At 31.9% G+C, this 57,671-nt stretch carries 49 protein-coding genes (1 of these 49 running past the window's edge); 40 read left to right on the top strand and 9 right to left on the bottom strand.

The genetic code is table 11. The features are described from left to right. The 6 genes from tkt to sbcC all read left to right on the top strand — a co-directional run. Positions 1 to 726, top strand: the end of a protein-coding gene (gene tkt / locus ACF91D_RS24290; protein ID WP_042738779.1) for a transketolase. The gene continues 1,263 nt to the left of window position 1, outside the view; only the last 726 of its 1,989 coding nucleotides appear in the window; its start codon lies beyond the left edge, outside the window; the stop codon is at positions 724 to 726. A gap of 211 nt (positions 727 to 937) precedes the next feature. Continuing rightward, positions 938 to 1,177, top strand: a complete 240-nt coding sequence (locus ACF91D_RS24285) for a YneF family protein (protein ID WP_042738778.1) — start codon at positions 938 to 940, stop codon at positions 1,175 to 1,177. A gap of 560 nt (positions 1,178 to 1,737) precedes the next feature. Continuing rightward, a complete protein-coding gene (locus ACF91D_RS24280; RefSeq protein ID WP_042738777.1) occupies positions 1,738 to 1,923 on the top strand; it encodes a hypothetical protein in 186 nt (61 codons plus the stop codon). Between the two features lie 248 nt (positions 1,924 to 2,171). Next, positions 2,172 to 2,639: a CcdC family protein gene (locus ACF91D_RS24275; protein ID WP_042738776.1), complete on the top strand. Its 468-nt coding sequence runs from the start codon at positions 2,172 to 2,174 to the stop codon at positions 2,637 to 2,639. A 110-nt stretch (positions 2,640 to 2,749) separates the two neighbouring features. Further along, complete coding sequence (gene sbcD / locus ACF91D_RS24270) at positions 2,750 to 3,886, top strand: exonuclease subunit SbcD (protein WP_107527990.1); 1,137 nt, start codon at positions 2,750 to 2,752, stop codon at positions 3,884 to 3,886. After that, the gene (gene sbcC, locus ACF91D_RS24265; protein ID WP_232161376.1) at positions 3,883 to 6,912 is read left to right on the top strand and encodes an exonuclease subunit SbcC; all 3,030 of its coding nucleotides are present in this window, start codon (positions 3,883 to 3,885) and stop codon (positions 6,910 to 6,912) included. Before sbcD ends, sbcC begins: the two co-directional genes overlap by 4 nt. 200 nt (positions 6,913 to 7,112) lie before the next feature. On the opposite strand, the gene mscL is transcribed toward sbcC, so the two are convergent. Then, positions 7,113 to 7,466, bottom strand: coding sequence for a large conductance mechanosensitive channel protein MscL (gene mscL / locus ACF91D_RS24260; protein ID WP_107528013.1), 354 nt, complete (start codon positions 7,464 to 7,466; stop codon positions 7,113 to 7,115). A gap of 207 nt (positions 7,467 to 7,673) precedes the next feature. Here mscL and ACF91D_RS24255 point away from each other — a divergent pair, with 207 nt between their 5' ends. The 3 genes from ACF91D_RS24255 (at position 7,674) to menI (ending at position 12,923) form a co-directional block, all read left to right on the top strand. After that, a complete protein-coding gene (locus ACF91D_RS24255; RefSeq protein ID WP_042738772.1) occupies positions 7,674 to 9,317 on the top strand; it encodes a glycine betaine uptake BCCT transporter in 1,644 nt (547 codons plus the stop codon). 342 nt (positions 9,318 to 9,659) lie between these two features. Further along, positions 9,660 to 12,362, top strand: coding sequence for an aconitate hydratase AcnA (gene acnA / locus ACF91D_RS24250; protein WP_107527440.1), 2,703 nt, complete (start codon positions 9,660 to 9,662; stop codon positions 12,360 to 12,362). A gap of 114 nt (positions 12,363 to 12,476) precedes the next feature. Then, positions 12,477 to 12,923 carry a 1,4-dihydroxy-2-naphthoyl-CoA hydrolase MenI gene (gene menI / locus ACF91D_RS24245; RefSeq protein ID WP_107527441.1) on the top strand — a complete coding sequence of 149 codons (447 nt, stop codon included), beginning with the start codon at positions 12,477 to 12,479 and terminating at the stop codon, positions 12,921 to 12,923. Between the two features lie 231 nt (positions 12,924 to 13,154). On the opposite strand, the gene ACF91D_RS24240 is transcribed toward menI, so the two are convergent. Both ACF91D_RS24240 and plsY read right to left on the bottom strand, forming a co-directional pair. After that, positions 13,155 to 13,451 (bottom strand): HesB/YadR/YfhF family protein, encoded by a 297-nt coding sequence (locus ACF91D_RS24240; protein WP_042738769.1) that lies wholly within the window; start codon positions 13,449 to 13,451, stop codon positions 13,155 to 13,157. A gap of 326 nt (positions 13,452 to 13,777) precedes the next feature. Next, positions 13,778 to 14,386 carry a glycerol-3-phosphate 1-O-acyltransferase PlsY gene (gene plsY / locus ACF91D_RS24235; protein WP_107527442.1) on the bottom strand — a complete coding sequence of 203 codons (609 nt, stop codon included), beginning with the start codon at positions 14,384 to 14,386 and terminating at the stop codon, positions 13,778 to 13,780. A 199-nt stretch (positions 14,387 to 14,585) separates the two neighbouring features. Here plsY and parE point away from each other — a divergent pair, with 199 nt between their 5' ends. From parE to glcT, 4 genes are all read left to right on the top strand, one after another. After that, complete coding sequence (parE, locus tag ACF91D_RS24230) at positions 14,586 to 16,580, top strand: DNA topoisomerase IV subunit B (RefSeq protein ID WP_392437851.1); 1,995 nt, start codon at positions 14,586 to 14,588, stop codon at positions 16,578 to 16,580. After that, a complete protein-coding gene (gene parC / locus ACF91D_RS24225; RefSeq protein WP_107527443.1) occupies positions 16,577 to 18,979 on the top strand; it encodes a DNA topoisomerase IV subunit A in 2,403 nt (800 codons plus the stop codon). The genes parE and parC overlap by 4 nt, the downstream gene beginning before the upstream one ends. 242 nt (positions 18,980 to 19,221) lie before the next feature. After that, entirely contained in the window at positions 19,222 to 20,664 is a 1,443-nt protein-coding gene (gene alsT, locus ACF91D_RS24220) for a glutamine transporter AlsT (RefSeq protein WP_042738765.1), read from the top strand. A gap of 399 nt (positions 20,665 to 21,063) precedes the next feature. Then, positions 21,064 to 21,906, top strand: a complete 843-nt coding sequence (gene glcT, locus ACF91D_RS24215) for a glucose PTS transporter transcription antiterminator GlcT (RefSeq protein WP_107589420.1) — start codon at positions 21,064 to 21,066, stop codon at positions 21,904 to 21,906. Between the two features lie 459 nt (positions 21,907 to 22,365). Here the strand turns inward: glcT and ACF91D_RS24210 are convergent, their stop codons facing one another. Continuing rightward, the gene (locus ACF91D_RS24210; RefSeq protein WP_107589419.1) at positions 22,366 to 23,751 is read right to left on the bottom strand and encodes an alpha/beta hydrolase; all 1,386 of its coding nucleotides are present in this window, start codon (positions 23,749 to 23,751) and stop codon (positions 22,366 to 22,368) included. Next, complete coding sequence (locus tag ACF91D_RS24205) at positions 23,741 to 24,211, bottom strand: MarR family winged helix-turn-helix transcriptional regulator (RefSeq protein WP_107591404.1); 471 nt, start codon at positions 24,209 to 24,211, stop codon at positions 23,741 to 23,743. The genes ACF91D_RS24210 and ACF91D_RS24205 overlap by 11 nt, the downstream gene beginning before the upstream one ends. Positions 24,212 to 25,084: 873 nt before the next feature. Between ACF91D_RS24205 and ACF91D_RS24200 the strand changes: the two genes are divergently transcribed. The 8 genes from ACF91D_RS24200 (at position 25,085) to ACF91D_RS24165 (ending at position 36,011) form a co-directional block, all read left to right on the top strand. Further along, positions 25,085 to 26,314 (top strand): AI-2E family transporter, encoded by a 1,230-nt coding sequence (locus ACF91D_RS24200; RefSeq protein WP_107527993.1) that lies wholly within the window; start codon positions 25,085 to 25,087, stop codon positions 26,312 to 26,314. Positions 26,315 to 26,717: 403 nt separating this feature from the next. Then, positions 26,718 to 29,243 carry a bifunctional lysylphosphatidylglycerol flippase/synthetase MprF gene (gene mprF / locus ACF91D_RS24195; protein WP_119624381.1) on the top strand — a complete coding sequence of 842 codons (2,526 nt, stop codon included), beginning with the start codon at positions 26,718 to 26,720 and terminating at the stop codon, positions 29,241 to 29,243. Positions 29,244 to 29,923: 680 nt separating this feature from the next. Continuing rightward, a complete protein-coding gene (gene chrA, locus ACF91D_RS24190; protein WP_232161378.1) occupies positions 29,924 to 31,084 on the top strand; it encodes a chromate efflux transporter in 1,161 nt (386 codons plus the stop codon). Positions 31,085 to 31,265: 181 nt separating this feature from the next. Then, positions 31,266 to 32,219, top strand: a complete 954-nt coding sequence (locus ACF91D_RS24185) for a LacI family DNA-binding transcriptional regulator (RefSeq protein ID WP_107527213.1) — start codon at positions 31,266 to 31,268, stop codon at positions 32,217 to 32,219. A 45-nt stretch (positions 32,220 to 32,264) separates the two neighbouring features. Then, positions 32,265 to 32,654: a D-ribose pyranase gene (gene rbsD / locus ACF91D_RS24180; protein ID WP_107527212.1), complete on the top strand. Its 390-nt coding sequence runs from the start codon at positions 32,265 to 32,267 to the stop codon at positions 32,652 to 32,654. A gap of 8 nt (positions 32,655 to 32,662) precedes the next feature. Next, on the top strand, positions 32,663 to 34,156 hold the full coding sequence (locus tag ACF91D_RS24175; RefSeq protein ID WP_182475600.1) for a sugar ABC transporter ATP-binding protein: 1,494 nt from the start codon (positions 32,663 to 32,665) through the stop codon (positions 34,154 to 34,156). After that, positions 34,143 to 35,084, top strand: a complete 942-nt coding sequence (locus ACF91D_RS24170) for an ABC transporter permease subunit (RefSeq protein ID WP_107527210.1) — start codon at positions 34,143 to 34,145, stop codon at positions 35,082 to 35,084. The genes ACF91D_RS24175 and ACF91D_RS24170 overlap by 14 nt, the downstream gene beginning before the upstream one ends. A gap of 12 nt (positions 35,085 to 35,096) precedes the next feature. Continuing rightward, a complete protein-coding gene (locus tag ACF91D_RS24165; protein WP_107527209.1) occupies positions 35,097 to 36,011 on the top strand; it encodes a D-ribose ABC transporter substrate-binding protein in 915 nt (304 codons plus the stop codon). 233 nt (positions 36,012 to 36,244) lie between these two features. On the opposite strand, the gene msrA is transcribed toward ACF91D_RS24165, so the two are convergent. Beyond that, positions 36,245 to 36,760 (bottom strand): peptide-methionine (S)-S-oxide reductase MsrA, encoded by a 516-nt coding sequence (gene msrA / locus ACF91D_RS24160; RefSeq protein ID WP_107527208.1) that lies wholly within the window; start codon positions 36,758 to 36,760, stop codon positions 36,245 to 36,247. Positions 36,761 to 36,898: 138 nt separating this feature from the next. On the opposite strand from msrA, the gene ACF91D_RS24155 reads away from it, so the two are divergent. After that, positions 36,899 to 37,879 carry an LCP family protein gene (locus ACF91D_RS24155; protein ID WP_107527207.1) on the top strand — a complete coding sequence of 327 codons (981 nt, stop codon included), beginning with the start codon at positions 36,899 to 36,901 and terminating at the stop codon, positions 37,877 to 37,879. Between the two features lie 79 nt (positions 37,880 to 37,958). Here ACF91D_RS24155 and ACF91D_RS24150 read toward each other — a convergent pair whose 3' ends face one another. Further along, a complete protein-coding gene (locus tag ACF91D_RS24150) occupies positions 37,959 to 38,144 on the bottom strand; it encodes a 2-hydroxymuconate tautomerase (protein ID WP_042738753.1) in 186 nt (61 codons plus the stop codon). Positions 38,145 to 38,304: 160 nt separating this feature from the next. Between ACF91D_RS24150 and ACF91D_RS24145 the strand changes: the two genes are divergently transcribed. The 3 genes from ACF91D_RS24145 (at position 38,305) to ACF91D_RS24135 (ending at position 41,130) form a co-directional block, all read left to right on the top strand. Further along, complete coding sequence (locus ACF91D_RS24145) at positions 38,305 to 39,567, top strand: Y-family DNA polymerase (protein ID WP_107527215.1); 1,263 nt, start codon at positions 38,305 to 38,307, stop codon at positions 39,565 to 39,567. An 88-nt stretch (positions 39,568 to 39,655) separates the two neighbouring features. Beyond that, positions 39,656 to 40,108 carry a MarR family winged helix-turn-helix transcriptional regulator gene (locus ACF91D_RS24140; RefSeq protein ID WP_107527206.1) on the top strand — a complete coding sequence of 151 codons (453 nt, stop codon included), beginning with the start codon at positions 39,656 to 39,658 and terminating at the stop codon, positions 40,106 to 40,108. Then, complete coding sequence (locus ACF91D_RS24135; protein WP_119624383.1) at positions 40,105 to 41,130, top strand: threonine aldolase family protein; 1,026 nt, start codon at positions 40,105 to 40,107, stop codon at positions 41,128 to 41,130. Before ACF91D_RS24140 ends, ACF91D_RS24135 begins: the two co-directional genes overlap by 4 nt. Positions 41,131 to 41,222: 92 nt before the next feature. On the opposite strand, the gene ACF91D_RS24130 is transcribed toward ACF91D_RS24135, so the two are convergent. After that, positions 41,223 to 42,314 carry a prephenate dehydrogenase gene (locus ACF91D_RS24130; protein ID WP_107527205.1) on the bottom strand — a complete coding sequence of 364 codons (1,092 nt, stop codon included), beginning with the start codon at positions 42,312 to 42,314 and terminating at the stop codon, positions 41,223 to 41,225. A gap of 182 nt (positions 42,315 to 42,496) precedes the next feature. Here ACF91D_RS24130 and ACF91D_RS24125 point away from each other — a divergent pair, with 182 nt between their 5' ends. From ACF91D_RS24125 to ACF91D_RS24105, 5 genes are all read left to right on the top strand, one after another. Continuing rightward, positions 42,497 to 43,429 (top strand): D-2-hydroxyacid dehydrogenase, encoded by a 933-nt coding sequence (locus ACF91D_RS24125; RefSeq protein ID WP_107527204.1) that lies wholly within the window; start codon positions 42,497 to 42,499, stop codon positions 43,427 to 43,429. Positions 43,430 to 43,612: 183 nt separating this feature from the next. Beyond that, positions 43,613 to 44,431: a squalene/phytoene synthase family protein gene (locus tag ACF91D_RS24120; RefSeq protein ID WP_107527203.1), complete on the top strand. Its 819-nt coding sequence runs from the start codon at positions 43,613 to 43,615 to the stop codon at positions 44,429 to 44,431. A gap of 272 nt (positions 44,432 to 44,703) precedes the next feature. Next, on the top strand, positions 44,704 to 45,027 hold the full coding sequence (locus ACF91D_RS24115; protein ID WP_182475601.1) for an SdpI family protein: 324 nt from the start codon (positions 44,704 to 44,706) through the stop codon (positions 45,025 to 45,027). A gap of 10 nt (positions 45,028 to 45,037) precedes the next feature. Next, complete coding sequence (locus ACF91D_RS24110) at positions 45,038 to 46,066, top strand: M42 family metallopeptidase (protein ID WP_107527201.1); 1,029 nt, start codon at positions 45,038 to 45,040, stop codon at positions 46,064 to 46,066. 1,294 nt (positions 46,067 to 47,360) lie between these two features. Beyond that, complete coding sequence (locus ACF91D_RS24105; RefSeq protein WP_107589403.1) at positions 47,361 to 47,543, top strand: hypothetical protein; 183 nt, start codon at positions 47,361 to 47,363, stop codon at positions 47,541 to 47,543. Positions 47,544 to 47,726: 183 nt separating this feature from the next. On the opposite strand, the gene ACF91D_RS24100 is transcribed toward ACF91D_RS24105, so the two are convergent. Then, positions 47,727 to 47,933, bottom strand: coding sequence for a hypothetical protein (locus ACF91D_RS24100; protein WP_107589402.1), 207 nt, complete (start codon positions 47,931 to 47,933; stop codon positions 47,727 to 47,729). Between the two features lie 943 nt (positions 47,934 to 48,876). Between ACF91D_RS24100 and ACF91D_RS24095 the strand changes: the two genes are divergently transcribed. The 10 genes from ACF91D_RS24095 to ACF91D_RS24050 form a co-directional block, all read left to right on the top strand. Beyond that, positions 48,877 to 50,283 (top strand): anthranilate synthase component I, encoded by a 1,407-nt coding sequence (locus ACF91D_RS24095; protein WP_107527667.1) that lies wholly within the window; start codon positions 48,877 to 48,879, stop codon positions 50,281 to 50,283. Continuing rightward, entirely contained in the window at positions 50,280 to 50,876 is a 597-nt protein-coding gene (locus ACF91D_RS24090; RefSeq protein ID WP_107527668.1) for an anthranilate synthase component II, read from the top strand. Before ACF91D_RS24095 ends, ACF91D_RS24090 begins: the two co-directional genes overlap by 4 nt. After that, a complete protein-coding gene (gene trpD, locus ACF91D_RS24085) occupies positions 50,845 to 51,861 on the top strand; it encodes an anthranilate phosphoribosyltransferase (protein WP_107527669.1) in 1,017 nt (338 codons plus the stop codon). The genes ACF91D_RS24090 and trpD overlap by 32 nt, the downstream gene beginning before the upstream one ends. Then, on the top strand, positions 51,845 to 52,627 hold the full coding sequence (trpC, locus tag ACF91D_RS24080) for an indole-3-glycerol phosphate synthase TrpC (protein ID WP_107527670.1): 783 nt from the start codon (positions 51,845 to 51,847) through the stop codon (positions 52,625 to 52,627). The genes trpD and trpC overlap by 17 nt, the downstream gene beginning before the upstream one ends. Next, a complete protein-coding gene (locus ACF91D_RS24075; protein ID WP_119624384.1) occupies positions 52,627 to 53,265 on the top strand; it encodes a phosphoribosylanthranilate isomerase in 639 nt (212 codons plus the stop codon). Before trpC ends, ACF91D_RS24075 begins: the two co-directional genes overlap by 1 nt. Next, positions 53,258 to 54,472, top strand: coding sequence for a tryptophan synthase subunit beta (gene trpB, locus ACF91D_RS24070; RefSeq protein WP_107527672.1), 1,215 nt, complete (start codon positions 53,258 to 53,260; stop codon positions 54,470 to 54,472). Before ACF91D_RS24075 ends, trpB begins: the two co-directional genes overlap by 8 nt. Then, positions 54,465 to 55,193 carry a tryptophan synthase subunit alpha gene (trpA, locus tag ACF91D_RS24065; RefSeq protein WP_107527673.1) on the top strand — a complete coding sequence of 243 codons (729 nt, stop codon included), beginning with the start codon at positions 54,465 to 54,467 and terminating at the stop codon, positions 55,191 to 55,193. Before trpB ends, trpA begins: the two co-directional genes overlap by 8 nt. Positions 55,194 to 55,313: 120 nt before the next feature. Continuing rightward, positions 55,314 to 55,973: a type 1 glutamine amidotransferase domain-containing protein gene (locus ACF91D_RS24060; protein ID WP_107527674.1), complete on the top strand. Its 660-nt coding sequence runs from the start codon at positions 55,314 to 55,316 to the stop codon at positions 55,971 to 55,973. A 297-nt stretch (positions 55,974 to 56,270) separates the two neighbouring features. Beyond that, positions 56,271 to 57,533 (top strand): aminoacyltransferase, encoded by a 1,263-nt coding sequence (locus ACF91D_RS24055; RefSeq protein WP_107528020.1) that lies wholly within the window; start codon positions 56,271 to 56,273, stop codon positions 57,531 to 57,533. A gap of 30 nt (positions 57,534 to 57,563) precedes the next feature. Beyond that, the coding region (locus ACF91D_RS24050; RefSeq protein WP_392437541.1) for a hypothetical protein at positions 57,564 to 57,671 on the top strand (108 nt) is incomplete at its 3' end.

Here is a 57,671-nt window from a genome sequence, read left to right as displayed (position 1 = left end):
GCGCATGGTGGATTACATCCATACGGTGCAACGTTCTTCGTATTTAGTGACTACTTGAAACCAGCATTAAGATTATCATCAATCATGGGCTTAAATTCAACATTCATCTTTACACATGATTCAATTGCTGTAGGTGAAGATGGTCCAACACATGAACCAATTGAACAATTAGCAGGTTTACGTGCGATTCCTAACATGAACGTGATTCGTCCAGCAGATGGTAATGAAACACGTGTTGCTTGGGAAGTAGCATTAGAATCAGAAGGTACACCAACTTCATTAGTATTGACTCGTCAAAATCTTACTGCTATGGACCTTCCTAAAGAAACAGTTGAAGAAGGTGTACGTAAAGGTGGTTATGTAGTATTTGAGTCTGACAAAGACGCAGAATATTTATTATTAGCAACTGGTTCAGAAGTAAACTTAGCTATCGAAGCTGCTAAAGATCTAGAAGCACAAGGTAAAGGTGTACGTGTTGTTTCTATGCCAAACTGGAATGCATTTGATCAACAATCAGCTGAATATAAAGAGTCAGTATTACCAGCAGCAATCACTAAACGTGTTGCAATTGAAATGGGCTCTTCTCTAGGTTGGCATAAATATGTAGGTACTGAAGGTAAAGTCATTGGTATTGATGGCTTTGGTGCAAGTGCCCCTGGAGATTTAGTAGTTGAAAAATATGGCTTTACTAAAGAAAATGTTCTTAACCAAGTTCAATCACTTTAATAATTACTAAATTTGACAGTTAACACTAAGTGGTATGGGAGCTATTGTCCCATACCACTTTTTAGTTATTAGAGATGCTTATCCCATGTTTACAAATTGATTCTGTAATTGATATAATACTTTAGGTTAGGGCAATTATAAAATTCAGGTTCTCTTGAAATAGAGTACTAATTTTAGTAAAATGCATTAGGATAGGAAAGTGGGTGAAACAATGGTAACTTGGTTAGCAATTTTATTAATCGTGTTAGCACTTATACTTGGTTTAGTGGGTGGATTTTTCCTTGCAAGAAAATATATGATGGATTATCTTAAAAAGAACCCACCAATTAATGAAGAAATGCTACGTATGATGATGATGCAAATGGGTCAAAAACCATCTCAAAAGAAAATAAATCAAATGATGACAATGATGAATAAAAATCAAGAAGACGCTATGAAGAAAAAGAAATAGCGCGTCATTAAAGGGCTGATAGCTACTTACTCAAAGTAGTTATCAGCCCTTATTTTTGTCTGTGGTAGGGTTGTGGCAGGTTTTAATTTTTATTCTGAATAATTTTCTCTATATTCGTTATCTAGTAACGCAGAAATATTACTTTCGCTGTTCGGGTATAAATGTCCGTAGATGTTCGCTGTCGTCTACATATCTACGTGACCTAAATGTATAGATAGGGTTATACATACATACTTACATTTATCATTAATAGTCTTATGAATGAATACTTAATAAAAGCTATATATTATGTACTTATGACAGAAAGTATAAATGTAACAACAATAAGCACAATCATTTTAATATGTTATAAACAAATTGTTTTATGGAAAATCTGAAATGTTATCACGTTTATCATTTGAAACGTTTTTAATGAATTTATCATCTTCAAACAATAATCTATAGGAATAGTTTGAAATTATTGTATGCCAATTTGGAAATGTTTTTTAAATATTCAGAAAATATTTTGATTCAGAAAATCTTTTTGCTATAATGTTTAAACATAAGGGAGGTAGTAATAAGTGAAAGATGCCTATGAAATGGAAGATAAGGAAGTATTAGACCGTCTTGCCAATGTGCACATTAACTTTCCTGATGAGCAAGCATTCAAGAAATACCACAATGCTATGCAAATTCATGATATGAATTATTTAAGATTTACATTGAATAACGCATACTCTGCTTGTGACAATAAACAAGCATTGTAGATAAAAGCGATTTAAGTCTGAATGGACTTACATTTATTGCAAACCAAGTGCTTATAAAGCATTTGGTTTGTTTTTTTCGTGCTGAAAATGAGTCTTAAGTTATTTATATAGAAAATTAATGGGTATTTTAAACTATTTGGAATATGACAGAATTTTGAATTGAGATAAAACAACTGATAAAATCAAAATTTAATGATATACTGACCAAGTAATAAATCATCTTGTATAAACTTAAAGAAGGTGTCAACGTGTTATATTTAATCTTTTCTATTTTATTTGCATTTTTGATGGGAATTGCTGTCATTATAATCAGAATGAAAGCACAACAATTTCCAGTAAATGAAAAGAAAATTATATTACCGCCATTTTTTATGGCTACAGGAGCATTAATGTATGTAGTGCCCTATTTTAGACTGACAGGATTAGAAATTATTGAATGTATTGTGTTGGGCGTAGTATTTTCTACGATATTGATGTGGACTTCTAGATTTGAAACACATGGTAGTGAAATATATATGAAACGTTCCAAGGCTTTCCCAATTATACTTATATCATTGTTATTGGTTCGTACATTAATTAAGATATTTATTAGTAATAAGATTGATCCAGGTGAAATTGCAGGTATGTTTTTCTTATTAGCTTTTTGTATGATAGTTCCATGGCGCTTAGCGATGTTATATAAATATAGGAAAGTTAAACAAACACTAATTCAATAGTTCGTATGCCGTTTATCTCGTGGATAAACGGTTTTTTTATAGACTTGCGATAGCTTTCAAAATATATTATGATATATATACGAACAAACGTTCTTATAAGGGGTGTAAATATGAAGATTATACATACTGCTGACTGGCATCTTGGCAGAATAATCAATGGCAAATCATTATTAGAAGATCAAGCATATATATTAGAGCAATTTATCGATGAAATGGAGCAGCAGCAACCTGATGTCATCGTTATAGCGGGCGATTTATATGATACAAGCTATCCGAATAAAGAAGCGATATTGCTATTGGAACATACGATTAGACGACTTAATTTGGATATGGGAATCGCAGTTATTATGATAAGTGGTAATCACGATAGTAAAGAACGTTTGCATTATGGGTCAACTTGGTTTGAAAAATCAAATTTATTTATACGAACAAGTTTAGATAATATCAATAAACCAATTACTATAGCTAATGTTGATTTTTATACTTTGCCATTTGCAACAGTTAACGAAGTGCAGCAATTCTTTGATGACGATAGTCTGGAAACTCATCAACAATGCTTAGCAAAATCATTATCCTACATAAATCAATCACTAAATAAAGAGAAACTAAATATTTTAATTGGTCATTTAACAGTTCAAGGTGGTTTACGTTCTGAGTCAGAGCGTCCTTTAACTATTGGAACAGTTGAATCTGTTGAGGCTGATAGCTTTAAACAATTTGATAGAGTGTTGTTAGGACATTTACATCATCCTTTTAGTATTGAATCGGATTACATAAGTTATAGCGGTTCATTATTACAATATTCATTTTCAGAGGTGAATCAACCTAAAGGTTACAAGTGTCTTGAAATTATTGACGGTGCAATTGTAAAAGAACAATTTATAAAAATGCAGCCATTAAGAAAGTTAGAAGTAGTAAGTGGTGATTATGAAGATGCTATACAAGAAAGGTTAAATGTTAATAATAAAGATAATTATTTACATTTTAAATTAAAGCACATGTCTCATGTAAATGATCCGATGATGCATTTAAAGCAGGTTTACCCTAATACTTTAGCATTAACGAATGAAACATTTGACTTCAATACGCCGCTTTATGAAAGAAATGAAGAGATACAAAAGTTAAATGATGAGGAAATCATCTCTCGATTTTACGAATATATAACTGATGAGGGGTTAACTGAAACACAAAATACTAAACTTGAAGCAGTATTAAATGACATGCTTGAAGGGGGTTCAACAAAATGAGACCATTGACATTAAAATTAAATAATTTCGGTCCTTTTTTGCAAGAAACCATTGATTTTGATAATGTTCGTAACAATCAATTGTTTTTAATTAGTGGAAAGACTGGTTCTGGTAAGACAATGATCTTTGATGCTATGGTATATGCTTTATTTGGTGAGGCATCAACAAATGATAGACAAGAAGGCGATTTAAGAAGTCACTTTGCAGATGGTAAGTCACCCATGTCTGTAGAATTTGAATTTAAATTGAAGAAAGCAAAGTTTAAAATAGTGAGACAAGGCGCATTTGTCAAAGAAGGTAATAAAAATAAAACCCTTGGTCAATTAGCTGTCTATCAGTTAGAAGATGATGTATATTCATTGAGAGAAAGTAAGATTATCCAAGGGAATAATTTTATTAAAGAATTGTTAGGTGTGAATGCTGAACAGTTTAGACAGTTATTTATTTTACCTCAAGGTGAATTTAAGCGATTCTTACTTTCAAGAAGTAAAGAAAAGCAATCAATTTTAAGGACACTATTTAACAGTGAACGCTTTGAACAAATTCAAAAAAGATTGATAGATGAGGTCTCAGAAGTTCGAACTTTAATTGAGAAACGATACAATAGTTTGGAAAATAATTGGCAAGATATTAATGCATTTGAAGACGATCTATTGAATCAATATAAATTAATTAACTCTAGACAAACAAATAGAATACTTGAAGTGCTTCCTGAATTTACTGATAAAGGCCAGTCAATACAACAAGGACTTATAGAGGTTAAAGCAAAGCAGGAATCAGCAGTTCAAACAATTAAGGACAATTTAGAGTTAAATTTAAAATTAGAAAAAGATCTAGCTATGTTAGATCAAAAACAACAAGAATTAGAAAATCTTAAACAAAGGCAACAAGATATTTCGGAAAAAACACAATTATTAAATGATTTAAATGAAGTAAAGCCACTAGTTAATTTAATTGAATCACAAGAAAAACAACATAGTAAAAAAGAACAATTACTTAAAAATATCGATGATAAATCAATATTGATTGCTAAAATACAAGACCGTTTAGATAAACAACAAGACGATTTATCTAATTATAAAAATGGTCAACCTGAAATAGATAGTAAAAGAAAATTTTTAGAAAAATGTAGTCTGTTTTATGAAAAGAAAGACAAATACCAACAAGCATATACTCAGTTAACAGAAGCGACAGTGGCACTGGAACGCATTATTGAACAACATCAACATAAACAAGAAGAAGTTGCAACTTTAATTGAACAATTGAATCATCGTAAACCGAATTATGCAAAGGTAGATACTATATCTACATCAATATTTGAACTTAATATGAAAATAAAGGAATTAAAGAATAATGAAATGCATAAATTAGAATACGATAGATTAGTTGCTAAAAAAGAAAGTTATGCACAACAATTGAAGGAAAAACAAAGTGAAATTAAAGAATTGGAACAAGCATTTCAACAAATCGACAAAACGAATTTAGATTTAAATAATAAACAAGAGCTTATTGCAACTATTCAAGCTGCCGTTCAATCTGGTGATACGTGTCCGGTTTGTGGTAAAGAGGTAGACAGTCTAGAACAACATATTGATTTTGATGAATTAACAAACAGACATCAGAAGTTAGCTGATATTGAGCAAGAAAAATCACAACAAATTGAATTACGAATAAAGTTAGAAAGTGATTTAAATGCCATTGAGGAGCAATTGAGCAAATATGATAAAGCTGCATTAGAGGATACGGATTATAAATCTTTAGAGAAAAAATTGTATGCAAAACAACAAGATAAAGTTACATTAGTAGAAGAAAATAAACAAATTGAACAAATTCAAGATCAACTATCAAAAGCACAAGAACGTTTGCATCATTTAGAATTAGAGCAAAAATCCATTAAACATCAAGTTGAAACACATGAAATTGCAATTAATGATTTCGAAGTAACGACACAATATAATAATGTGGAAGATTTTGTAACAATCTATAAAGAAAATTTAGATAGTGTAAATGCACATGATGTGCGTGTTAAAGATTTAGAATCAAGAATCCAACAAGACAAGACGAATTTAACATTAGAAACTAATAATAAATCCTACATGCAACAAAGTATGAATGAATTAAATGATGAAATTAATACATTAGATAACAAAATCAATGAAGAAATGGCAAAGTTTGGTTTTTCAACGTTCAATGAAGTGCAAGAAAAGATATCCAAAATACCTGAAAAAGAACAATTAGAGGTTGAAATTGAACAATATAATAAAGCTAAACAAAGTTTAGAATTAGCAATTGCAGAGTTTAGTTCAATGACTCGTGATAAAGAATTGCAAGATATAGATCGTCTTCGTGAACAATATGAAAATGAGCAGCAAAAGTTTGACTTGGTTGCAAGTGAATTGAGTAAACATGAATATAAAATGGAATTTAATGTACAGAAAATCAATGAAATTGAAAAGATTATAAATCAATTAGAAGAAGAATTAAAAGAGCAACAAGAAATATTCCAACTATCTGAAATATTATCTGGACAAAATAATTTGAAATTAACTTTAGAGAATTATGTACTCATTCATTATTTGGAAAGAATATTAGCGCAAGCAAATCAGCGTCTATCACTAATGACAGGCCAACGTTATCGTCTATCAAGAAGGCAACAGGTATCGAAAGGTTATAGTGGTTTAGAAATTGAAGTGTTTGATACGTATTCAAATCAAACTAGACACATTACTTCATTATCTGGTGGAGAAACATTCCAGGCATCCTTAGCACTAGCGCTTGGATTAAGTGAAGTTGTTCAAGAAGAATCAGGTGGTATTACGTTAGAATCAATGTTTGTAGATGAAGGTTTTGGTACTTTGGATCAAGAAACATTAGAAACAGCACTTGATACTTTAATGAGTTTAAAATCAACGGGACGTATGGTTGGAATTATTTCGCATGTTAGTGAATTGAAGCAACGTATTCCACTTATATTAGAAGTGCAATCAGACAATTATCAAAGTATTACGAAATTTAAACAACAATAATAATTATCATAAAATTAAATTAATATTGAAACGTGGCGAACCTTTTGTAATGCTTCACCAATGGTTTGCTTATTTCATAAATAAAACACCCCAGTAAATGCGCTGTATAGCATTTACTGGGGTGTTTGCTAGAAACATTGCTCTAGACTTGTACATAAACTTCACATTTATAAGAAGTCTATGTAGTAGCAAAATATAAATTAATTTTTTTCACGTAATAGATCACGGATTTCAGTAAGCAATACTGTGTTTTCTTCGATTTCTTCCTCTTCTTCTTTTCTCATCAATGTATTTGCAATTTTCACGAAAATGAATAAAGCAAAAGCAATAATAATGAAGTCGATGATAGATTGAACGAACATACCGTATTTAATACCCATGAATGACCAACTTTTAGCAAAATCAATTGTACCAAAGATTAAACCAATTAACGGCATAATAATGTATGTAACTAAAGCGGTAACGATTTTATTGAATGCTGCTCCCATAACTACGGCAACTGCTAAATCTAGTACATTTCCTTTTAAAGCAAACTCTTTAAATTCTTTTAACATTTTATTAACCTCACTTATTTTTTAAAACATAAAAATTATTATACAAGATAAATTTAAAATAGAACATACTTTTTTTAGTTGAATTTGATAATAATACATGTGTTTGTTATTCTAATAAATGATGAAACTAATGTGGATTTATTATGTTGTTTAAAATTCTACATTAGTTTTTGCAATTAAATATGACTAGAAAGGGAGTAATTATTTATGAATTCTTCTGAAAAACATGCAAATGGTAGGAAGATTTCTCCGGTTTTTATCTATAGTGCTATAATTGTCGCAATTGTTGTACTTATTGGTGCGATTTTACCAGAACAGTTTGATACAATTACGAACAATATTAAACTATGGATAACTGAAAAACTTGGTTGGTACTACTTAATTCTTACAACGTTTATCGTCTTCTTTTGTATCTTCTTAATTTTCAGCCCAATCGGGAAATTGAAATTAGGAAAGCCAAATGATAAACCAGAATTCAACACTGTATCTTGGTTTGCGATGTTATTCAGTGCTGGGATGGGAATTGGTCTTGTATTCTATGGTGCTGCTGAACCTATGGCAGACTTTGCATCACCACCAAATGCAGATCCAAAAACAACAGCAGCTTACACTGAAGCATTGCGTTCTACATTCTTCCACTGGGGATTCCATGCATGGGCTATTTATGGTGTAGTTGCCTTAGCCTTAGCATATGCTCAGTTTAGAAAAGGTGAGGCAGGACTTATTTCAAGAACATTGCGTCCTTTATTAGGGAACAAAGTAGAAGGTCCGATTGGGACAATCATTGATGTATTAGCCGTGTTTGCAACGGTTGTCGGTGTTGCCGTATCTTTAGGAATGGGTGCACTACAAATCAATGGCGGACTTAACTACTTATTTGGAATTCCAAATAATGTTTGGGTTCAAGCAATTATTATTGTTGTTGTAACAATTTTATTTATAATGAGTGCTTGGTCAGGATTAAGTAAAGGTATTCAATATTTAAGTAATTTAAATATTTCGCTAGGTGCAATCTTGATGATTGCTGTGTTAATCATTGGACCAACTGTACTTATTTTGAATATGATGACAAGTTCAACAGGTAGTTTGTTGAATTCATTCTTATTAAATACATTTGATACAGCTGCACAAAATCCACAAAAACGTGAATGGATGTCTAGCTGGACACTTTACTATTGGGGTTGGTGGTTAAGCTGGAGCCCATTCGTAGGTATATTCATAGCACGTGTATCAAAAGGACGTTCAATTAGAGAATTTATTGCTGGTGTATTATTAGTGCCAGCATTAGTAAGTTTTGTTTGGTTCAGTGTGTTTGGTGTATTAGGTATTGAAACTGGTAAGAAACACCCTGAATTATTCAAGATGACTGCGGAAACACAATTGTTTGGTGTGTTTAACCATATTCCATTGGGAATGGTATTATCTATAATTGCTTTAGTATTAATAGCATCATTCTTTATCACATCAGCCGATTCAGCAACATTTGTACTAGGTATGCAAACAACTTATGGTTCGTTAGAGCCTTCTAATGTTGTAAAAGTGACTTGGGGAATTGCGCAATCACTGATTGCATTTGTATTATTATTCGCTGGTGGTGGCGACGGTGCTAAAGCACTAAACGCAATTCAAAGTGCTGCTATTATAAGTGCCTTGCCATTCTCCTTTGTAGTAATTATGATGATGATTTCATTCTATAAGGATGCAAATAAAGAACGTAAATTCTTAGGATTGACGTTGACACCTAATAAACACCGTCTTCAAGAATATGTTCAACATCAACAAGATGATTTTGAAGACGATATTATACATCGTCGTAGCTCTATTAGAGAACAAGAAAAATCTGAACAATAATTTATATTAATTTAATTTTCCCTCATTTTAAATTGTTATAAATAGCGGGCATTAATTGTTACGCATTTATAACCTTTTAAATGGGGGATTTTAATTTTTGAATATACATACTTATTAAAAAATCAAGGACGAAGCTTCTGAAGAAAAATGATAATGATTCTCAATTGATAAAAATAACTTATTACACTAACGTTTTAACATAAGCACAACTTATACATACTGATTGAAAATTCAAAACTAAATTATGAAGTTTTCTAACTTTATCCAGTTGTTTTAAATTACATATAATTATACAATTTAAGTAACGGCATATATTAATAAAAACTTTCAGGGGGGATTTATATGGCTTCAAATATTAAGCAACAAGCTAAAAAAACGTTTGACCTTAATGGTAAAACGTACACGTATTATGATTTGAACACTTTAGAAGAACAAGGTTTTACTAAAGTATCGAAATTGCCATATTCAATTAGAGTATTATTAGAATCAGTATTGAGACAAGAAGACGGATTTGTTATTACAGATGAACACATTAAAGCATTATCTGAATTTACAGAAGGTGCTGATGGTGAAGTTCCATTTAAACCATCTCGTGTTATCTTACAAGACTTCACAGGTGTTCCTGCTGTTGTTGACTTGGCTTCATTACGTAAAGCGATGAATGACGTAGGTGGAGATTTAAACAAAATTAATCCAGAAGTACCAGTTGATTTAGTTATCGACCACTCAGTACAAGTAGATAGTTATGCCAACCCAGATGCATTAGAACGAAATATGAAATTAGAATTTGAACGTAACTATGAACGTTACCAATTCTTAAATTGGGCTACGAAAGCGTTTAATAACTATAGCGCCGTACCACCAGCAACAGGTATCGTACACCAAGTTAACTTAGAGTACTTGGCAAATGTTGTACATGCTCGTGAAGTTGATGGCGAAACAGTTACATTCCCAGACACATTAGTGGGTACTGACTCACATACGACAATGATTAACGGTCTAGGCGTATTAGGATGGGGTGTAGGTGGTATTGAAGCAGAAGCAGGTATGCTTGGTCAACCATCATATTTCCCAATTCCAGAAGTAGTTGGGGTTAGACTTTCAAATGCATTACCACAAGGTTCAACTGCAACGGACTTAGCATTACGTGTTACTCAAGAATTACGTAAAAAAGGTGTTGTTGGTAAATTTGTTGAATTCTTCGGACCAGGGGTACAACATTTACCTTTAGCTGACCGTGCAACAATTGCCAATATGGCACCTGAGTATGGTGCGACTTGTGGTTTCTTCCCAGTTGATGAAGAAGCATTAAAATATTTAAGACTAACAGGTCGTGCAGACGATCAAATCGATTTAGTTAAAAAATATTTAGAAGAAAATAGTATGTTCTTTACTGTAGATAAAGATGAACCTGAATATACAGATGTAGTTGAATTAGATTTATCAACTGTTGAAGCTTCATTATCAGGTCCTAAACGTCCACAAGATTTAATTTTCTTAAGCGACATGAAGAAAGAATTCGAAAAATCAGTTACTGCTCCAGCTGGTAACCAAGGTCATGGATTCGATGAAAGTGAATTTGATAAGAAAGCAACTATTAACTTTAAAGATGGTTCGACTTCAGAAATGAAAACAGGTGACATTGCGATTGCTGCAATCACATCATGTACGAATACATCAAACCCTTACGTTATGTTAGGTGCGGGTCTTGTTGCCAAGAAAGCAATCGAAAAAGGCTTAAAAGTACCTGAATATGTAAAAACTTCATTGGCGCCAGGTTCTAAGGTTGTAACAGGTTATTTAAGAGATGCTGGTTTACAAACATACTTAGATGAATTAGGTTTCAACTTAGTAGGTTATGGTTGTACAACATGTATCGGTAACTCTGGTCCATTGCTTGAAGAAATTGAAAAAGCAATTGCTGACGAAGATTTACTTGTTACTTCAGTACTTTCTGGTAACCGTAACTTTGAAGGACGTATCCATCCATTAGTAAAAGCTAACTATTTAGCATCTCCACAATTAGTTGTTGCCTATGCGTTAGCTGGTACAGTAGATATTGATTTACAAAATGAACCACTTGGTAAAGGTAAAAATGGAGAAGATGTATATCTTAATGATATCTGGCCAACAATTAAAGAGGTTGCTGACACTGTAGATAGTGTTGTTACTCCAGCTTTATTTAAAGAAGAATATGAAACGGTTTATAACAATAACGAAATGTGGAATGAAATTGATGTTACTGATAAACCATTATATGACTTTGATCCTGAATCAACATATATTCAAAATCCATCATTCTTCCAAAACTTATCAAAAGAGCCAGGTAAAATTGAACCATTAAATCAATTACGTGTAATGGGTAAATTTGGTGATTCAGTAACAACTGACCATATTTCTCCAGCAGGTGCTATCGGTAAAGATACGCCGGCCGGTAAATATTTATTAGAGCATAATGTACCAATTCGTGAATTTAACTCTTATGGTTCTCGTCGTGGTAACCATGAAGTAATGGTACGTGGTACTTTTGCAAACATTCGAATTAAAAACCAATTAGCACCAGGTACAGAAGGTGGATATACAACATATTGGCCAACTGGTGAACAAATGTCTATCTTTGATGCAGCAATGAAATACCGTGAAGATGGTACTGGATTAGTTGTATTAGCAGGTAATGACTACGGTATGGGTTCTTCACGTGACTGGGCAGCAAAAGGTACAAATTTATTAGGTGTTAAAACAGTAATTGCACAAAGTTATGAAAGAATTCACCGTTCTAACTTAGTAATGATGGGTGTATTACCTTTACAATTCCAAGAAGGCGAATCTGCAGATAGTTTAGGTATCGATGGTACTGAAATTATTTCAGTTGACGTTAACGAAGATGTAAAACCACATGACTTAGTTAAAGTTCAAGCTAAGAAAGAAAATGGCAAAGTAATTGAATTTGAAGCAATTGCTCGATTCGATTCAAATGTAGAATTAGATTATTACCGTAACGGTGGTATCTTACAATTAGTATTGAGAAATAAATTAGCTCAATAATGAATAATTAGTGAGTGAAAATGATTTGTATCAAGCTGTATTAGCAATATGCTAGTACAGCTTGTTTATGTTACCATTGTCATATATGAACAATTGAAAAGAGGATATCGAGAAATGATTTATAGTATAACTGAAATAGAATCACGCTACCAAGAAACGGATCAAATGGGTGTGATTTATCATGGGAATTATCCGACATGGTTTGAAGTTGCGCGTACGGATTATATTAGTAAGTTAGGGTTTAGTTATAAAGAAATGGAAGATTCAGGTGTAATCTCTCCTGTTACAGATATTGAAATCAAGTATATTAAGTCAATTACTTATCCTGAAAAGGTGAAAATCAAAACCTGGGTTGAAAAATATACAAGATTGCGTTCAAAGTATCGGTATGAAATATATAATGAAGCAGGGGAATTAGCAACGACGGGATCAACGGTATTGACGTGTATTACAAAGTCAGACTTTAAACCAGTCCGTTTAGATAAAGCATTCCCAGATTGGCATAATACATATCAAAGTATAGAATGCCGAAATAAAGCGGGAGAATCACTTGAGATTTGATTTGAATTAAACAGCGAACATGACCAACATAATATAATAATTTAAAAGATGGCCGTTCATCATAATATGAGCGACCATCTTTTATATAAATTGCAAAATAATTTGCATTAAAATGTATACTTGAATGAGTGTTGCAATGACGTTTGAACTCAATGAAAGTAGATTATAAATATTGTTGAACTGAACTTAACATCAACATGATTTAGAATTCAACTCAAATATCATCATTACTTATTGTTTAGAATACGAGATTTCATCAATGCCATCATTCACATCGATGAATAAATTGTCATCTTGGAAATACCATAAGTCTTTTTCTGCAATTACGACATTTAAACCTTGGTAATTATTCTCATATCCAATCTCTAAGTCATTTTTACGATCAACACTAAATGCAGGACTAAATCCTTGTTTCAACTGGAATTCTCCACCATAACGAACGAAGAATTGTAAGACTTTATCATCTTCTGGTAAATCTAGTTCTTCTTTAAACCAAGATACAGCATTGTCTGAAAGTTCTATACCCATAATTAAAGTCTCCTTTCGGTTCACAAGTGGTTCACTTATGACAATTAGTTACTAATTTTTAAATTAGTATTATATTCATTACCCAATTTGGATAATGTTAAAAGCAGTATAACATAATTTTTCGATTAATTTTCTAATAAACGCTTTGTTTTAGCTAATTTTACTAAAAATCATGCTAATGACCTATATAAATAGTATAATAGAATAATGTAGAAAAAGATGTTAAGACATATGGGGCAATATAATAAAAAAACTGAAGATAATTATACCTTCAGTTCTGATAAAAATTTATTCCCTTTTTAATTGTAACGTGGTTTTTGTAATAGTTACATCCATTTAATCTTAGGTTCTTCGCCTTTAAATATCCTTACAATATTTGAACGGTGTCTGATAATAAGTAATACACCAACGCCGATACTAACCACAAACAAAATGTAGTCTCTAATGACTAGCGCGCCAATGATACAACAAATTGATGCAATGATACTTGATAGCGATACATACTTTGTTAAATACAAAATTCCAAAGAAAATTGCTGCTAATATTAATAATAAGACAGGATTGATACCAAGTATGACACCAGCACTTGTAGCTACTGCTTTGCCACCTTTAAATCCTAAGTATACCGGATAAACATGGCCTAGAATTGCAAATGCTCCAACAATTAGACCGTTTGTGAAGAATGTGCTAATCGCACCATCTGCATGTACAGGTAACCATAAAGGAAAGAAAACGACAATAAATCCTTTGAAAATATCTAAGAAAGTAACTAAGAATCCAGCTGGCTTTCCTAATACTCTAAAGCTATTTGTCGCGCCAGTGTTACCACTACCAAATTGTCTAATATCTTTTTTGAAAAATAATTTTCCTATTACATAGCCACTTGGAAAAGCACCAATAAGGTAACTTAGTATTAACATGATTATTATCATCATATTCAATTACACATCCTTTAATGACATTAAAAACATTTTATCACATAAGAGGACCTTTAGACGAATAAAAATTAAAAAGAAATGAATAAACATTTAAATATTCATTTGGTGCTTGCATTTTATCTAGATTTATATAAAAATAACTATTGTATAGTTTTAATAACGAACGTACGTTTGTAGGAGGGCGAAACGATTGGCAATGAATAAACAAAATAATTACTCGGATGATTCCATACAGGTTCTTGAGGGATTAGAGGCCGTTAGAAAAAGACCTGGGATGTATATTGGTTCTACCGATAAACGTGGTTTACATCATTTGGTGTATGAAGTTGTCGATAATTCCGTCGATGAAGTATTAAACGGTTTTGGAAATGAAATCGCAGTTACAATAAACAAAGATGAGAGTATTACAATTGAGGATAATGGACGAGGTATGCCAACAGGAATTCATGCATCAGGTAAACCAACTGTTGAAGTTATCTTCACTGTACTTCATGCAGGTGGTAAATTTGGACAAGGTGGATACAAAACTTCTGGTGGTTTACATGGTGTAGGTGCGTCAGTAGTAAATGCATTGAGTGAATGGTTAGAGGTTGAAATTCATAGAGATGGTATGATCTATCAACAAAGTTTTAAAAATGGTGGTATACCCGCATCAGGATTAGTGAAAAAGGGCAAGACTAAAAAAACAGGTACGAAAGTAACCTTTAAACCCGACGGAGAAATATTTAAAACATCAACGTCATTTAATTACGAAACATTAAGTGAACGTTTACAGGAATCAGCATTTTTACTTAAGAATTTAAAAATACAACTTAAAGATTTACGCGCTGGTAAAGAACGTGAAGATGTTTATCACTATGAAGAAGGAATTAAAGAATTTGTTGCATACGTTAATGAGGGAAAAGAAATATTACATGACGTGGCATTATTTAGTGGTACAGCAAATAATATTGAAGTTGAAGTTGCGTTTCAATATAACGATCAATATTCAGAGAGTATATTGAGCTTTGTTAATAATGTGCGTACTAAAGACGGAGGTACACATGAAGTTGGTTTCAAGACTGCAATGACACGTGTGTTTAATGAATATGCACGTCGAATTAATGAATTGAAAGCAAAGGATAAGAATTTAGATGGTAATGACATTCGAGAAGGTTTAACAGCAATTATTTCAATTCGAATACCTGAAGAACTGCTCCAATTCGAAGGACAAACAAAGTCTAAATTAGGTACAAATGAAGCTAGAAGTGCCGTTGATTCAGTTGTAGCAGAAAAACTACCATACTATCTTGAGGAAAAGGGGCAACTTTCTAAAGCGTTAGTTAAGAAAGCTGTTAAGGCACAACAAGCTCGTGAAGCTGCACGTAAAGCAAGAGAAGATGCACGTTCAGGAAAGAAAAATAAACGTAAAGACACGTTGTTATCTGGGAAGCTAACGCCGGCCCAAAGTAAAAATACTGAGAAAAAAGAACTGTATTTAGTTGAGGGTGATTCTGCTGGTGGATCTGCAAAATTAGGTAGAGATCGAAAATACCAAGCTATCTTACCATTAAGAGGTAAAGTGATAAATACAGAAAAAGCTAGACTGGAAGATATTTTCAAAAATGAAGAGATTAATACGATCATTCATACCATAGGCGCAGGTGTAGGAAATGAATTTAAGATTGAGGATAGCAATTACAATCGCGTTATTATTATGACTGATGCCGATACAGATGGTGCGCATATTCAGATATTATTACTTACTTTCTTCTTTAAATATATGAAACCGTTAGTTGAAGCGGGGAGAGTATTTATTGCATTACCTCCATTATATAAATTGGAAAAAGGTAAAGGCGCTTCGAAGAAAGTTGAATATGCATGGACGGATGAAGAATTAGAAAAGCTACAAAAGAAACTTGGTAAAGGATTTATGTTGCAACGATACAAAGGTCTTGGTGAAATGAATGCCGATCAACTTTGGGAAACAACAATGAATCCTGAAACAAGAACTTTGATCAGAGTGCAAGTGGACGATGAATTACGTTCATCTAAACGTGTGACAACGTTGATGGGTGATAAAGTTGCGCCACGTCGTGAATGGATTGAAAAGCATGTTGAATTTGGACTTCAAGAAGATCAAAGTATATTAGATAATAATGAAATTCAAATTTTAGAACAGGAAAATCCTAATGAGGAGGAAGTAAATTGAGTGAAATAATCCAAGATTTATCACTTGAAGATGTTATTGGAGATCGTTTTGGTAGATATAGTAAATACATCATTCAAGAGCGTGCTTTGCCAGACGTAAGAGATGGACTCAAACCTGTTCAAAGACGTATTTTATATGCAATGTTTTCAAGCGGAAATACATTTGATAAAAATTTCCGTAAAAGTGCCAAGACGGTCGGTGACGTAATTGGACAATTTCACCCGCATGGTGACACATCCGTTTACGATGCAATGGTGCGATTGAGCCAAGATTGGAAATTACGCCATGTATTAATAGAAATGCAAGGTAATAATGGTAGTATCGACAATGATCCAGCAGCAGCAATGCGTTATACTGAGGCTAAGTTGAGTCGTATTTCTGAGGAATTACTTAGAGACATTAATAAAGAAACCGTACCATTTATGCCGAACTATGATGATACAACGATGGAACCAATGGTGTTACCTGCAAGATTACCGAATTTGTTGATTAACGGCAGTACTGGTATTTCATCTGGTTACGCGACGGATATACCACCTCATAATTTGGGTGAAGTCATTCAAGCGACATTAAAGTATATTGATAATCCAGATATTACAGTAAGCCAGTTAATGAAATATGTTAAAGGTCCAGACTTCCCAACAGGTGGCATTATTCAAGGGATTGATGGAATTAAAAAGGCATATGAATCTGGTAAAGGTAAAATCATTGTCCGTTCTAAAGTTGATGTTGAAGAACTTAGAAATGGACGTAAAGAATTAATTGTTACTGAAGTACCTTATGAAGTGAATAAGAGTGCATTAGTTAAGAAAATGGATGAATTACGTGCCGACAAAAAAGTAGATGGTATTGTTGAGGTACGTGATGAAACAGATAGAACGGGTTTACGTATTGCAATTGAATTGAAGAAAGATGTAAATAGTGAAGCTGTAGCTAACTATTTATACAAAAATACTGATTTACAAGTTGCTTATAACTTTAATATGGTTGCAATCAGTGAAGGCAGACCTAAGTTAATGGGCATTCGTGAAATAATTGATAGTTATTTAAATCATCAAATTGATGTGGTGACAAAACGTACACGCTTTGAATTAGATCATGCTGAAAGCCGTATGCATATTGTAGAAGGTTTAATGAAAGCTTTATCAATATTAGATGAAGTGATTCAATTAATTCGTAATTCTAAAAATAAAAAGGATGCGAAGGAAAACTTAGTTGACAAATATGCTTTTACTGAAGCACAAGCTGAAGCAATCGTTACATTACAATTGTATAGATTGACCAATACTGATATTGTACAACTTCAGGATGAACATGATGAGTTAAAGGCATTAATTGATAGACTGAAAAATATCTTAGATAATCATGATGCATTATTAACAGTTATTAAAGAAGAGCTAACAGATATTCGCAAACGTTTTAAACAAGAACGTCTTTCTAAAATTGAAGCGGAAATTACAGAAATTAAGATTGATAAAGAAGTGATGATTCCTAGCGAGACTGTAGTAATGAGTATTACGAAGCATGGCTACATTAAACGTACATCTCTACGTAGTTTCAACGCAAGTGGTATAGATGAGATTGGTGTTAAAGATGGAGACGCATTGTTAAAACAACAAGAAATGAATACACTTGATACGGTCTTAGTGTTTACAAACAAAGGACGATATTTATTTATTCCGGTTTATAAACTAGCTGACATTAAATGGAAAGACTTAGGCCAACATGTTTCGCAAATTGTCCCAATCGACGAAGGTGAATATGTTATTGATATTTATGGTGAAAGTGATTTTAAACCTGAAGCGTATTATATTTTAGCTACTAAAAATGGCATGATTAAGAAAAGTAATGTGTCTATGTTTAAAACGTCGCGCTATAATAAGCCTTTAGTTGCCATGAAATTAAAGGATAACGATGAAATTATTGATGTAATGCGTATTTCTAAAACTCAGTTACTGACAGTGATTACCAATAAAGGTATGTCATTAACATACAGTAGTGAAGAATTGTCAGATACTGGACTAAGAGCAGCTGGCGTGAAATCAATCAACTTGAAAAATGAAGATTTCGTTGTGTTAACACAAATTATTTCTGAACCAAATACTATTCTAATGGCAACACAACGTGGATCATTAAAACGAATAAGCTTCAAGATATTACAAGAAGCTAAACGTGCACAACGCGGTATTACGTTATTGAAAGAACTTAAAAAGGCGCCACATCGTATCGTTGCAGCTAAAGTAGTGAACCCTGAAGATAAGAACTACACGATTTATTCTTCTAAAGATCAAGAAACAGGGTTGATTTCAGATATTCATTTATCTGAACAATATACGAATGGTAGTTTTATCGTAGATGTTACCGACTTCGGTGAGGTCGAAGGATTAGATTTAAAATAAAATTAAAAAAATTGTTAGTAAATTCTTCTATAGAATGATAAAATAATGACATATGCAATATAATTGAACCCAAGAGATTTATGGTTAGTTATAGATATCAAATGGAATGATTCGATTCTATTTATTGTCTATTAACTTTGCAAGTATATTATCGCTTTTAAAAGAGATAATACGGCTTGTGATAATACTATAAATCTCTTGATTTTATTATGAATTTTAAATAGTAGATTTGAGGGATAAAAGTGAGAGATTTTGATGGTTTAATTCCGGATTGGTTTAAAGATTTCGTCCAAGTCGGTAATGATTTGATTTGGTCTCAGTACCTAATTGGGTTACTGATAACTGCCGGTATTTTCTTTACAATTGGGTCTAAGTTTGTTCAATTGAGATGGATTCCTGAAATGTTTCGTGCCATTGGTGAGAAACCTGAAACTTTAGATAATGGCAAGAAAGGTATCGCACCATTCCAAGCATTTGCAATTAGTGCAGCTTCTCGTGTTGGTACCGGTAATATAGCAGGTGTGGCTACAGCGATTGTTTTAGGTGGACCTGGCGCAGTTTTTTGGATGTGGATTATCGCCTTCATTGGTGCAGCAAGTGCCTTTATTGAAGCAACATTAGCACAGGTATATAAAGTGCCTGACGAAGATGGTGGTTTCCGTGGTGGACCAGCTTATTACATAACAAAAGGACTAAATCAAAAATGGTTGGGTATTGTATTTGCGGTATTGATTACAGTTACATTTGCTTTCGTATTTAATACAGTTCAATCTAATACAATAGCAGAATCATTAAAAACACAGTACAATGTGAGTCCAGTCATTACAGGTATTATATTAGCAATTTTAACGGCTGTTATTATCTTTGGTGGTGTAAGAAGTATTGCTACGATGTCATCTGTTATCGTTCCAATTATGGCAATACTTTACATCTTTACAGTTATTGTAATCTTAATATTAAATTTCGATCAAATCATTCCAATGATTACAACGATTATTAAAAGTGCATTTGGTCTAGAACAAGTAACAGGTGGTACAATTGGTGCTACAATTTTACAAGGTGTAAAACGTGGTTTGTTCTCAAACGAAGCAGGTATGGGTTCTGCCCCTAACGCAGCAGCAACAGCGGCGGCACCTCACCCAGTGAAACAAGGTTTAATTCAATCATTAGGTGTATTCTTTGATACAATGCTTGTTTGTACGTCAACAGCAATTATGATCTTATTATATTCTGGATTGAAGTTCGGTGAAGATGCACCACAGGGTGTAGCCGTAACACAGTCAGCACTCAATGAACACATTGGTAGCATTGGTGGTATATTCTTAACAGTGGCAATTGCTTTATTTGCATTCTCATCTGTTGTAGGAAATTATTACTATGGTCAATCAAATATTGAGTTTTTATCAAAAAATAAAGTTATCTTATTTATTTTTAGATGTCTTGTCGTTGTTTTAGTATTTATTGGAGCAGTAGCAAAAACGGATGTTGTATGGAGTACAGCTGATTTATTCATGGGCTTAATGGCCATTGTTAACTTAGTTGCAATTATAGGATTATCCAATATTGCATTTGCTGTAATGAATGATTATCAGAAACAACGTAAAGCTGGTAGAAAGCCAGTGTTTAGACCAGAAGAGTTGGAAATCAATTTATTTGGTATTGAAAGTTGGGGCATGAAAAAATAGAATAACAGTTAAATATTTATGTTAGTACTGTTTCAGCCTAACATAGAAAGACAATTGCTAGTGATCAATATAGCAATTGTCTTTTTTTTATAAAATTTAGTTGAGTTGTTGTTAATTTATTGAGTTAGCTTTGTGTAATATCTAATGGAGGTATGAGTTGCATAAAATAGCTTGGTCTATTATTCAAAATATACTATGTATGCTTTATGATTATAATTGTTACTGTATTCTATTTAAGATGAAGGAACCAACAATTTAATCATCGTTGTTGTTATTGCACATTAGGCAGTGATAAATATATTTTATACGTGCTTTTTTATGAATGAAGGCGATCTATTACTTCCAATTTTTTTAGTTTCAATATATAATTTTACTGACATATAAATAAGGATGAACAATATGAATGATTACTTAGTTACTAAAGTTTTAAATAATAATGTTATCATTTGCACAAAAGATATGCATGAGTACGTGTTGATTGCTAAAGGGATAGGGTTTAATAAAAAAGCTGGCATGACTATTCATAATCATCAATCTATTGAAAAGGTTTATGTACTAGATCAGAAATCGCAACAAGAATACTACAAATCTATTATTGAATATGCAGATGATCAACTTATACAAGCAGTTATTGATGCCGTTAATATTATAACGAGTTCGGAATTGACAATTGATAATCAACAACTCGTGGTCTCTGTTACGGATCATATTATTTTTGCTTATAAACGCTTAAAACAAGGTCAAGTTATAAATAATCCTTTTGTAGCTGAAACAAAGCAATTATACCAAACAGCTTATTCGATTGCGGAAAAGGTGATTTATAAATTAAATCATGTGTTGGATGTGAATTTTCCAGAAGATGAAATAGGATTTATCGCATTACACATAGCTTCAAATACTGAAACGGTTTCTCTTGAAGAAATTAAATCAATTAATCGACTTATTAATAAAAGTATTTTTATATTAGAGCATGATTTGAAAAGTGATATTGATAAAAATTCGGTTCAATATCAACGGTTTATTCGGCATATTCAATTTTTAATAAAGAGGTTGAGTAGTGGTGAGAATTTACAACATAATGGTGCGTTTGAAGCGTTATTAAAGGAGCAATATCCATTGTGTTATAATATTGCGCTCAAAATTATGAAGATGTTACAGCAAGAGTTAAAGGTTGAAATATATGAAGCGGAAATTACTTATCTTACGTTACATGTATATCATTTTATGGCAAATAAAAAATAAATGACGGTTGCTATTTTTTAATAACAATTGTTGCATTATTTTATATGCTTCCTTTAAAGTAGGCACTTAAAAAGTGAAATCTTTTAAGGGAGTCATTTTACTTGATATATGAAAATGAATTTAATCAATAAATGAGAAAAAGCAACGTACTGTGATAAAGGTGTACGTTGCTTTTCATTTCTTTATAATTCTAATATTCAGTTGAAAACTATTTCTTAATCACTAATTATATAAATTTCACTACATTTTCAAAAGTAGGCAATAAAAATAGAGATAATACTAAAAAAAGTACTATTGTGACATATAAAGAATTATGAGTATAAATTGGTTTTATAAATAATCATTAATTAGGATTTTAAATATTATTAATTTTGTTGGTTTTACATATAAAATGACGGCTTCTTTTCTTAAATCTAAAATAATGAGTAAAATATAGTAATTCGTATAACTTTAGAAATATTAATTTAAACTTTTTAAGAACTCAAATTTCTTTTCCAAATAAATATGAGAAGCTTTTGAACCCATATTATGGAACATGAATCCATGACCTTGTTCACTTTTCTTTATATCCGGTATATACAATTCTGATTTAACATTGTGTTCTTTTAATATATGATAATAATCTCTAGCTTGATCTGCGAATGTACCTGTGTTCCCGTCACTAATATAAGTAGGTGGAGATTCACTAGTAACTTTTTTTATCAAATTTATTTTATTGATTTTATCTTCATTTCCACTTACAACAGGCATATCGAAATAAGCAGCCATACTTTGACCAAAGATATAATCTGTTATTAAATTTTCTTTTTTTGTCTTGTGACCACGTGATGCATCAAGTGCTGGGGACTCTAAAACTAAAGCTTTTATGTTTTTAGATTTAATGACAGGCTTAATACCTGATTCTTTGGAATACTGTGGATTTGTTTGAATTGTTGTAAAATCGGCAGCTATAAATCCACCTGAGCTCCCACCTGCAAAAACTACTGAATCCATGTTTATTTTATACTTCTCATCATTTTTTTTCATGAAATTTACAGCTTCTGATAATTGATTAACTGGGGTCGGATGTACATATTGAGGTGCCAATGCATAGTTTATTGTTACTACATTAAACCCATGGTCTATCATTTTTTCATATTGTTTTAAAGTTGTATTTTGAGATGTGCTTGCGTTAGGATCACCACCCATAGAGTCGCCTTGGATAAAGCCTCCCCCATGAACATAAAAATACGTTGGTCGATTTTTATCAAAATGTCCAGTTGGTGTAATGATATTTAAATAACTTCTTGGATATTTATCACCATATTTAATATTTGTAGTTAATTGGTATTTTTTATCGATTATCATAGTTTTAGATGGAGGAGCATTATAGCTGTTTTTAGCACCTGTAGAATTTTGTAAAAATAAAGTAACTGGTTTAGGTGAAATTATACAGATGATTAATAGTATTGTAATGAATGTTAAAACTAATAGTGTAATCAGTTTTAGCCCTGTAACTAATATAGTCAATATAGCATGCTTGAATTTCCTTCTAATTCCTAAACCAATACTTAATAAGATAAATCCTGTAATAGATAGTGTGACTTGAGCGGCTAAAAATAGGGCTATTTTATTAAATAACATCCAAGTAATTTCAATTAAAATGAAAAATGTTGACAATAACATAATTACAGCAAATATTTTTCTATTAGTAAGCTGTTTTATGATTACCATATTAATTATTAGTGCAATAATTGATATGACACCTAGTGGTATAAGATAATTGATAAAAAATGCCTGTGACCAATTTAACAAAATAAAAAGCAAACCCATGATACTACTGTATATTTTGAATTTATTTCTCATTTTCTAATATTTCCTTTTCGATAATTTTAAGTTGTTTTGCTATTGTTGTTAAACTTTCGATAACTTTATCCCAATCTTTACCATCGAAGCCGTGTCCAATGGGCATTAATGTATTTATTAATTCATTTCTCTTAGTATTTAACAGTTCATGACCATATTTTGTTAATTTAATAAAAACAACTCTACGATCTTTTTTATTATATATTCGCTCAATATATCCTTTATCTACTAATCTACTGACAATAGCTGTGATAGAACTTTTTTTAACATTAAACTCTTTTGCCAATAAACTAGAAGTACAATCTTCTCTTGAATTTATTGCGTTCATTAAATTGAATTGATCTGATGTAATAGGACTATTGGCAAAGGCATCTTTTTGAATAACGTACATGCTATTCATCATTGATTGTGAAATTTGACTATACTTATCAATGTATTGTTCTAAAGTTTTTATATCCATTTGAGAACTCCTTTTATAATATAGTTTCATTCTCTAACTATTAGACTGTGAAATTAGTTTAATCTATATATTTAAAAGTGTCAATAATAGACAAACCAAATAGTGCTTATAACTTTACCAGTCGAAATTGTCCATCAGTAGTTCAAAAAGTGAAAATCTTGGTATTAATAAACAATAAAATTTGAGAATCAAAAGAGACCATTGTTGTTTGGAAATCGAGTAGTTTGGTACGAGACAAGGAGGAGTTAATCACATGAGTTAATCAACTTAACGAACGATTTGTGATATTTCATAGGATTATAAGAAAATATAATTATAGATAAATTATGTGCTACAGGACAATTAGTATTTCATTTATTCACAACGTTTTCAGAATTTGAACTTAATATAATTTTAGAGATTCTTCAGCTGATTGAATGGTAGTTCATGATACAGTGTGATAGGGGATTTGAAGAATTGAATAAGTAAGATTTGAGTTTACTCAAAACGCTTTATGATAATGGCACACCAATTAAGATAAATGAAAAAATGGCAATTTTAAATACAACAATTTATCGTTACATCTGAATATATGGTTAGTGTATAAATTTTAAAATTAATACTTAATAAACATAATGTAGTGAAATATATGTTTAGAGCAATGCTTATATGTTATTATGAATTTAATAACCAAGTATTTATGAGATTGACTGATAAATGTATGTTATTACTTCGTATGAAAAGGTCTTAATTAAATTATTTTACAGTTTATAAAGTATAATATGAGCTAAAGCAAAAATGTAATGTTTTATATTATTATCTGAAGTTGCTCATTCTACATAAACATTGCTATTAAGACTGCTTTAAGAATTAAATTAAGGTATGGTGAAGTAAATGAATCAAGAAACAAACACTAAGCAAGAAACAACTAAGCAAAAGAAAGACAGGCTCAGATTAAGTTTTCCAGAGACACGATTTATGAAATTTTTTGGTGGTAAAGATTTAATTTTTGGCCTCATTGTACTCATATTGGTCGGATTTGCGATTTTTATTTTTGACCAAGTATCTTATATTTTTAAACCATTTATTATTGTATTTAATACAATAGCTGCACCAATTATCGTTTCTATTATTTTGTACTATTTACTTAATCCTTTAGTTAATTTAATGGAACGTTATAATATTGGACGTGCATGGGGAGTTATTATTCTATTTTTACTAATTGTCGGTGTTATATCATTGGCGATTAATTTACTTATTCCTGTAATTGGCACTCAAATTAAAAGTTTTGGTCATAATTTTCCTCATTATGTTGATAAAGTAAATGGTTTAATTGATCGGATTACTAAATATTCGTTGATATCTAATTCTTATAGTCAAATTCAAGACCAACTTGATGCATTGTCTAAGAAGATTCCATCAATGATTTCAGATTACTTTAATGGTTTTGGTACTAAAGTGAAAAATGTAGCAGAAGCATTAGTAAATGTCGGTGTCGTTATTGCTACAACGCCATTTGTATTATTCTTTATGTTGAAGGATGGCCACAAATTCAAAGAATTTTCAACGAATTTAATGGCACCAAAATTTAGAAAAGATTTTCATGATCTATTGGATAAAATGAGTGAACAAGTTGGTTCTTATATTCAAGGACAAATTATCGTGTCATTCTGCATTGGTATTTTATTATTTATTGGTTATAGCATTATTGGATTGGATTATAGTTTAATTCTTGCTTGTATCGCCGCGGTCACAAGTGTCGTACCATATATTGGTCCAACGATTGCAATTTCACCAGCAATTATAATTGCTTTAATCACTTCGCCAATTATGTTATTAAAGTTAATTGTGGTATGGACTGCAGTACAATTTATAGAAGGGCACTTTATTTCACCAAATATCATGGGTAAAACATTGAAAATTCACCCACTTACAATTATCTTTATCTTATTAAGTGCGGGTAATTTACTCGGTGTCGTTGGTGTCATTCTTGGAATTCCAGCTTATGCAATCTTAAAGGTATTAGTTACTCATTTATTCTATCTTTATAAGCGTAGATATAATAAATATTATGGTGATGATGCTGGAGATTATGAAATTAAAGACGAAGAAGTCAATCGTTAATAAGATAGTTGTATAACTAGATAAATAGTTCGCTTGAATAGGCGATGTTGAGATATTCGTCAAAAAATGAAATCAGCTCGCAAATGAATGTTAAAAGTTCATTTGCGGGTTTTTTTAATGGAAAATATTTCAATTAAAATGTTGAAATCAACGTAATTGATTGGTAGTACTAAAGTTGAATATGATAATACAAATGATATAAACATAATAAGTATGACGATAACGATGAATCAAAATAACAACAATAAAACAAACAAAAATATTTTTAAGCATTAAAGCAATTTTATCAATATTAAATATGACATTATTGTTAGCTCATGATTGCTTAATTATATTTCTTTGACAATTATATTGTGGTATATTTTTTATGAATATATGAAACTCGTAGAAATGAAGTGAAAAAATGTCAAAGGAAGTAAGAAGTAAACTGCTCTCTGTATTAAAGGTTGTATTTGCAGTTGCTTTATTAAGTTTTGTGATTTTTACATTGTATCGTGAACTTGCCCATATTAATTTTAAGGAAACTGTAAAAGCATTTGGCAAAATTAATAGTTTATGGTTAGTTGGATTGTTTTTAAGTGGTGGTGCTTCAATTGTTGTAATGTCTTTATATGATGTGATTTTAGCAAAAACATTAAATTTGCGTATTTCCATTTTACGAACAATTCGTATTGGTTATATTGTAAATGCGCTTAATTCAGTAATTGGTTTTGGCGGCTTTATTGGTGCTAGCGTAAGATTTTTATTTTATAAAGATACGACTAAGGATAAAAAGGCTTTAGTCCATACTATTTCAATTGTTTTAGTATCCATGTTAACGGGTCTAAGTTTATTGTCTATTTTGGTTGTATTACATATTTTTGATGTCTCGCACATTTTTAGTCCATTTCCATGGATAAGATGGTTGTTATATATCGTTGCATTATTCTTACCGATATTTATTGTTGTTACAATTCTTAAACCTGTTCAGCAAAGTGAAAAGTATCTAGGGGTATATTGTACTATCGTATCGGCAGTTGAATGGTTTGTTGCCGCATTAGTACTATACTTTGCTGCATATATTGTTGGTATCCATATTGCATTTCCTACCTTTATGGGCATCTTTATCATTGCTGCGTTATCAGGTCTCATTAGTTTTATTCCTGGTGGATTTGGTTCATTTGATTTAGTTGTGTTATTAGGCATGAAGGGGTTAGGCATTCCTGAAGAAAAAATCGTATTAGCAGTTCTGCTATATCGTTTTGCATATTATTTATTCCCATTATTGATTGCGTTGATTCTTTCAACCTTTGAATTTAAAGATACTGCAAAGCGTTATTGGGAAGATTCAAGGCTCAGTATTCCTGTAAAGGATATGTCTTCATTGCTAGCTTCATATCAAAAGGACGTATTGGCAAGAATACCATCATTTTCAATTGCAGTGCTATTAATGTTTACGAGTTTAATGTTCTTCTTAAATAACCTGACAATTATATACGATGGATTATATGCGCCAAACCATAATGTATATTATACAATTGTGGCAGTTCATACTTGTGCATGCCTATTGTTGTTACTAAATACGTTTGGTGTTTACTGTGGATCAAAACGTGCAATACTGTTTTCTATTATCTCTGCAATATTAATTTTCGGTGTGACAGCATATACTTATGCTTCGTTTATATTATTAGGTTGGTTGACTATTATCATCATACTGCTTGTACTATTTTATAGACGAGCTACAGTAATCAAACGACCGTTTAGATTTTCTAAGTTGATGCTAAGTGTGTTGATAGGTGCGATCATTCTATTTCTAAATCACATTATCATAACAAGTGCATTTGCAAGTTTAGATATTTATCATGTGGAAATTGATACATCTATATTACGCTATTACTTCTGGATAACTATTATTTTAGTTGCAATTATTGTTGGATTAATTGTCTGGTGGTTTGAACATCGTTATCGCGTTTTAAGGACGGATGAGTCACTTGAAATTTGTGAAGATATCATCGCTAAGTATGGCGGTCATTTCCTCAGTCATTTAATGTATAGTGGTGATAAGAAGTTCTTTATAAATGAACAACAAGATGCATTTGTAATGTATCGTTACAAAAATAATGCCTATATTGTACTGGGTGATCCAATTGGTAACTCGACTTCATTTAATACATTATTGGAATCATTTTATAAGGAAGCAAAATTTTTCGGCTATGATGTCATCTTCTACCAAGTAACGGATAAATATATGTCGCTATACCATAATTTTGGAAATCAGTTTTTCAAATTAGGTGAAGAAGCAGTTATTGATTTGAATCATTTCTCTACTTCAGGAAAAAAGAAGCGAGGTTTGCGTGCAACACTTAATAAGTTAGATGATAGTGGGTTAATCTTTGAAGTACTATATCCGCCATTTTCTAATAGTTTATTAGCTGAACTTAAAGCAGTGAGTGATGAGTGGTTAGGTGATAGAAATGAAATGCATTTTTCTGTAGGACAATTCGATAATTTTTATTTAAACCAGGCACCAATAGCCATTATTAAAAATAATGATAATAAAGTTATAGCATTTTCATCAATTATGCCGGTATGTGAGCATGAAACGATATCTGTAGATTTGATTCGTTGGAAGCTAGATATTGATGTACCATTGATGGATGGTTTATATTTAAAAATGCTTTTATGGGCAAAAGAACAAGGCTATAGCAAATTCAATATGGGAATGGCTACTTTATCAAATGTCGGACAAGTACAATTTTCATTCTATGGAGAACGTATTGCTGGAAGAGTATTTGAACATTTCAATGGACTATATAGATTCCAAGGATTAAGAAGATATAAAGAGAAATTTAAACCAGATTGGGAACCTAGATTTTTAGTATATCGTAAACACCATTCGCTTTGGCTTAGTATGTTAAAGGTAATGCGTGTAATTAGAAAGAAAAAGTAATACGAATGCTAGAAAAGTAACTAAAAGTAAATAAAGGAAAACATCAAAAAGGCCAAATCTTAATTAAAAGATTTGGCCTTTTTTTTTAGCTTAAATTCCATGACTTTAAGCTTTTAGGAGTTTAAGTGTAGTGCTTAATGGTTTGTGTAGCCAATAATTGGAGAAGTATTAACTACTAATAAACTAACTTGAATACTAGAAAAGTCATTTAATTCTAACTCTATATGACGATCATTACCCCTTTGCCGAAGGTATGTATATAATATAACATCGTAGGTAAGCGCTTTCAATAGTAGTTTAACTATTCTTCGAAATAAAAATTTACATTCTACTCTCTTTAATGCAATTTGATTTTAAATTGTTAATTTACATTTTTGTAAAAAGAGTGTAAAGTTTTAAAAATTGGTTTGACTAGTGTGTATAAAGTTTATAAACTCAATTTAAACTATCTTCTGACACGTAAATAGAGATTGTGTAGTGCTTATCGTTCGTTACTACCTGCAATAATTAAAAATTAATAATTCAAATGGTTGTATTGGATTTATAGATTGAAAATTAAGTAAGTAGGCTTAGGTGTTAAAAGTTGCGATTTTACTACTACATTATAAAGAAATTCAATTGCTTGATTTAATATGATAAATTCATCCTTTGAAATAATAAAGAGAATAGAGGAGAATAAATTGAAAAAATATTTTCATATTTTTTGGATTGCTTTGAAACTAGGTTTTGTTTCATTTGGGGGGCCAACTGCTCATTTGGGTTATTTTTATGACACATATGTTAAAAAGAAACGATGGCTTAATGAGCAAGAATATTCAAACCTTGTGGCTTTATGTCAATTTTTGCCAGGACCAGCAAGCAGCCAAGTGGGAATTGGTATAGGAACTATAAAAGGTGGAATTATAGGTGGGATTATTTCGTTTTTAGGATTTACTACACCTTCAGTAATTATTTTAATGGCTTTTTCGTTATTTTTTGCTAATGAAAATACACATTTTACATGGATTCAGGGGTTAAAATTGGTAGCTATTGCAATTGTAGCACAAGCAATTATTGGTATGGGCAAAAAACTTACTACTACTAAAACGACTATTACATTAGCATTATTTACTTTAACTTTGACACTGCTGATTGAGAATATTTTTATACAAGTTTTTTCTTTGATGTGTGTAGGTATGTATGGGTTGATATTTTTGAGAAATAAATCAAATAATCAACAAACACATAACAAATTATTTTATTTACCTAAACGTACGGGTTACCTTTCACTATTTCTGTTCTTTCTTTTACTATTCCTATTACCGTATATTAGAACGTTAACCAATAACGTCTGGCTTTCTATGTTTGATAGTTTTTATAGAGCGGGGGCATTTGTATTTGGCGGTGGTCATATCGTTTTACCATTATTGAAAAGTGAATTTGTCCCTCAAAACCTTATAACTTTAGAGCAATTTTTAACTGGGTATGGTGCTACTCAGGCAGTACCGGGACCACTGTTTACGTTTGCGTCATTTATCGGTACTGAAGTTGCTGGTATAGGTGGAGGTGTTTTAGCCACAATTGCTATATTTTTACCTGCTTTCTTATTATTATTTGGTGTCTTACCGTTTTGGGACAATCTTATTAATAATATCTATGCAAATGGGTTCTTAAAAGGAATTAGTGCAGGGGTAGTCGGAATTTTAATTTCTGCTTTTTACAATCCCATTTGGAAAACAACGATTCAATCAGAAATCGATTTTGCTTTGGTGAGCATTATGTTTGTTTTGTTAATGTATTTTAAATGGCCATCTTGGTCAATCGTCTTACTTGGTTTATTGTTTGGTATTGTATTTTATTAAATATTTAAGATGAACCATTACGTCATTTGCGTAATGGTCTTTTTTGCTATAAAAAGTAGAAAATTTTGACTGGATATAGATTTTATAAATTTTATGCAGAAAATAATACATCATCTATTCAATTTTGAAAAAATATGCTATTATGAAAACGGTTACATATATTGGTGGGAGTGACTACACTATGGCGACAATTAAAGAAGTTGCACAATTAGCCGGTGTGTCTGTAGCAACTGTTTCTAGAGTGATTAATAATAATGGTTATGTTAAAGCAGATACTAAGCTTCAAATTGAGCAAGCGATTAAGGAATTAAATTATAAACCTAATGAAGCTGCAAGAACGTTATTTAAAAAGAAATCAAAAATAATTGGTTTACTGTTACCTGATATTAGTAATCCATTTTTTATGTTAATTGCTCGTGGTGTTGAAGATATTGCTTTAAAGCATGGATTTCAAGTCTTAATTGGTAATAGTGACAATTCATTAGAAAAAGCAAAAGGATATATTAACACCTTTAATTCTCATAATTGTATTGGAATCATTTCTACTGCATTCGATCACCATTCAATTACTGAATTGATAGCAACGCAAAGTCTACCTGTTGTTTTTGTAGACAGATTAAACAAGGAACAAAATGGCATATCAACGAACCACTATAGAGGCGGTGAACTGCAGGCACAAATTGTAATCAATGGTGATGCGCAGCATGTATTGTTATTGCATGAGGACCTTACTATTGAAACATTCAAATTACGATATAAAGGTGCAAAGCATGTATTGGAACAAGTGAATATTAAGGTTACAGATTGTCCGGTTTCAACGTTGCAAGATGCTAAGTTATTCGAAACCATACTCACGACACAATATATTGATACTATTATTTGCAGTAACGATATGATAGCAATTCAAGTGCTAGGAATGATTCAACAATTAAATTATAAAGTTCCAGAAGCGATTCAAATTGTAGGATATGATAATATTCCTTTTTCTAAAATGACGTATCCACAAATTACTACGGTTGATCAGTCAGCATATCGTTTAGGTACCACAGCAGTTTCAAAATTATTAAATATTGATGAAGCGGATTGTGAACAAATTAAATTAATAATTAAAAAAAGACAAAGCACTAGAAATTAATGAATTTTATGTAACGGGTTACATATAGGAGAAAGGGGTTTATAAATGTATAAAACAGGTGTGTTAAATAGTGAAATTTCAAAGGTATTGAGTGATTTGGGACACACGGACAAAATTATTATTGCGGATTGTGGCTTACCGGTACCACAACATGTACACAAAATTGATCTCGCACTCACATTAGGACACCCCTCCTTTTTAGATGTATTTAATATAGTGAGTGAGCATATGAAGATTGAACGGATGACGGTAGCAACTGAAATTGAAAATGATAATAATCAATTATTTGAAGATTTAAAGGCTACTAATTTAACCATTGAAAGTGTAAGCCATGAAGAATTAAAAATGTTGAGTCATGATGTAAAAGCAATTATTAGAACTGGTGAAGCGACACCATATGCCAATGTAATCTTAACAAGTGGCGTTATATTCTAGGAGGTGAAATGATGATTGGTATGAATCAGATTTATAAATCTTTTGGTCAAAACGATGTGTTAATGGGCGTTGACTTAGAAATTCGTGAAGCGGAAGTCCATGCGCTTATGGGTGAAAATGGTGCTGGAAAAAGTACTTTAATGAAAATTTTAACTGGGGTTTATAAAGCAGATAAAGGTACAATTTATGACAATGATCACGAAGTACAGTACAAAAATACTAAAGATGCTGAAGAAAATGGGATTGCATTTATACAACAAGAATTAAATATTTGGCCTAATTTAACAGTTTTGGAGAATTTGTTTTTAGGAAAGGAAAAGGTGAAACGTTTCGGTCTAATTGATAATAAAACGATGCGTAAAGAAGCCTTAGCTTTATTTGAGAAGTTGAACCTCAAAATTGAATTGAATGAATTAGCGAGTAATTTATCTGTAGGTATGCAGCAAATGCTGGAAATAAGTAAAGCGTTAATGCAAGATGCCAAAATAATTATCATGGATGAACCTACGGCAGCTTTAACAAATAGTGAAATAACAGTGTTATTTGAACAAATCAATAAGTTAAAAAGTGAAGGCGTATCATTTGTGTATATCTCGCACAGAATGGAAGAAATTTTTGAGTTGTCAGACCGTATCACTGTCATGCGAGATGGCCGTTCAATATTGACGACACAAACAGAACAGACAACACAGCAACAAATCATCAAAGCAATGATTGGTAGAGATTTGGATCATCAATATCCGCATAGAAATTTTACTGCAAGTGAAACGATTTTAACTGTGCAAAATTTGAATAGCAAAGCGCATGGTATTGAAAATGTGAACTTTGAGTTGAATAAAGGAGAAATTCTGGGATTTAGTGGATTGATGGGAGCAGGTCGTTCCGAAATTATGCGTGTATTGTTTGGTTTGGATGTAGGTCAAATGCATGTTGAATTAGCAGGACAACCGCTTCATATTAACAATCCGAATCAAGCAATTAAGCAAGGATTAGCTTTTATTACAGAAAATAGAAAAGAAGAAGGTCTAGTATTACAAGATACAATTGTAGAGAATATGACATTACCTGCGTTAAAAAGCTTTTCAAAGACGAATTTGTTAGTACAATCATCAATGGATCAATATACTGATCAAATGATTCAACGCTTAAATATTAAAGGACGTAAAGAAAATAGTTGCATAGATTTGTCTGGTGGAAATCAGCAGAAAGTTGTATTGGCTAAATGGATTGCAACCGCACCTAGAGTGTTAATTTTAGATGAGCCGACAAGAGGTATAGATGTCGGTGCTAAGAGAGAAATATATCAATTAATGAATGAACTGACTGAACGCGGTATGTCGATTATTATGATTTCGTCGGAGCTTCCTGAAGTAATTGGTATGAGTGATCGAGTAGCAGTGGTTCATGAGGGACATATTGCAGGCATATTAAATAAAGATGAATTATCTGAAGAGCATATTATGACGTTAGCTACTGGAGGGAATTTAGATGCAACAATCTAAAATATCATTATCTTATTTAGAAAAAGTAATTCCATTTATCGGATTAATCTTACTTGTTATTATTATTAGTATTTTAAACAGTGCATTTTTGGAACCATCCAATTTATTTAACTTATTGAGACAGGTATCAATTAATGGGTTAATTGCATTTGGTATGACCTTTGTTATTTTAACAGGTGGAATAGATTTATCAGTTGGTTCCACTTTGGCTTTATCTAGTGCATTAGTAGCTATTCTCATGGTTTCTGGTGTTGATGGTATTATTGCTATTATTATCGGATGCATTTTTGGAGCAGTCTTAGGTGCGATTAATGGATTCTTAATTACTTTAGGGAAAATGGCACCATTTATTGCAACTTTGGCTACAATGACTGTATTTCGAGGCGTAACGCTTGTTATTACAGATGGTAATCCAATAACGAATTTAAACGGCAGTTATGCATTCCAATTGTTTGGACGAGGCTATTTTATTGGTGTTCCAGTTCCTGCCATTACGATGTTCATTACCTTTATTATTCTCTATGTGATACTACATAAGACGATATTTGGTAGACAGACTTATGCTATGGGTGGTAATGAGAAGGCTGCATTTATTTCAGGTATAAAAGTTAATAAACTGAAAGTGTGTATTTACGGTTTAGCAGGACTAATGTCAGCACTTGCTGGAGCGATTTTAACATCGAGACTTAATTCGGCTCAACCAACTGCAGGTATGTCATATGAATTAGATGCCATTGCAGCTGTTGTATTAGGTGGTACTTCACTAACAGGTGGTAAGGGTCGAATTGTCGGTACGCTTATTGGTGTATTGATTATCGGTGTGTTAAATAACGGTTTGAATTTGCTTGGTGTATCATCTTTCTACCAACAAGTTGTTAAAGGTGTAGTGATTATTATAGCAGTGTTGATTGATAGAAAGAATAAATAGGGGGGTTAGAGTATGAAGAAAATCTTTATTTGTTTAATTGCTGTACTATTATTTTTAACAGGTTGTTCGCTTGAATCCCCTTTAGAAAATAATAGTAATAGTAAATCGGATAAGAAGAAATCAGATATTGTAATTGGTGTTAGTATTTCTACTTTGAATAATCCTTTCTTTGTAAAAATTAAACATGGTATAGAAGATGAGGCGAAACGACAAGGCGTAAAGGTCAAGTTTGCGGATGCGCAAGATGATGCAGCAAAACAAGCTAATGATATCGATGATTTAATTCAGCAAAACGTAGACTACTTAATAGTAAATCCTACTGATTCAGACGCTATTTCAGGTAGCATACAAATTGCGAATGACCAAAATATTCCAGTAATTACTTTAGATAGAGAAGTTTCTAAAGGGAAAGTAGCGTCATTTATTGCTTCTGATAATGTTAAAGGTGGAGAGATGGGTGCACAGCTTATTGTTGATGAAATAGGCAAAGATGCCAAGGTGGCAGAATTAGAAGGTATTCCTGGTGCGAGTGCGACGAGAGAACGTGGTAAAGGATTCCATAATATCGCTGATAAATCATTGGATGTCGTTTCAAAGCAAAGTGCGAAATTTAACAGAACGGAAGGATTGAATGTCACACAAAATATTATCCAAGCGCATCCTGATATTAAAGCCGTCTTTGCTCAAAATGATGAAATGGCTTTAGGAGCAGTGGAGGCTATAGGCAATAAAGATATTAAAGTTATTGGTTTTGATGGAAATGAAGATGCGTTAAAATCAGTAGACAATAAAAAATTATTTGCAACAGTAGCACAACAACCTAGTTTAATGGGAGAAGAAAGTATTAAAACAGTTATGAAACTTTATGATGGTAAAAAGGTTGCTAAAAAGCATAAAATACCATTGAAAATGAAACAACAAAAGTAAATCATAGAAAATATCTTTTTAGATTATAATAATAAAGCGCATCGATTGAAATATTAAATTTTAATCGGTGCGCTTATTTGATAATGGGATAAGCCACAGTCGTATAATTTAATAAGAATATATACCAAATTATCGAGGTGTCTTATGTATTTCACATGTTTTTGGGTATTACTTGAATGGATTGTAGTACAGTTTATTCAAATTGTGAGTGTTGATGCCATATCAACAACAGACTAAACATCACTACTATTTTTATATTGATTGCGATCAGCTTGTTCTTTAGCATAGCGTTCAGGATTCTTTTTATAAAAATCTTGATGTTCTTCCTCAGCTTTATAGAATTCTGAAGCGGGTAAGATTTGTGTGGCAATCGCTTTGTCTTTATCGATTGTATGCTTTAACTTTTCTACATAAGCTTCAGCTAATTCCTTTTGATCATTATTTGTATAGAAAATAGCTGTCTGATATTGTGCGCCTCTATCTTGGAATTGGCCACCAGCATCTGTTGGATCAATTACAGAAAAGAATATTTCTAATAGTTTATTATACGAAAATAATGCGACATCATATTCGATTTCAACAGTTTCTAGATGCCCAGTTTCGCCAGTCTTCACTTGTTCATATGTTGGATTGTCGACATGACCTCCCATATAACCAGAGGTTACCTTTTCAATGCCTTCAAATGTATCAAATGGTTTGACCATGCACCAAAAGCAACCTCCGGCGAAGTATGCTTTGTTTATATTCATGATTAACATCCTTTCTATATTGGACTTTAGTACCATTTATTAAGTTTTTTCTTGATTTTTATACACTTTTTATATAAGTTAGTATATATTAATTATAGTACATAAATGTGCAATTTTGAAGATATAAGGTTGATACTAATGAGTGAAGACAAACAAAGCAACAATGAATCTACAGAAAAAAGAACGACCGACAGTTCTATGCGAAGAGTAAAAAAGAAGAGAATTAGAAAGTTTCCGTTTATTATTTTGATTTTCGTCGTAATCCTAGCTATTATTATTGGCTATTGTGTACATGGTTATCATTCAGGAATAGACTATGCTAAAGACCATGGTAAGACACTCAAAGCACATAAATTTAATGGTGCTTCTAAAAATGATGGCAAGATTACAATTATGGTACTGGGTGCAGATAAAGAGCAGGGTGGTATTTCACGAACAGACTCTATTATGATTGCGCAGTATGATTATATTCATAAGAAAATGAAAATGATGTCCGTTATGCGTGATATATATGCAGATATTCCAGGTAGTGGACAACACAAAATAAATTCAGCTTATTCAATTGGTGGTCCTGAATTATTGAGACAGACATTGAAGAAGAATTTAGATATTGATCCTGAATATTACGCAATCTTAGACTTTACTGGATTTGAGAAAATGATTGATGAACTTGAACCTGATGGTGTCCCAATTGATGTTGAAAAGGATATGTCAGCAAATATCGGCGTATCCCTAAAAAAAGGTAACCATCGACTAAATGGTAAAGAGTTATTAGGATATGCGCGATTTAGACATGACGCTGAAGGTGACTTTGGACGTGTGAGAAGACAACAACAAGTTATGCAATCACTGAAGAAGGAATTAGTGAGTCTAGATACATTACCTAAATTACCAAAAGTGGCTGGTATATTAAGAGGATATTTGAATACCAATATGCCAGATTCAGCATTGATACAAACTGCGTTAAACTTTGGTATTCGTGGTGATAAGAATATAGATTCTGTTACATTACCAATTAAAGGTACTTATCAAGATTTACAGACACCGACAGATGGTAGTGCTTTACAAATTGATAAAGCTAAGAACAAAGAAGAAGTTAAAAAGTTTTTAAATGAATAAATAATAATAAAGAAGCGTTCACTTTAGGAGTGAGCGCTTCTTTATTGTATTACCATTGTTATGTTTAGTCATAGATACTTTATTGATCTGATTTTCTTACGCCTGCAACACCGTAATGTGCAGGATTCATTTCTTCAATCACTACTTGGATTGCTTCTTTATTTGCACCTGTTGTTTTTTCAACTGCCTGAGTTACTTCAGAAACAAGTGCTTTGAGTTGCTCATCTGAACGACCTTCTAATAATTTTACATTGACGATTGGCATTGCAATTCCTCCTACTTAACTATTATTGATGCATTCATTATAGCATGAAAATTCCCAAAAGTTAGAAATTTTATTCGAACAGAACATTTGTTCGTTAATTGTTGAAACAGAACATTTGTTCGTATATAATATTTTTATGAAGGGGGCATTCATTATGGATATGTATGATTATAATCTAGTGGAAGAAAGAGATGTGCTATGTATAGATCAAAAGAGCTTTTTTGCAAGTGTGTCTTGCATACAAAAGGGACTAGATCCAAAAGAAGTTAAACTTGCAGTCGTAGCTGATACTAAACGTCAAGGTTCTGTCGTATTAGCAGCCACAGGACCTTTAAAGGAATTGGGAATCAAGACTGGATCTAGGTTGTTTGAAATACCACATAGAAATGACATATATATTATTAACCCAAGTATGCGCAAATATTTAGAAGTGTCGATAGCAATCTCTAAGATTGCTTTACGTTATGTTGCACCTGAAGATTTGCACCAATATAGCGTGGATGAATTTTTCATGGATGTTACAGATAGCTATCATAGGTTTAGCACGACCTTACATTCATTTTGTGAAAGATTACAGTATGAGATAAAGGAAGAGACAGGGATTGATTGTAGTATTGGTATCGGATCTAATATGTTGTTGAGTAAGGTAGCCATGGATATTGAAGCGAAACATAGTCCGAAAATGTTAGCAGAGTGGCGTTATCAGGATGTTCCTCAAAAGTTATGGCCAATTAAACCATTGAGTAAATTTTGGGGGATTAGTAAGCGTACAGAAGCCAAATTAAATAAGAGAGGGATTTTCTCTATTGGTGATTTAGCTAACTACCCATATCCATACTTAAAGAGGGATTTAGGTATTATCGGTGTAGATTTACATTTACATGCGAATGGTATAGATCAAAGTAGAGTGAGAGATAAGTATGAAGTGATGAATCCCTCCATTTGTAAAAGTCAAATATTGATGAGAGATTATCGATATGAAGAAACAAAGGTTGTAATGCGTGAACTTATAGAGGATGTAGCAAGCCGTGTTAGAGCAAGGAATAAATTAGCAAAGACTATCTATTTTTCATTTGGTTACAGTGATGAAGGAGGTATTAGTAAACAATATACTTTGGATAACCCGACCAATCTTGATGATCAAATATTTCAAGTTATTGAGCATTTTGCAGATAAATTATGTGATCGTTCAGCATTATATCGTACATTGAGCGTCTCATTAACACAGTTTGTTAACGAGAGGGAGAGACAACTGAATTTATTTATCGATGAATATGAAAGAAAGCGCAAGGAACGTTTAGCTAAAGCAATTGACGAATTACAAAGAAAGTATGGTAGGGGCATAGTGTCTCGAGCTGTATCGTATACTGCAGCAGGGACAAAGAATGGAAGATTAGGATTAATGGCTGGACATAAGATGTAGCAAGCACATACCTTTATATAGTTGACAAACTCAACTTATTAATCTACGCTACAATTAGTTGACAAAGTAAACTAATGAGGTGTTGAATTTGAGTGTACAGACAATAAGAAAGTTTAATCGCTACTATACAAGAATCTTAGGTATATTTGATAAGAAAGTATTTAATTTAAACTATTCTATGATAGAGATGAGAATATTAGGAGAAATTAGTAGGAATAGTGGTATAACAGCTAATACATTAACAACCTATTTAGATATAGATAAAAGTTATTTAAGCAGGATTCTTGATAAACTATTAACTGCTGACTATATATATCGTGAAAAGGATTCAGAAGATAGTAGAAAATTGCATATTTATCTAACAGCAGAAGGGCAAAAGCTTAATGAATATGTAGAAACTGCATCAAATAACAAGGTGGAAAAGTTAATCGCTGATATTTCACCAGGTGAAGTTAAAGCATTAGAAGAAGCAATGGAAACTATTGAAAACATATTAGGTCAAGTGGTTAGTCCAGAGATAGAAGGAGAGACTCATAAATGATTTCATTTGAAAATGACTATCTAGAAGGTGCACATGAAAAAGTGTTAGCGCGACTGATTGAAACTAATATGGCTCAAGAGTCAGGCTATGGTACTGATTCATATACAAAGCAAGCTCAAGAACGTATTAAAGAAGTGATAGGCTCACCAACAGCAGAAGTACAATTATTAACAGGTGGAACACAGACTAATCAAATCGTTATAGATACTATGTTAGAACCATATCAAGGCGTACTTGCAGCAGATACAGGACATATCAGTACTCATGAAGCGGGAGCGATTGAATTTACGGGTAAAAAAGTATTAACGCTTCCTTCAAGTAACGGGAAGTTATCCGCCGAATCAGTAAAGGACTATATAGAAGTATTTTATAACGATGCTAACCATGATCATATGGTATTTCCAGGAATGGTTTATATCTCATTTCCAACTGAGTATGGAACATTGTATTCAAAGCAAGAATTAGAGCAACTATCTGCGGTTTGTAAAGCGTATCAAATACCACTATTTATAGACGGGGCACGGTTAGGCTATGGGTTGGCAAGTGATTACTCAGATGTAACAATAGCAGATATCGCACAATTAAGTGATGTTTTTTATATTGGATGTACAAAGATAGGGGCGCTTTGTGGTGAAGCGGTTGTCTTTACTTCAAATAATATGCCAAAGCATTTTGTAACACGTGTTAAGCAACATGGCGCTCTATTAGCAAAGGGTAGATTATTAGGTGTGCAATTTTTAGAATTGTTCACGGATAATTTGTATTTTGAAATTAGTCAACATGCTATAAAAATGGCTCAAAAATTAAGAACATCATTTGTAAACAAAGGTTATCAACTGTATATAGACTCATCAACAAACCAACAATTTTTTATTGTACATAACGATAAATTAAAAGAATTACAAACAAAAATAAAATTTTCGATATGGGAACAATATGATGCAACACATACAATCATACGCTTTGTGACGAGCTGGGCAACAACCGAAGAAAATATTGCGAAGATAGATACATTGATTTAAAACCATTAGTGAACAAAACAAAACCCAACATTCCCTAAAAATGGGAGTGTTGGGTTTTTGATGTAAATTACACAAAATATCGCAATGAAAATCTAGTCGAAATAAGTATCAAAATCACTTAGTACTTCAGCACCGTGCTTGCGATCTTCAGGATTTTTAAAACTAATACGCAAGGCTCCATAAATATCTTCACGGACTTCTAATATTCTAAGGTTACTTATAGAAATATTATGTAAACTTAGAATGTGAGTTACTTTGCTAATCATACCTGGTTTATCCGGAATATCTACATATAGATCATACTCGACAGACAGTGCACCTTGTGATTTAAGGGGTAATTCATCACGATATACTTTAGCGTCATTAAAGAAATCATGTAAGTCTTCAGGGTTATTATGTTCTATTAAATCAATCACATCAGCCATTTGATGTTTCCATTCTCGCAATAACTTTAAAATTGTATCTTTGTTCTCTAATGTGATGTCACGCCACATGACAGGGTTACTACTAGCGATTCGAGTAATATCTCTAAAACCACCAGCTGCCAATGTTTTAACTAAAGGTGAATCTTTAACATGTTCAGCATTAAGATGTACTAAACTAGATGCAATGATATGTGGTACATGACTCACGATACCAGTAACAAAGTCATGTTCTTCAGCAGTTGTTGAAATAAATTTAGCATCCGTTGTTTTCAATAACTCTTGTATAATTTCAAATGCATTATCATTTGCTGATTCATTATGAACTAAGATATAGAATGCATTTTCGAATAAATGTTTTTTTGCGTTAAGAACGCCCGATTTATGACTTCCAGCCATAGGGTGGCCACCAACTAAATGAATATCGTGCTTTAATAAATAACTTTCGTACTGCTGTATTGTAGATTTTGTACTACCCGTATCAGAAACGATGACATGCTTTTTGATATGATAGTTAGGTAATTCTTGAAGATATTTAATTGTTTGTTGAACTGGTGTGGCATAAATAATAATATCTGCATTTTCGACACAAGCCTGATAATCTGTAGATTTATAATCGATAATGCCGATAGAATGTGCCTTTTCTAGTTGTGATGCATCAGCATCAAATGCCGTAATTTCAATATCATCATGATAATATCGAAGATTGCTAGCTAAACTTCCGCCAATTAAACCTAATCCGACGAAAAGAATTTGTTTCATAAAGCGAATCACCTCTATCAAAATTTTCAGAATAGTAATATTGTATAGTAGCAAGTATTAATAAGCAATATCTATCAGTGTATTTAGTCGTTACATTGAAGGGAATATTAACGAAGAATAAAAATTTAAATGTATAATTATAGAATTTATGATTTGGTACAGTTAAACAAAGGAGAATAATAATGAGGATTCAAAATATATTAATAGCCGGTGATTATCAAGCAGCATTTCATGAATATCTACCAAAATTAAAAAATTATAATTTATTATTTAAGCAATTACAGGAAATAGATAATAATGATTTAATATGGGCAGATGTATATGTAGGCTTTAGCCCTAGCCAAAGCTTTCAACCGCAGCAAGTTTCGTGGGTACATACGTTCAATGCTGGTGTAAATAATTATTTACAATTAAAGGGTTGGTTTGAATCAGGAACACTTTTAACGAGAACAGTAACAGATTTCGGACAAAAAATGGCAGAATATTGTCTCAGTTACATGCTTAAAGAAGCACAACATCACGAAATATTAGAGAAACAGCAAAGAAATAAACAATGGTCTATTGTCACTCCAAAATCATTAAAGGAAATTACAGTAACTCTATTTGGAACAGGGGAAATTGGTAAGAAAATAGCGGAAATTTTTTCGTTATTAGGTATTACAGTATACGGTATTTCGTATAGTGGCGAGCAAAAAAGTGAATTTAAAGCTGTGACAACAGTAGCACAATCTAGTCAATATGTAGAAAAATCAGATTACATAATTAGCACGTTGCCTTTAACACAAGAAACAAATCAGTTATTTAATAGCACTATTTTTAAAACGTTTAATAAAGCAGTCTTTATTAATGTAGGTAGGGGACAAGTTGTCAATACTGAGGACTTAATACAAGCACTAGAAAATAATACTGTTCGCCATGCTATATTAGATGTTGTGGATCAAGAACCTTTACCAACCAATTCTGTTCTATGGGATAGAAGTGATATAACTATCACACCACACATATCAGCGTTGACAGATATTGATGATGCAGTTGCATGCTTTTATGAGACATTGCAAAATATAGAAAATAAAAATCATCTCAATAATAAAGTTGATTTTCAAAAAGGGTACTGATCGTCAGGATAATATGAAAAATATAAATGATAATTTTTTAATATTGTAAACCCTATTTATTGTGAATAATAGAATAAATTATTGTTTAAAGATAATTGAAGGCTATAAATTGAATTTTCCTTGGAATAATGTTTTATTTTGCCATTATGTGATAGTATTTTAAAAAAGGGAGGTAACAAGAAAATGACAGAAAAGAATTTCCCAAAGGATGCAATGCGAGTTCTGAAAGAAACAAGCCGTACATTCTATATACCGATTACATTTTTAGATAAAGAAATCAAACATACGGTTGCATCGGCTTATTTGGTAATGCGTGCAATTGATGAAATTGAAGATCATGAAGAAATTGATAATGATTTGAAATATGATTTATTAATGCAAGTCAGTGATTTGTTAAAGAAACCATTTAATGAGACCGAATATCTTAATATTTTAGAACCTGTTCTGGATGATATGCCTGAAGTTACCCGTCGTTTAGGTGATTGGTTGGAGGCTTGTCCTGATAAGACATTAACAGTTGTTAAGTCATCTACGAGTGAGATGGCATATGGTATGGCGAAGTGGGCTAAGGCAAACTGGGAAATCCATACACGAGAAGATTTGGATGATTATACATATTATGTTGCGGGATTAGTAGGTGTCATGTTGTCAGAAATTTGGGACATTTGTGCCGGTGTTAAGACTGACCGCGATTTAGCAATTGGCTTTGGTCGAGGTCTACAAGCCGTAAATATTTTGCGTAATGAAGATGAAGACTTAGAAGAACGTGGTGTGAGCTTTAAACCAGATGGTTGGACGCGTGATGATTTATTTGAATATGCTGAAGAAAATCTAGCTAAAGCAGATGAATATAAAAAGGATATCAATAAAAAGACGATATTATTATTCTGTCGACTACCTCTAGCGCTTGCACATAAAAGCTTAAAAGCAATGAAAAATGGACGTGAGAAAATATCGCGCCAAGAAGTTGAAGAAACAGTGGAAGAAATTCAAAAAGATTAAATCAAGTAAACATTTAATAATGTATTAAGGTAACAAGTTTAGTCATATATTTAAGTAATTTATATTTGGAATGATACATGTTTAATAGATACTTTTATATGATTATTGAAATTGCATTAATAAACATTCAACATTTAGTGTTCGAGACATATAGTTTATAAAATGCCAACCCAAGATTAAATCATCATTTGGGTTGGCTATCTTTGTATTAATTCATCTAAGGAAGGATAAGTAGCAGTATGCTTTTGCTAACTTTGATAGTAGTGCATCATTTGATCATACGAATATTTAAGAAGAATGTGCAACAAAATTTAATAGCTAACCCCAATTTATTAATGGGCTATCGTAGTTTTAAATCATTGAAAAATGAAAAAAGTTGGCAATTTGCACAACAAATGTTTTTAAAATATTCAGAACAGGTAAACAAAGTAGGGGTTGTATTAGGCGTCTTAACGTTACTTTGGGATATCACAAAGTGGTTAACACCAAGTTCACTAATCATTCAAGTTTTACTATTTTTTGTAGGTATATTATATATAATAATAAGAACGGAAATAAGACTAACTAAAAGTTATGAATTAAATCAACATAAGTGAGGTAGTACATATGGAAGCTATTTTTAAAACAATTAAAGAACTTACAGAGATTAATAGTCCATCAGGTCATACTACACGTGCGATAGAGTATGTACAACAACATGCGCAGAAATTAGGTTTTGATACGGAAATCACTAACAAAGGTGCATTATTAATCACAGTTAATGGACAAAACGATGCACAGTATAAATGTATAACTGCACATGTTGATACATTAGGTGCAATGGTGAAAGAAATCAAAGAAGATGGGCGATTAGCTTTAACATTAATCGGAGGATTTCATTATAATGCGATCGAAGGTGAATACTGCGAAATAGAAACAGCAGCAGGTCAAATCTATAGTGGCACAATCTGTATGCATGAAACGAGTGTACATGTATATCGTGATAATCATCAACTACCACGGGATATAGAACATATGGAAGTACGTTTAGATGAAAAGGTAATGAGCAAAGTAGATACAGAAAGTTTAGGAATTGAGGTCGGTGACTTTATCAGTTTCGATCCTAGGACACAAATAACAGAATCTGGATTTATTAAATCGCGTCATTTAGATGATAAAGCAAGTGTTGCAATGATTATTGAATTATTGAAGGATATCAAACATAATCAATTAACATTACCACAAACGACACAATTTTATATTTCTAATAATGAGGAAATTGGTTATGGTGCCAATGCATCTATATCACCTAAAGTCGTTGAATATATTGCTTTAGATATGGGGGCGCTAGGCGATGGCCAAGCATCCGACGAATACACAGTTTCAATTTGTGCTAAAGACGGTTCTGGACCATATCATAAGGCTTTAAAAGAACAACTCGTTAGCCTCTGCAAAATTAATAAAATACCATATAAAATTGATATTTATCCATATTATAGTTCCGATGCATCAGCAGCGCTCAAAGCTGGTGCAGATGTAAGACATGGGTTATTTGGGGCTGGTATAGAATCATCACATGCACTTGAAAGAACACACATCGATTCATTAAATGCCACTGCAGCATTACTAAAGGCATATTGCTTAACAGCTTTATAAATAATGGAATGACTGAATAATATGAAACTGCTTCATTATAAATTGTAAAAAGTTTGAAATATTAAATATTTTCCATCTTAATCATAGTTGGATAAGTATAAACTAGAGTTGAAAGCTCCTTTTTAATTAGTTAACTACTAGGTATAAAACGTCATATTGGTGGGGGTAAACGCTATTTATTTAGTTGTTAAAACAAGTAAAAACTGGAAATCTAAAAATGATATATAGATGTGAATGGATAAGAAAAGGGTGAATTTCAACTATTTAAAAAATCATTAATAGTTGAAAAAGTAGCAAAAGCTTTTTAAGCATACTCTATTTTTATTTTTCAAAATAAGAATATCAAAATTTTAATAAACCTTGTGATAATGTTTACCAAAAAAGTAGTATATATAATTTGGAAATTCTGAATATTTTTTTAAAAAATTCCTTGATATATTAGTGGGAATAGTTTCTCTTTTTCAAGAAGAAACAGCTAAACTATTAGTTAAAGAGAAAAAGTGAAAATATAAAATATATCATCTGTTTTCTAAGTATTGTTTATAATAGCAACAATATTCTATCTCGTTTTTATTAAATAAAGTTAATTACAGTAATACCCTAAAAATTAGGAGTTTTGTTATATGTTAAGCACGTTTATCTTTGGTGTTATACCGATGTTAGCTATAATAGCTATTGCAAAAATTGGGCAATCAATAAGTCGAAGAAAAAAACGCTAGCTTGAAAGCTAGCGTTTTTTGTGTCCTTTGCTCATAGTAGATCTCTAACAAACAATCTAAATGAATAAAAGTTTAAATATTAAATTTTTAATTTATTAGTTATAATAAAATTTGTTGGTCATACCGAATATTGTATTAGCATTAATTCAATTAGTTGAAAAGATACTGTGTTTACGATTCGACAAGTTTTGGGATTGTTAAGAAGGGTTCCGAGGCTTAACGTCAATAAAGCAATTAGTTTAGTTGACCACTTTCATTAAAATCTTCAAGTTTGTTGTATTTTATTTGTTAATCTTGCTTTACTATATCTTCCATAATCTCCACCATACACACGCCACCAAATAGCAATACTTTATCGAATCAACCTTATAAGATAGCTGGTACACTAAAACACCATAATGGAAATTGGAATAATACAAAATCAGCCCACTATATTTTTCTACAATAGTAGTAAAATGCGCTTGTAGCATGTGAATTATGTATATCAGTACCCCATGATCCTATAATTCGACTCCTGCACCAGCACCTACACAAGCTACTTTACTAGAAAATAAAGCAGAAAAGGAGGTGTCGTAATGAAAATGTCAATTATATTATCTATTGTTCTAGGTATTATATATATTGCAGTAGTTATACTTTGTGTTCCGTTCTTATTTAATAATGGTAACCTTATAACAGTTGGAAGTTCAGCATTACCCTTAATTTTAATTACTGCTTATATAGTTAAAATTATAAAAGAAAATAAAAATGACTCATAATAATTAATTTTGAAATATACATACTACAATGCCCCCATCAAGATGAGGATGGGGGCATTGTAGTATTAATTAAATAGTTTTTGATAATCCTTATATTTATATGGACCTTTAACTTTTCCATTTATAAATACACTAGTAATAAATATGTAAATGAGACAAATGACTAAAGTAACTTTTATAAAGTTATTTATTGCCTTTATTCTTTAATTTCAAAAATATATAAAACACGAATTCAACAACATAATGTATCGCTACGCCAGCAATACCAGCTAATATGATCAATAATACTAAGTTATATTTTTCATACATTTCTGTTAATGAATAGAAAAGTAAACATATGATCAATAAGAAAAATTTCACTGTATCTTTCTGATTTCTCATGTCTTTCATAATAATCCACACTTTCATTTTTAATAATAATTTAATAAGCACAGTTCTCAATATGATATAAAGAGGGATAAATGTCAAAAGATTTTTTATATTTAAGTTATTTATATATTTAAATATATATTGATTGTGTGAAAATGCAATATATCTATATTAAGTGATGTGTTATTGTGCTTTATAAAAAGAAGTGAAATTTTATTTGGTTATACATAATTAAGTTAAGATCTAATAATTTATTCATAGATTTTGAAATGGTAGGTGTAGAGAACTTTAAATCCTTTATTAATAATTCATTATTAAATTTTTCTTTTTGATCTTTTATTTCAATAATTTGAAATTGTGTTAAAGATCACTCAATCTAATACTCGTTTTTCCTAAAAATTTTTCAATATATTTCGTAATTACCATGTTGTATTGAGTATGATTTAAAAATAATTTATATTTAGTGTTGACAAATAACTGAGATGCTCGTATTATTCTAGTTAATTACTTTTTGCAACTTTGGTTGCCATTTGAAAGTATAAGTAACATATATGATTCGTAGTACACAGAAAGCTAATGGTTGATGAAAATTAGCACGGCATATATTGTGAATTGGGCTTTTGAATGTATAATATTATATTTTTTAAGTGAACAAATGAAATTGTTAACTAAGGTGGCACCACGGTAACGCGTCCTTACAGAATGCGTTATTGTGGTGTCTTTTTATATTCTAAATTATGGAAAACAAAATGTAGTAAGTTATGAATGAGTAGTTTCAGAAAGTTAGTGGTCGATGCAAACTAACACTCACATAAACTGAAATTGGGTTTTGTTGGATTTAAAATTTAATAACTTAAGAGTGAGTAGAGATTTTTTTCTACTAAATTTAGGTGGTACCGCGCGACAGCGTCCTTGACATAATTTGAGTTAAGGGTGCTGTTTTTTTATTAGGAGGTAAGTTGAAATGAAAATATATTATGAAAAATTAAATGCTGAAGTAACACCGGAAGCATTAGCGAGATTAAGAAAGCAAAAAATTGTCCTTGAAAGTTCGGATCAATCACAATTGAAGGGACGTTATTCCATTGTGATATTTGATACGTATGGATCGGTAACATTAGATAACGAAACTTTAGAAGTTGTAACGAATGAACAACAAAAAATAATTAATGATAACCCTTATCAAGCATTGAAAGTATTGGTCAATGATTATAAAGCGGAAATCGATGATAGTGAATTAGCAGCACTACCATTTATTTCAGGGTTTGTAGGGTCATGTAGTTTTGATTTAGTTAGACATGAGTTTCCTGTTTTAAAACAAATTGAATTGGACGATCATCCACAGCATGATGCTAAATTTCATATGGTAGAAGATGTTTATGTGTTTGACCACTACAAAGAGCAATTGTTTATTATCGCAACTAATTTATTTTCAAATCAAGCAGAATCTGAATTGAAACAGCGTGTGCAAGATAGAATTGACGAATTAAAGCATATTACGATTTATCCTGAATATAAAGCGCATGATTTAAGTAATAAGCAGATTGAAGCTAATATGACACAGTCAGAATTTGAAGAAACGGTTAGTGCTATGAAGTCTTTAATACAGCAGGGGGATATGTTCCAAGTCGTGCCATCTATTATTTATAGTTATCGTCATCAATTTGGTAATCATCTACAGCAATTATCTTATCAATTGTATCAAAATTTAAAACGTCAAAACCCAAGTCCATATATGTATTATCTCAATATGGATGAGCCTATCGTTGTGGGCAGTTCACCAGAAAGCTTTGTTAAGGTGAAAGGTGATACAGTTGTGACAAATCCTATAGCAGGCACAATTAAGCGTGGTAAGAATGAAGCTGAAGATATTGAAAATGAAAAATTACTAAAAAATGATGAAAAAGAGTTAAGCGAACACAGTATGCTAGTTGATTTAGGAAGAAATGATATTCATAGAATTAGTGCGACGGGAACTTCAAAAATTGAAAAACTAATGGCAATTGAGCGATATGAACATGTTATTCATATTGTCAGTGAAGTGACGGGTAAATTAAACGACGATTACTCACCGATGTCAGTCATAGCAAGTTTATTACCTACTGGAACAGTTTCGGGTGCACCGAAGTTAAGAGCAATTCAACGTATTTATGAAGCTCAACCACATAAACGCGGTATTTATAGTGGAGGTATAGGTTATATCAATTGTAATCATGATTTAGATTTTGCTTTAGCAATACGTACAATGATGATAGACGATACACATGTTAATGTACAAGCAGGTTGTGGCGTTGTATATGATTCTATTCCAGAAAAAGAATATGAAGAAACAAGATTGAAAGCTAAAAGTTTATTGGAGGTATCACCATGATTCTTATAGTTGATAATTATGATTCATTTACTTATAACTTAGTAGATATGATTGCTAAACAAGAAGAAGTTAGAGTGAAATATCCAGATGATCCTGATATATATGACTTGAATGTCGATGGTGTATTAATTTCGCCAGGGCCGGGACATCCGTTAGATACAAAGGATTTAATGAAAATCATTGAACATTATAAAGATAAACCAATATTAGGCGTTTGTTTAGGCTCGCAAGCCTTAACAGCATACTATGGTGGGGATGTAATACAAGCTGATAGCATTAAGCACGGAAAAACAGATCAAATGAAAGTAATCAAAGATACACCCTTATATCAAAATATGCCAGAATATTCTGAAATAATGCGATATCACTCGTTGATTAGTAATCCTAAAACATTTCCTAATTGTTTAACAATAACTGCAGAAACGGCGGATTGTATTCAATCATTTGAACATCAAAGTGAATTACATTTTGGTATTCAGTATCACCCTGAATCATTTGCCACAGAATACGGTGAAACAATAATCAAAAACTTCATCGAAATAGTAAGGGAGGCAAAAGACAATGCAATTACAAACAAAGTTAAATCAATATAAACCATTAAATCAAGAAGATATGAATGAATTTATTTCTAGCCTAATCAACACAGATTTGACTGATAGTGAAAAGGTGAAATTATTAGAGACATTTTCAGAAAAGGAAATTACTCAAGATGAGTTAACTTATATTTCAAAAAGTTTAATACATTCAATGTATGATCAACAACCTACCTATAGCAATAGCATGTGCGTTTGTGGTACAGGTGGCGATAAGTCAAATAGCTTTAATATCTCAACTACTGTTTCATTTGTAGTTGCAAGCGCTGGTGTCCCTGTAATTAAACATGGAAATAAAAGCGTAACATCTGCCTCTGGAAGTACAGATCTATTAAATGCGATGAATATCAAGACGAGAACAGTTGAGGAAACACCTGAACAACTTCAAGATAAAGGGTTAGTGTTTTTAAGTGCAACAGAAACGTATCCTATTATGAAGCATATCCAACCTGTTAGAAAACAAATTAGTACGCCAACAATATTTAATATTACTGGTCCATTAATTAATCCATTTAAATTGGATTATCAAGTGATGGGCGTTTATGAAACATCAAAATTAGAAAAAATTGCGCATACCCTTGCAGATTTAGGGAGAAAAAGAGCAATCGTAATGCATGGTGCAAATGGTATGGATGAAGCAACGCTTTCAGGAGACAATATTATTTATGAGGTAACTGAAACAGGAGACGTGATCAATTATACATTAAATGCAACAGATGTCGGACTACAAAGTGCAAACAATGAGGCCTTAGTTGGTGGCAGTCCACAAGATAACTTAGAAATCACAAAAAATATCTTGACTGGTAGCGATCAAACAGCAAAAAGAGATGTAGTTGTGTTGAACGCTGGTATAGCACTTTACGTTGCTGAGAAAGCTGAAAGTATCAAAGATGGAGTAGAAAAAGCGCAAACATTGATTAATAAGGGTAAAGCATTAGAACAGTACAATAAAATGGGAGGCAAAACGTATGACTATATTAGATGAAATCGTAGAGTATAAAAGGGACCTGATAAAGGTAGGATATTATGAAGAAAAACTAGAATCATTATCAAAAATTGATGTTTCCCATAAACCTACATTAGAGTCACAGTTAGCACAATCAAATGATTTAGCTGTTATAGCAGAAATCAAGTCGAAAAGTCCGTCTCTAGATAAATTACCGGAGAGGAATTTAACACAACAAGTAAAGGATTATGAACAATATGGAGCGAATGCTGTATCAGTATTAACTGATGAACGTTATTTTTCTGGAAGCTATGAAAGGCTACAAGAGTTAACTGTTGAGACCAATTTACCTGTATTATGCAAGGATTTTGTAGTAGATCGTATACAAATCGATGTGGCCAAACAAGCAGGTGCTTCGATAATATTATTAATCGTTAATGTGCTTACTGATGAAGCATTACGTGATTTATATGATTATGCAACATCATTAGGTCTAGAATCCTTGATAGAAGTTCATGACAGACAAGAATTAGCACGTGCTTATAAGTTGGATCCTAAAATTATTGGTGTGAATAATCGAGATTTAAGACGTTTTGTTACAGATGTCCTGCATACAAATGAAATATTACAAGATAAAAAATCAGGATATTACTATATTTCAGAAAGTGGTATTCATGACAAACAAGATGTTGAAAATATTGTTGATTCAGGTATCGATGGCTTGTTGATTGGAGAATCATTGATGAAAAGTGATAAATTAAATGAATTTTTGCCAAGCTTAAAATTAGATAAGGTGAAGTCATAATGAAATTAAAATTCTGCGGCTTTAAAACATTAGATGATGTTGAAAAGGCGAAAAATTTAAATATTGATGCAATTGGTTTTATACATTATCCAAAGAGTAAACGTTTTGTAGATGTACAAACCATTAATCAATTTACCAAATGTCTTCCCGACGATAAAGAGAAAGTGGTTATTGTGGTCAACCCCAGCAAAACGACTATATTTGATTTAATAACGCATACTGGTATTACAACCATTCAATTACACGGAGATGAAACTTTAGACACAATAAATTATATAAAGCAAATTGCACCACAACTAAAAATTATAAAGGCATTACCGGCAAAAGATTTAGCAACATTACAACAATCTATTATTTATTATCAACAAAGTGTTGATTTGTTTATTATCGATACACCATCTGAAGATTTTGGTGGCACTGGAAAAGTTTATGATTGGTCGATACTTAAATCATTTAGCGATGTTGAATTTTTAATTGCTGGTGGTATTAATTTGGAAAATATAAAAAAAATCGAACAACTTAATTTGAATCATGTGGGTTATGACATTGCAAGTGGAATTGAAACGGATGGGGTTAAAGATAGTGAGAAAATGTATGAAATCATTGAATATGTGAAAGGAGTACAACAAAATGGTTAAAAAAATACAAACAGAAGCAGATGAATTTGGATTTTTTGGAGCATATGGTGGTCAATATGTACCTGAAACATTGATGCCTGCAATTCAAGAATTAAAAAAGGCTTATAAAGAGGCGCAAGCAGATCCAGCCTTTCAACGAGAATTAGATAACTATTTAAAGGACTATGTAGGCCGTAGTACCCCTTTAACATATGCAGCATCGTATACTGAACAACTTGGTGGCGCAAAGATTTATTTGAAAAGAGAAGATTTAAATCATACAGGTGCGCATAAAATAAACAACGCTTTGGGTCAGGCGCTATTGGCCAAACGCATGGGCAAAAATAAATTAGTTGCCGAAACTGGTGCAGGTCAACACGGTGTTGCGAGTGCAACTGTTGCAGCATTGTTTGATATGGAACTCGTAGTCTTTATGGGTGAAGAAGATATAAAACGACAATCTTTAAACGTCTTTCGAATGGAATTACTTGGTGCCAAAGTTGAACCTGTCACTGAAGGTCAAGGCACTTTATCAGATGCTGTCAATAAAGCTTTACAATATTGGGTCAGTCATGTAGAAGATACGCATTATTTATTAGGATCAGCTTTAGGACCTGATCCATTTCCAACTATGGTTAGAGACTTTCAAAGTGTGATTGGATCAGAAATAAAAACGCAAATTCTTGAAAAGGAAGGGCGTTTACCTGATGCAGTTGTAGCGTGTGTTGGCGGAGGATCTAATGCGATTGGTACATTTTATCCATTTATCAATGATGCTGTGAAATTATATGGTGTAGAGGCTGCAGGAGAAGGTATTGATAGTGATAAGCATGCATTAGCTATCAATAAAGGAAAAGAAGGGGTATTACATGGTACTAAAATGTATTTAATACAAGATGATCATGGCCAGATTCAGTTAGCACATTCTATATCAGCTGGTTTAGATTATCCAGGCGTTGGTCCTGAACATTCATATTATCATGATATTGGACGTGTGACTTATGAAACTGCGAGTGATAAACAAGCAATGGATGCACTTGTTTCATTTACTAAGGCTGAAGGTATTATACCAGCTATTGAAAGTGCCCATGCACTAAGCTATGTAGAATCATTAGCTCCAAAGATGAGTAAAGATGAAATTCTTGTAGTTACTGTATCAGGACGTGGAGATAAAGATATGGAAACGATAAGGAATTATATGCAACAAGGCGGTGACAATAATGAGTAAACTATTTATTCCTTATATAATGGGAAACAAAAGTTTTATTGAAAATATGAAAACTTTAAGTGCTGCTGGTGCAGATATTATAGAAGTAGGTGTGCCATTCTCTGATCCTGTTGCTGATGGACCCGTGATTATGGATGCAGGAAGCAAGGCGATTGAAGAAGGCGTAAACATTCAATATATATTGGATGAATTAAAAGCTCATCAAGCTGATATTAAGAATGATTATGTATTGATGACTTATTATAATATAATAAATTTTTATGGAGAAGATGCTTTCTTTACAGCATGTGAAGATGCAGGCGTGTATGGATTAATAATACCTGATTTGCCATTTGAATTATTAGAACAACTAAAGGAGCGCCACCCACAACGTAAACTTCATATCATTTCATTAATTGCTATGACGACTTCTGAAGAACGAATTGAGCAAATTGCTAAACAAGCAGAAGGCTTTATCTATACCGTTACCATGAATGCCACTACAGGGGAAAATGGTAAATTTCATCCACAACTAAAGTCAAAAATTAAGCAAATTAAAGAAATTTCGAGTGTACCAGTAGTAGCAGGATTTGGTATTAGAACGTCTGATCATGTGAAAGATATTATTGAAGCTTCTGATGGTGTCGTTATCGGTAGTGAGATTGTTAGACGTTTTAGCGAAGATAACCACGATACAACTACAGATTATTTAAATTCAATTCGTCAAGCACTTGATAGTTAAAATAAATGTAGTAAGAAATGCATACTCTTTATTTAGTACGGGTAAAATATTAAAGGAAGAAATGAGTTTAAAATAAAGATTTAGAAACTACTCATATTAATAATGAAGAGGTGACTTATTTTGAGTAAAAAAGTCTTATTTATATTAACGAGCAGAAGTCAATATGATGATGGTACACCAACAGGTTTATGGTTAGAAGAAGCTAGTGAACCATATAATATTTTAACAGAAGCAGGCATTGATGTAGATATTGTGTCTATTCAAGGTGGAGCAGTACCATTAGATCCTAATTCAACACAAAATGATGAGTTAACTCAATATGATAACTTTGTTAATGCTATAAAAGATGTGCCAAGTATTGAAACAGTTGATGTCAAAAATTACGATGCTGTCTATTTACCGGGCGGTCATGGTACAGTTTTTGACTATGCACATAATCAAAAATTAGCATCTATATTAGCTGACTTTAAATCTGATGGCAAAGTCATTTCATCTGTATGTCACGGTCCAAGTGCATTTGTCGGTGCCAAAGATAACGATGGCAACTTTTTAGTCCAAGGCGTTACGCTAACTTCATTTACTGATGAGGAAGAACGTGCAATGGGATTAGACGACAAAGTGCCATTCTTGACGCAAACAGAGCTAGAGAATCAAGGGGCTAAATTTATTGTTAAAGATAACTTTGTTGAACATGTTGAAACAGATGGACAATTTATCACTGGTCAAAACCCACAATCTAGTGTTGAGATAGGTAAAACTTTGCGTGATGCATTAAAATAAATTAAAATAGAAACAAAGCTTAATTACTATATTAAGTAGTATAAAACTGGAGAACTTTATGTTTTCCAGTTTTTGTACTTTACGGTAACTAGTTCTTATTTTTAATACATTTTGAAAGAATAGATAGTGATTAAGTATAAAATATTATTTTATTTAAAGAAAACGTTATAAAATGCATTAAATCAACATCGTTGAACATAGGTATTGATTTTGTTTTATAAATGAATATTGTATAATAATAAAGATTGAAGATTATAATATTAGAAATAGAATCATAGACATTTAGGAGTATATAAAATGAAATTTACTAATTTGACTGCAAAAGAATTCGGGACATTTACAGATAGTATGCCTAATAGCCATTTCACTCAAATGGTGGGGAACTATGAATTAAAAATTGCAGAAGGTACAGAAACACATTTAGTAGGTATAAAAAATAATGAAAATGAAGTTATTGCAGCATGTTTATTAACTGCTGTACCTGTAATGAAATACTTTAAATATTTTTATACTAACCGTGGACCGGTAATTGATTTTGAAAATAAAGAACTTGTGCATTACTTCTTTAATGAATTATCAAAATATGTAAAGAAACATCGTGCACTTTATTTAAGAGTTGATCCATATTTACCTTACCAATATCGAAATCATGATGGTGATGTATTAGAGAATGCAGGGCATGATTGGATCTTCGATAAGATGAAGCATTTAGGTTATAAACACCAAGGTTTCTTAACTGGTTTTGATCCAGTCGTTCAAATAAGATTTCACTCAGTATTAGATTTAAAGGATAAGACTGATAAGGATGTCCTAAAGGACATGGATGGTTTACGTAAGCGAAACACTAAAAAAGTCCAAAAAAATGGTGTTAAAGTACGTTTCTTAGGTGAAGATGAATTGCCAATCTTTAGAGCATTTATGGAAGATACGTCTGAAACTAAAGCTTTTGAAGATAGAGACGATAGTTTCTATTATAATCGTTTGAAATATTATAAAAATCGTGTGCTAGTACCGTTGGCATATATGGATTTTGATGAATATATCGAAGAACTTACTGCTGAACGTGAAGTTTTAAGTAAAGACATCAACAAAGCTTTAAAAGATATAGAAAAACGTCCAGAAAATAAAAAAGCTTATAACAAAAGAGATAATTTAGAAAAACAACTTATTGCAAATCAACAGAAAATTGACGAAGCAAAAGCATTACAAGAACAACATGGTAATGAGTTACCAATATCTGCAGCATTCTTCATTATCAACCCTTATGAAGTTGTCTACTATGCCGGTGGAACATCAAATGAGTTTAGACATTTTGCTGGAAGTTATGCAGTGCAATGGACTATGATAAACTATGCATTAGACAATAATATAGACCGCTATAATTTTTATGGCATTAGTGGTGACTTTACAGAAGATGCAGAGGATGCAGGCGTAGTTAAATTTAAAAAAGGTTTCAATGCAGATGTAATTGAATACGTTGGTGATTTTATCAAACCAATTAACAAACCAGCATATAAAATATATACAGCACTTAAAAAATTAAAAGATATAAAGAAGTAAACATAAATTATAGAAGGGAACTAAGCTAGAATGAAATTTACAGAGTTAACTGTCAAAGAATATGACAATTTTGTACAGAATCCAGCATTAGAAAGTCATTACTTTCAAGTGAAAGAAAATATTGCGACGAGAGAAGAA

It is taken from the genome of Staphylococcus sp. 231237_7MaSpsaltlick (genome assembly GCF_043107035.1).
The sequence above is the reverse complement of the archived record's forward strand: the minus strand, read 5'-3'. Positions and strand labels throughout refer to the sequence as shown.

Excerpts from the sequence above, each read along its gene's own strand:
- trpA (WP_107527673.1), top strand. The coding sequence starts at position 54,465 with ATGAGTAAACTATTTATTCCTTATATAATGGGAAACAAAAGTTTTATT.
- ACF91D_RS24240 (WP_042738769.1), bottom strand. The coding sequence starts at position 13,451 with ATGGGTATAGAACTTTCAGACAATGCTGTATCTTGGTTTAAAGAAGAA.
- ACF91D_RS24285 (WP_042738778.1), top strand. The coding sequence starts at position 938 with ATGGTAACTTGGTTAGCAATTTTATTAATCGTGTTAGCACTTATACTT.
- ACF91D_RS24100 (WP_107589402.1), bottom strand. The coding sequence starts at position 47,933 with ATGAAAGACATGAGAAATCAGAAAGATACAGTGAAATTTTTCTTATTG.
- ACF91D_RS24145 (WP_107527215.1), top strand. The coding sequence starts at position 38,305 with ATGTATGATTATAATCTAGTGGAAGAAAGAGATGTGCTATGTATAGAT.
- mscL (WP_107528013.1), bottom strand. The coding sequence starts at position 7,466 with ATGTTAAAAGAATTTAAAGAGTTTGCTTTAAAAGGAAATGTACTAGAT.
- sbcD (WP_107527990.1), top strand. The coding sequence starts at position 2,750 with ATGAAGATTATACATACTGCTGACTGGCATCTTGGCAGAATAATCAAT.
- ACF91D_RS24125 (WP_107527204.1), top strand. The coding sequence starts at position 42,497 with ATGAGGATTCAAAATATATTAATAGCCGGTGATTATCAAGCAGCATTT.
- ACF91D_RS24095 (WP_107527667.1), top strand. The coding sequence starts at position 48,877 with ATGAAAATATATTATGAAAAATTAAATGCTGAAGTAACACCGGAAGCA.
- ACF91D_RS24170 (WP_107527210.1), top strand. The coding sequence starts at position 34,143 with ATGCAACAATCTAAAATATCATTATCTTATTTAGAAAAAGTAATTCCA.
- glcT (WP_107589420.1), top strand. The coding sequence starts at position 21,064 with ATGAATGATTACTTAGTTACTAAAGTTTTAAATAATAATGTTATCATT.
- ACF91D_RS24210 (WP_107589419.1), bottom strand. The coding sequence starts at position 23,751 with ATGAGAAATAAATTCAAAATATACAGTAGTATCATGGGTTTGCTTTTT.
- ACF91D_RS24175 (WP_182475600.1), top strand. The coding sequence starts at position 32,663 with ATGATGATTGGTATGAATCAGATTTATAAATCTTTTGGTCAAAACGAT.
- ACF91D_RS24055 (WP_107528020.1), top strand. The coding sequence starts at position 56,271 with ATGAAATTTACTAATTTGACTGCAAAAGAATTCGGGACATTTACAGAT.
- ACF91D_RS24120 (WP_107527203.1), top strand. The coding sequence starts at position 43,613 with ATGACAGAAAAGAATTTCCCAAAGGATGCAATGCGAGTTCTGAAAGAA.
- ACF91D_RS24155 (WP_107527207.1), top strand. The coding sequence starts at position 36,899 with ATGAGTGAAGACAAACAAAGCAACAATGAATCTACAGAAAAAAGAACG.
- ACF91D_RS24135 (WP_119624383.1), top strand. The coding sequence starts at position 40,105 with ATGATTTCATTTGAAAATGACTATCTAGAAGGTGCACATGAAAAAGTG.
- ACF91D_RS24165 (WP_107527209.1), top strand. The coding sequence starts at position 35,097 with ATGAAGAAAATCTTTATTTGTTTAATTGCTGTACTATTATTTTTAACA.
- acnA (WP_107527440.1), top strand. The coding sequence starts at position 9,660 with ATGGCTTCAAATATTAAGCAACAAGCTAAAAAAACGTTTGACCTTAAT.
- ACF91D_RS24130 (WP_107527205.1), bottom strand. The coding sequence starts at position 42,314 with ATGAAACAAATTCTTTTCGTCGGATTAGGTTTAATTGGCGGAAGTTTA.
- ACF91D_RS24110 (WP_107527201.1), top strand. The coding sequence starts at position 45,038 with ATGGAAGCTATTTTTAAAACAATTAAAGAACTTACAGAGATTAATAGT.
- ACF91D_RS24200 (WP_107527993.1), top strand. The coding sequence starts at position 25,085 with ATGAATCAAGAAACAAACACTAAGCAAGAAACAACTAAGCAAAAGAAA.
- trpB (WP_107527672.1), top strand. The coding sequence starts at position 53,258 with ATGGTTAAAAAAATACAAACAGAAGCAGATGAATTTGGATTTTTTGGA.
- mprF (WP_119624381.1), top strand. The coding sequence starts at position 26,718 with ATGTCAAAGGAAGTAAGAAGTAAACTGCTCTCTGTATTAAAGGTTGTA.
- trpC (WP_107527670.1), top strand. The coding sequence starts at position 51,845 with ATGACTATATTAGATGAAATCGTAGAGTATAAAAGGGACCTGATAAAG.
- ACF91D_RS24150 (WP_042738753.1), bottom strand. The coding sequence starts at position 38,144 with ATGCCAATCGTCAATGTAAAATTATTAGAAGGTCGTTCAGATGAGCAA.
- sbcC (WP_232161376.1), top strand. The coding sequence starts at position 3,883 with ATGAGACCATTGACATTAAAATTAAATAATTTCGGTCCTTTTTTGCAA.
- ACF91D_RS24090 (WP_107527668.1), top strand. The coding sequence starts at position 50,280 with ATGATTCTTATAGTTGATAATTATGATTCATTTACTTATAACTTAGTA.
- msrA (WP_107527208.1), bottom strand. The coding sequence starts at position 36,760 with ATGAATATAAACAAAGCATACTTCGCCGGAGGTTGCTTTTGGTGCATG.
- trpD (WP_107527669.1), top strand. The coding sequence starts at position 50,845 with ATGCAATTACAAACAAAGTTAAATCAATATAAACCATTAAATCAAGAA.
- parE (WP_392437851.1), top strand. The coding sequence starts at position 14,586 with ATGAATAAACAAAATAATTACTCGGATGATTCCATACAGGTTCTTGAG.
- ACF91D_RS24105 (WP_107589403.1), top strand. The coding sequence starts at position 47,361 with ATGAAAATGTCAATTATATTATCTATTGTTCTAGGTATTATATATATT.
- menI (WP_107527441.1), top strand. The coding sequence starts at position 12,477 with ATGATTTATAGTATAACTGAAATAGAATCACGCTACCAAGAAACGGAT.
- ACF91D_RS24205 (WP_107591404.1), bottom strand. The coding sequence starts at position 24,211 with ATGGATATAAAAACTTTAGAACAATACATTGATAAGTATAGTCAAATT.
- ACF91D_RS24075 (WP_119624384.1), top strand. The coding sequence starts at position 52,627 with ATGAAATTAAAATTCTGCGGCTTTAAAACATTAGATGATGTTGAAAAG.
- plsY (WP_107527442.1), bottom strand. The coding sequence starts at position 14,386 with ATGATGATAATAATCATGTTAATACTAAGTTACCTTATTGGTGCTTTT.
- rbsD (WP_107527212.1), top strand. The coding sequence starts at position 32,265 with ATGTATAAAACAGGTGTGTTAAATAGTGAAATTTCAAAGGTATTGAGT.
- ACF91D_RS24255 (WP_042738772.1), top strand. The coding sequence starts at position 7,674 with ATGAATTCTTCTGAAAAACATGCAAATGGTAGGAAGATTTCTCCGGTT.
- ACF91D_RS24185 (WP_107527213.1), top strand. The coding sequence starts at position 31,266 with ATGGCGACAATTAAAGAAGTTGCACAATTAGCCGGTGTGTCTGTAGCA.